Below are 54,462 nucleotides of genomic sequence, written 5' to 3'. Positions count from 1 at the left end.
GGGTGAGTGCTCATGAACTCCGGCGGTGCGCCTTCCGAAGCCTTGGCCATCTTGTTCCACAGCGTGATCGCCGCGTTCGGGTTGTAGCCGGCACGGGCCGCCAGTTCCAGGCCGATCAGGTCCGCTTCGTTTTCATTGCTGCGGCTGTTGGGCAAGGTCATGCCGTAGTTGGCCACGGTATCGGCCAGCGCCAGGCTGTCCTGGCCCAGGCCGAACAACGCACCGGCGCCCTGCTTGGCCATCTCGATGCCGTAGGCCTTGGACATGGCTTCGCGGCCATGCTCACGCAAGGCGTGGGCGATTTCATGGCCCATCACCGCGGCCAGTTCATCGTCGGTGAGCTTGAGGTTGTCGATCAACGCGCTGTACACGAAGATCTTGCCGCCAGGCCCGCAGTTGGCGTTCATCTCATCGCTCTTGATCAGGTTCACTTCCCACTTCCACTGCGCCGCATCCGGGCGGAAGGTCGGCGCCTGGGCGATCAGGCGATTGGCGATCGCCTGCACGCGCTTGGCATTGGCGCTGGTCTTGTCCAACTGGCCTTTGCTGCTGGCCTCGCCCAGGGTCTGCTGGTAGGACTGGGCATACATCTGGTCGACTTCCTGGCTCGACAGCATGCTGAACATATATTGCTTGCGCTCAACCCCGACCGCGCCGCCGCTGGTGGTGTTGACCGACTGACACCCGGCCAGCAACACGCCTGCCGCCAATACACTTACGGCCAATGATTTCTTCATCAATACACTCTCCCTGAAAAGACGCCCTGAAAACATGGCGCGTATCGTAGGCGCTCATTTGTATCGGCGCCAGATACAACAGACGTGTAACCGATGAATTTCGGACACATCTCACACGCCCGGCAACTTCAGTGAGCAACCGGCCTCAGGCTCAGGCCGGGGTCAGGCACTCCGGCCCGTTGAGCTTGGGATCATTGACCATGTTGGCCAGGACTCGCTCACGCAATGGGACCGGCTCACTGGCCAGCAAGCCTTGCAACACATGCAAGGGCGTCTCGGGATCGAGCCAGGCGGCCTGACCCGCCGCGTCCAGAATCAACGGCCGGCGCTGACTCTGGGCGGCCTGGGTCACCACTGCCGTACTCAGCCACACCTGCTCCTGCACCGGGTACGCCTCCCAGATCGCTGCAAAAAACAGGGTCGAGCCCTCCCCCGGCGTCAGCCAGTACGGACGCTTGCGCTGGGTGCCGCGCCATTCGTAAAAGCCGTTGGCGGGCAACAGGCAACGGCGCTGGCGAAATGCTTCGCGAAACATCGGTTGCTCGGCCAGGGTTTCGGCACGGGCATGGGCCGGGGTGCGGGAAAGGTCAGTCAGCCAGGGCGGCGTCAGGCCCCAGCGCGCCCGTGCCAGGGTGCGCTGGCCGTCATTTAGGCGCTGGATCAGCACCGAATCATTCGGGGAGATGTTCCACTGGGCCTGCTGGTCGGTCGGAAAGCCCGGCAGGGCAGCAAAGGTAGGGTTCCAGCGAAACAGGGCATAACGTCCACACATGGGGCAACACGACTCTTGGGTAAACCGACCGACAGCCTAACAGACCAATACGTCGGGGAAGCTGTCGGGTTCGTCGCCGGGCAGGGGTTGCGCACCGATATAGGCGGTAATCAGCTCGCGGGCTTCAGCCGCCCGGTCGTTGTCCACTTCCAGCCCCAGCAGGCCGAAGATCGGCAACTCCCCCGTGCCGCCGAGCAAATGGCGCCCTACCAGGTGCGCCTCGATGCCCTCGCTGGCGAGCATTTGCTGCAGCAACTCGCCTTCCATCAGGTTTTCCGGTTCGTAGATTCGCTGCATGGGCGTACCTGTTATTCGTTTTCACTGCGGGTTTCGAGCATCCACTCTTCACCATGGACCTGCAGGTTGAAAATGATCGGTCGGCAACACACCTGACAGTCCTCGATGTATGTCTGATCACCGCCGGATAAATCCACCGCGGTCTCTACCGCCTCACCACAATAAGGACAATCGTACAGAGCAGTTTCCAGCATCGCAGTCTCCCAGGTGACTTGTGCGTATAATCGCCGGTCTATTTACAGGGCTATTTTCCGGCCGGGCCAATTGCCCGGACGCTCCCTGGTATTTCCTTTACTTACCCTAGCCGTTTCTAACAAGAGAGCATGATGGGCGAATTCGATACCATCCGACCTTACAACGACAGCGAAGTCCCGGCAGTGCTGGCCCGGCTGTTCAGTGACAAGGCCTTTCTGGACATCCTGACCCACTTCCGCTTCCCGCGCTTTGCCGGCGCCCTGGGCTGGCTGCTCAAGCCGATGATCGCGCGCAAACTGCGCCGCGAGTTCGCCGGTGTCACCACCGTGGCCACGCTTCAGGACAAAGTCGAGTATTACGTCGACCACACCATTGACCGGGCGACCGACGGCGTGACCTACACCGGCGTCGAACAGCTCAAATCCGGCACCGCCTACCTGTTCCTGGCCAACCACCGCGACATCGTGATGGACCCGGCCTTCGTCAACTATGCCGTCTACCACGCCGGCCTGCCGACGCCACGCATCGCCATCGGCGACAACCTGCTGCAAAAGCCGTTTGTCAGTGACCTGATGCGCCTGAACAAGAGCTTCATCGTGCACCGTTCGATCACCGGGCGAAAGGAGAAGATGGCGGCGTTCAACCTGCTGTCGGCCTATATCAACCATTCGATCCGCAACGACTGCCAGTCGATCTGGATCGCCCAGGCCGAAGGCCGCGCCAAGGACGGGGATGACCGCACCGAGTCGGCGATCCTCAAGATGTTCCATGTCAGCCGCAAGGACGAGCCGTTTGCCGAAGTGATCCAGTCACTCAACCTGACGCCGGTGTCCATCAGCTACGAGTACGACCCGTGCGATGCCGCCAAGGCCCGCGAACTGTATATCCGCGCCACCACCGGCACCTACGTCAAGGCGCAAGGCGAGGATGACGTCAGCATTGCCCTGGGCATCACCGGCTACAAAGGCCGCGTACATATCAACTTCGCGCCGCCGATTACCGAGCGTTTCGAAGACACCAAGGTCCTGGCCGTGGAAATGGATCGGCAGATTCTCGGCGGCTACCGGCTGTTCCCGGTGCACTACCTGGCGTACGCCCAGTGGAGCGATGCCGACCCGCAGTTGCAGGTGCCGAAGGCGGCCGACGTGTTCCCGGCCGATGAACTGGCCAAGGCGAAGGCGGAGTGGGAGCGGCGCCTGAACGACTGCCCGGCCGAGCACCGGCCTTTCCTGGTGGTGCAATACGCGACGCCAGTGCGCAATCAGTATCGGGTCAAGGCTGGAATCCCGCTGTAAACACCGATCAAGAAAATGTGGGAGGAGGCAAGCCCCCTCCCACATTGGTTCTGCGTTTTTTTAGATTCGGGTGCTGAGCCAGGAAGTAGCCAGCGCCAGTCCAAGGCAGGCGAACCCGATGCGGTAAGCCACACGGTGCGCCCGCTCGGTGCGCACATCCAGGAACAGCATGGGCTGGTCGATTGCGCGATCTTCACTTTGCGCCGTCAGTTCAGCCATGGCGCGTTGCTCGCGCAGGCGGGTGATGAACAGCAGCGCAGCGCCTGGGCAGGCCACTGATAAAGCCACGGCATTGATCAATAGTGCGGGCAGCGCCATCGCAAACCTCGATGAAACAGTCTGTGGGTATCGGTTCAGATACAAACCTTGACGGTAGTGGCCTCGAGCACCAAAACCGCTCCATCTCCCATGGACGGCTAATGTATCCAGTAATTTACGCCGTCACCTGAACGTCACCTTAACAAGCCACTCTGTTGCCCTTCGAACATTCAGGAGCTTGTCATGCTGCACGCGCACAACCAGGATCGGCTGTATCTGATTGCCCAAAGCGACGAGCAGGAGGCGCTGATCGGCGGCCTGGCGTTCAACGTGCAGGACCGCCACTGGCTGGTGTATTGCGCCCTTGGCGGGCACCAGCATGCGGACTTGCCCGAGGCCGATCTGTTGACGGGGGTGAGCATGCTGGACTTTTGTATCGACACGGCCGCGTGAAACTGAAGGCATAAAAAAACCGGACTCATCGCTGAGCCCGGTTTTTTTGTTTGAGCGATTACTGCGAGCTGAGCAATGAACCGATGCTTGGGTCCTTGAACAGGCGGGTCAAGGCATCGCTCAGGACGTCGCTGACCAGCCTGGTGTTGGTTTCCTGGTTAGGCGACATGCCGAAGCGCTGGTTCAGCGACGCACCGTAACGGCCGCTGTAGCGACGGGTGCCGGCGGTGACGTCGGACTTGAAGGTGGCGCCAATGGACGCCTCGGTCACGTAAAGACCGTCTTTAGGCGACTGATACTTCAACTCGGCCAGGGTGATCGTCAACTGCGGAGCGCCCGGCGCGTTGGGGCTGGGGGTGAAACCCAGCAGGCGCACGGCCGCTTCCGCCTGGGCTTGCAGCTTGGGCAGCACGTCTTGAGCGTTCACCGACACCAGGGCGGTTTCCGGGTACAGGCCACCGCGCGAACCGAGTGTCGGCGACGGACGACCGTCCACCACCCGTACCGACACCGGCTGGCCATGGCCCACCGGGGCCAGCTGCGTGGTGATTTTCGGTTCCGGGGTCAGTTGCTGCGGGCTGTTGGCGCAGCCAACCAGGGTCAAGCTGGTCACAGTGATCAAACCGAACAACAGGCGTTGCAACATGCGCTTCTCTCCAGAAATCAGGTACCGACAGGCCGGCAGTATAGCGGGGCGCCCCTGCAGGGAACTAGCGTCAGTTACAACCTGTGACCCGGGGCTTCGCCTGCGGTTCGATGTCACCGATATGTCATAGCCGTTACATGGGCTCGTCATCCCGGGCTGGCATGCTTGGCCTCAATCTCAGGAGGTTGATCGCCATGCATTTTCTCTGGTCGCTGTTTACGCGCAAGCCCGCCCTTCGCCAGTTCGCCCTGCTCGATGCGCAAGGCCGTTGCCAGGCGTTCAAAGCGTGCTGCCAGCCTCCCGTCGGCGAAGGCTGGGTGGAAATCGAAGAAATTCGCCTGAGCTGGATGCATCATCCGTTGCCGGCTCGCGCCCGTGTAAGCCCACGCCCTGCGCGGTCGCTACGTCACCAGGCGTTGGCCGCCTGACCGAACGCCTAATAAAAGTCATAAAACCCGCCCATTTCCCCGGCGTTCTTCGCTACAATCTCCCCCCGATTATAAGGACGTCTCCTGATCGGGCCTCGCAGCATCGTTAATGCCTCGGTATTAACCCCAAGAATCGCCCACAGAGAGCCGCCCACACAGATCCTGTGAAGCTGGCGCGCTTGCTGTTTCCTTTGCAAACCACCCGCCTTTACCGAATCTGCCAGAGCTGCCATTGCGCTCGGCCACTTGAGTTGTTTGCCCGTTTTGCCGCGTGTCGGCAGAGGTTTGCGGGCCAGGTGCCAGGCCGGGGCAGCCCTTTTTTGAGGTTCACGTCTTCAAAAGAGCGTGAAAAAAACGGGTTTTCACAACTTCACAAGAGTGTGGCGAGCAAATGAATAGTTTGGCGTTTGTACAAGCACCATCAGCGTCTGGAACAGCCCAACCACACAGGCTCGAGTACTCCGCAAACACCGGAGCTTGAGCCTGTCCGCTACGGATTGATTGCACGAATCGCACGCTTTGACCATAAGTCGAATTGCCACAGGCGCCCATGAATGCGTTCATAGGCAGATCAGGCCGGGCAGGAAGCGTGTGCTGAATGTGCAAGGAATTGCGAAACGGACATGGCGATCCTGGCCATGGGTAACCTGGGGCAACACGTGAAACGCCCCGTCACTCCTGGCAGCCATGCCGTCAATTTGGTGCTGCAGATTTTGGAGACGCGTTAAATGGCGCATAACGAAGCAGTCGACGTAGTACTGGTAGGGGCCGGCATCATGAGTGCCACCCTGGCCGTACTGCTCAAAGAGCTCGACCCCGGCCTCAAGCTGGAAGTCGTTGAGCTGATGGACTCGGGTGCCGCGGAAAGTTCCAACCCGTGGAACAACGCCGGTACCGGCCACGCCGGGCTGTGTGAGCTGAACTACACGCCCCAGGCCGCCGATGGCTCCATCGACATAAAGAAAGCCGTGCACATCAACACCCAGTTCGAGGTGTCGAAGCAGTTCTGGGCCTACCTGACCAGGAAGGGCACCTTTGGCTCGTCCAAGTCCTTTATCAGCCCGGTGCCACACCTGAGCTTCGTGCAGGGCGAAAAAGGCGTGGAGTTCCTCAGGAAGCGCTTTGAAACCCTCAGCCAGCACCATGCGTTCTCGGACATGCACTACACCGAAGACCGCAGCGAAATGGCCGAGTGGATGCCGCTGATGATGCCGGGGCGCCCGCTCGACGAAAAAATCGCGGCCACCCGTGTGATGAACGGCACCGACGTCAACTTCGGCGCCCTGACCAACCAGTTGCTCACTCACCTGACCAGCTCCCCGGACGCTCAGGTCAAGTACAGCAAGCGCGTGACCGGCCTCAAGCGTAACGGCGCAGGCTGGACCGTGAGCATCAAGGACGTCAACAGCGGCAACAGCCGCGAAGTGGACGCCAAGTTCGTGTTCCTCGGCGCCGGTGGCGCGGCCCTGCCGCTGCTGCAGGCCTCGGGTATCGAAGAAAGCAAAGGGTTTGGCGGTTTCCCGGTCAGCGGCCAGTGGCTGCGTTGCGACAACCCGGAAGTGGTCAAGCACCACCAGGCCAAGGTCTACAGCCAGGCCGCCGTGGGCTCGCCGCCGATGTCCGTGCCGCACCTGGACACCCGCGTAGTCGACGGCAAGAAATCCCTGCTGTTCGGGCCCTACGCCGGCTTCACCACCAAGTTCCTCAAGCACGGCTCGTTCCTCGACCTGCCGCTGTCGGTTCGCGCCGGCAACATTGGCCCGATGCTGGCCGTGGCCCGCGACAACATGGACCTGACCAAGTACCTGGTCAGCGAAGTGATGCAGTCCATGGAGCAGCGCCTGGAATCCCTGCGTCGCTTCTACCCCGAAGCGAAAGCCGAAGACTGGCGCCTGGAAGTGGCCGGCCAACGGGTGCAGATCATCAAGAAAGACCCGAAGAAAGGCGGCGTGCTGCAATTTGGCACCGAGCTGGTCGCGGCTAAAGATGGCTCACTGGCAGCACTGCTGGGTGCGTCCCCAGGCGCTTCGGTGACCGTGTCGATCATGCTGGAACTGATCGAGCGGTGCTTCCCGCAGAAAACTGCCGGTGAGTGGGCGACCAAGCTGCACGAGATCTTCCCGGCACGGGAGAAGGTCCTGGAGACTGATGCCGAGCTGTATCGCAAGATCAACGCGCAGAACAACATCAGCCTCGAACTGGTTGAATCTGCCGCCGAGACCGGTAGGAGCGAGCTTGCTCGCGAAGATCGTTAACGATAACGCAGCGCATCTGGTTTAACGCGGCGTTCTCTGTTTTTTCGCGAGCAAGCTCGCTCCTACAGTAAAAAGCAAAAACGCCCCGTTCTCGCGATGAGAACGGGGCGTTTTTTGTGGCCGGGAATAATCAGCCGCGGGCGTTGTCGATCAGCTCGATATAGTCGGCGGCGTTGCGCTGGTCCTTGATCAGGTCGACAAAGGTCTGGCCGTGCTCATCCTTGCCATCCAGGTCCAAACCGGCCGCCTTGAAGAAAACCAGGAAGCGTTCGAAGTCGTCGATACGCAGGCCACGGTAGGCCTTGATCAGTTTGTGCAGGGACGGGGAAGTCGCGTCAACCGGCTCGAAGTCCAGGAACAACTTGATCTGGTCGTCGCCGATCTCGTCACCAATCACCTGTTTCTTATCTTTACGCATTACCGACTCCAGCCAGCAGACATTTACACGGGGTTTGAAGTCTACCTGCGAGGCGCAGGCTTCGAAAGCGGTGAAGAACCAATGTGGACGGGGGCAAGCCCTTCCCACATTGGTTCTTCAGTGTTTTTGCTATTTGCTACGAACAGCACCGGTATGCAAATCCGCCCAGACATGCCCGTTGGCGTAACTGAGGAACTGCACATACACCGCGTCATTGCGCAGCAGGTCGACAATCACTCGGTACTGGGCCACCGGGTAGGACAGGGTCAAGGTTTTGCTCTTGTCATCGTAGACCGGCTTTTTCAAGCTTTTGCTTTCGGCATCGAAGTTGAGCACCACCTGGCTGATAGTCGCGCCTTTGTTCAGGGACTTGCCCTTGAGACGGATCATCAGCGGCGAGGTCACCGGGATCGGTTGTTGCGTGGATTGACGCTGGTTGCCCACCACCACCGCATACTCGGTGACTTGCAGCAGTTGCTGCTGGTCAGGGGTTTCGGCGCGCAGGGTCAGATCGTCCGGCGGCAGGAACTGCGCATGCATCGGCGCAGGCGCCGCAGCCAGCGGCAGACTGAGGGTCAACGCCAGGGCGGCGCAGGTGCGTATCAACAGGCTCATGGGCCGCTCCGCAAGAGGTGGCCCAGCACTGTAGCTCAATCGAACTGGGCAAGCATCCAGCGTTGATACTCGGCCACATTGGCGTCGCCTTCACGGGGCGCCCAATCGGCCAGTTCGCCTTCGCCCACCGGCCGATAAGGCCCGGCCTTGCACTCGAACATCACCGTGTCGGGGGCGAGCACCACCAGGCCATGGAACACGCCGGGCGGCAGGTCGACGCCCGAGCATTCGCCGCCGGCCTGCATCACGCGCTTGGCGAGCACCTCGCCGGTGTCGCTGAACACCAGCAAGCCCAAGCGACCCTGGAGGACCAGCAAGGTTTCCGCCTTATCCGCGCTCAAGTGCCGATGTGGCGGCACATACGTGCTGGGCTGCAGGCCCACGGCCAGGCGATGGCACGGTTCTTCCATCTGATGAAAGTTATGATGATGCCGGCCACGGGGGCTGGCGCCCGCTTTCTCGGCCAACTCGGCAAACAGCGTCTGATCAAGAAAGCGAGTCATAGGTTACATACCTTTGACGGCGTAGATTCCATTGGCGTTGCGCCAGTAGCCCTTGTAATCCATGCCGTAACCGAAGATGTAGCGATCGATGCACGGCAGGCCGACGAAATCGGCTTTCAACTCGGGACGGGCCTTGCGGTCGTGGTCTTTGTCGATCAGCACGGCGGTGTGCACCTTACGTGCGCCAGCGTGTTTGCAGAAGTCGATGATCGCGCCCAGGGTGTGGCCCTCATCGAGGATGTCGTCGATGATCAGCACATCGCGGTCGATGAACGAAACTTCCGGCTTGGCTTTCCAGAACAGGTCACCGCCGCTGGTTTCGTTGCGATAGCGGGTGGCGTGCAGGTAAGACGCTTCCAACGGGAACTGCAGGTGAGTCAGCAATTTGCCGGCGAAGATCAGGCCACCGTTCATCACGCAGAAGACCACCGGGTTGGTGTCGGCCATTTCGCGGGTGATGTGTGCGCCAACCTTAGCGATCGCTGCTTCGACTTGCGCTTCGGTGTACAGGCAGTCAGCCTCGCGCATGATTTGACGGATATGCTCGAGATCAGCGGACATGGCGCTCTCCAAGGGGTGCTGTGGCAAGAAAAGCGGGCGAAGGTACGCTTCTCATGCGCTCCGAGCAAGCCTTAATGGACTAACGTACTAGATGTCTATAGGACAACACCCTCGGATAGATTAATCTAGGCCGGTTTTTTTGCCCGCCGCCGGAGCCTTTCCCATGCCCACTCGCGAGATCCGCCACCCGCTGATCCGACACAAACTCGGCCTTATGCGCCGTGCCGACATCAGCACGAAGAATTTCCGTGAGCTTGCTCAGGAAGTTGGAGCGCTGCTCACTTACGAAGCCACCAAAGATTTGCCCCTGGAAACCTACGACATCGAAGGTTGGGCAGGCACTGTCCAGGTCGAGAAAATCGCCGGTAAGAAAATTACCGTGGTGCCGATCCTGCGTGCCGGTATCGGCATGCTCGAAGGCGTGCTCAGCCTGATCCCGGGCGCCAAGGTCAGCGCCGTCGGCGTCGCCCGCAACGAAGAAACCCTGCAGGCCCACACTTATCTGGAAAAACTCGTACCGGAAATCAACGAGCGCCTGGCCATGATCATCGACCCGATGCTCGCTACCGGCAGCTCCATGGTTGCCACCATCGACCTGCTGAAAAAAGCCGGTTGCCGGGACATCCGCGCCATGGTGCTGGTGGCCGCGCCCGAAGGCATCGCCGCCGTCGAGAAAGCCCACCCGGACGTGCAGATCTACACCGCTTCCATCGATGAGCGCCTGAACGAACACGGTTACATCATCCCAGGCCTGGGCGATGCCGGTGACAAGATCTTCGGCACCAAGCAGAAGGACGCGTGAGCATGCAGGATGAATTCAACGACCCGCTTTGGCGCCAGATCCTGTCTGGCGCACAGATGCTCTTCGTAGCATTTGGCGCGCTGGTGTTGATGCCACTGATCACAGGTCTTGATCCAAACGTCGCCCTGTTCACCGCCGGCCTGGGCACGCTGTTGTTCCAACTGGTGACAGGGCGGCAGGTGCCGGTCTTCCTGGCGTCGAGCTTTGCCTTCATTACCCCGATCATTCTTGCCAAGGGCCAGTTCGGCCTCGCAGCGACCATGGGCGGGGTGATGGCGGCCGGTTTTGTCTATACCTTCCTCGGCCTGGCCGTGAAGATCAAAGGCACCGGTTTCATCGACCGCCTGCTGCCACCCGTGGTGATCGGCCCGGTGATCATTTCCATCGGCCTGGCCATGGCACCGATTGCCGCGAACATGGCGATGGGTAAATCCGGCGACGGCGCCGAGTTGATTCATTACCAGACGGCGATGATGATCTCGATGCCGGCGCTGCTGACCACGTTGATCGTCGCGGTGTTCGGCAAGGGTATCTTCCGCCTGGTGCCGATCATCTCCGGCGTGCTGGTGGGCTTTGCCATGGCGTTCTACTTCGGCGTGGTCGACACGGCGAAGATCGCCGCCGCCCCGTGGTTCGCCCTGCCCCACTTCACCGCGCCGGAGTTCAACTGGCAGGCGATCCTGTTTATCGTCCCAGTGGCCCTGGCCCCGGCGATCGAACACATCGGCGGCGTGATTGCGGTGGGCAGCGTGACCGGTCGCGACTACCTGAAGAAGCCTGGCCTTCACCGCACCCTGCTCGGTGACGGGATCGCCACCACGGCCGCCGGCCTGTTTGGCGGCCCGCCGAACACCACCTACGCCGAAGTGACGGGCGCGGTGATGCTGACCAAGAACTACAACCCAAAGATCATGACCTGGGCGGCAGTGTTTGCCATCAGCCTGGCGTTCATCGGCAAATTCGGCGCACTGCTGCAAAGCATCCCGGTGCCGGTGATGGGCGGGATCCTGTGCCTGCTGTTCGGCTCGATTGCCGCGGTGGGGATGAACACCTTGATCCGCCACAGGATCGACCTGGGTGAAGCGCGCAATCTGGTGATTGTGTCGGTGACCCTGGTGTTCGGGATTGGTGGGGTGCTGGTGGGAACCGGGACCGGTCCGGATGACTTCGGCCTGAAAGGCATTGCCCTGTGTGCGGTGGTAGCGATTGGCCTGAACCTGTTGCTGCCGGGCAATGATGGCTGGAAGAACAAGAAGCCGGATGAGCCGCTGATCTAACACATATGGCAGAACCTAATGTGGGAGGGGGCAAGCCCTAATGCCAGTCAGTTAAGGCTTTTTGTAGGAGCGAGCTTGCTCGCGAAAAACTCACAGGCGCCGCGTTCATTCAGGAAGCACGCGTTATCGTTGACGTTTTTCGCGAGCAAGCTCGCTCCTACAGGAGGCGATGTACGCTTAACTGACTGGCATTAGGGCAAGCCCCCTCCCACATTTTTTGATCTTCAGTGTGGCTTAGAGCTCACCCAACCCATCGATCAGCGCCTGGTTCTGCTCCGGCGTACCGATGCTGATCCGCAGGAACTGGGCAATCCGCTCCTGTTTGAAGTGCCGCACGATCACCCCTTGCTCACGCAGCTTGGCCGCCAGGCCGGCTGCGTCGTGCCGTGGGTGGCGGGCAAAGATGAAGTTGGCTGCTGACGGCAGCACTTCAAAGCCCTTGCCTTCCAGTTGCGCGACCAATTGGTCGCGACTGTCGATGACCAACCGGCACGTCTTCTCGAAGTACTCCCGGTCCTCGAACGCCGCCGCCGCGCCGACAATCGCCAGGCGATCCAGCGGATAGGAGTTGAAGCTGTTCTTGACCCGCTCCAGCGCCTCGATGAGGTCCGGGTGGCCCACGGCCAGGCCCACGCGCAAACCGGCCAGTGAGCGCGATTTGGACAGGGTCTGGGTCACCAGCAGGTTCGGGTAGCGGTCCACCAGGCTGATGGCTGTTTCGCCGCCAAAGTCGATATAGGCTTCATCGACCACCACCACCGAATCCGGGCTGGCCTTGAGAATCTGCTCCACGGCGTCCAGCGCCAGCACACAGCCGGTGGGCGCGTTCGGGTTGGGGAAGATGATCCCGCCGTTGGGCCTGGTGTAGTCCGCTACGCGGATCTGGAACTGCTCGTCCAACGGCACCGGGTCGGACTTGATGCCGTAGAGGCCGCAGTACACCGGATAGAAGCTGTAGCTGATATCCGGGAACAGCAACGGCAGCTCGTGCTGGAACAGGCCGTGGAAGATGTGTGCCAGGACTTCATCGGAGCCGTTACCGAGGAACACCTTGCCGGCGTCTATCCCGTAGTACTTGGCCACGGCCTGCTTGAGCAGGTCGCTGTTGGGGTCCGGGTACAGGCGCAGGTTGTCGTTCAACTCGGCCTGCATCGCAGCCAGCGCCTTGGGCGACGGGCCGTAGGGGTTTTCATTGGTGTTGAGCTTGACCAGCCTGGTCAGCTTCGGTTGCTCGCCGGGCACGTAAGGCACGAGGTCCTTGACGAAGGGGCTCCAGAATTTGCTCATGTGTTATTTCCCCTCTTCCAGGATTCGATACTCAGCGCTACGGGCGTGGGCGCTCAGGGATTCACCACGGGCCAGCACCGAGGCGGTCTTGCCCAACTCGGACGCGCCTTGTGGCGAGCAGAAGATGATCGACGAACGCTTCTGGAAGTCATACACCCCCAGCGGCGACGAGAAGCGCGCGGTGCCAGAGGTTGGCAAGACGTGGTTGGGGCCGGCGCAGTAGTCGCCCAGGGCTTCGCTGGTGTGGCGGCCCATGAAGATCGCACCCGCATGGCGAATCGACGGCAGCCAGGCCTGTGGATCGGCCACGGACAGCTCCAGGTGCTCCGGCGCGATACGGTTGGCCACTTCGATAGCCTGCTCCATGTCACGCACCAGGATCAGCGCGCCACGGCCATTGATCGATTTCTCGATGATCTCGGCACGGTCCATGGTCGGCAGCAGCTTATTGATGCTGGCGGCGACCTTGTCGAGGAACTCGGCGTCCGGGCTGACCAGGATCGCCTGGGCGTCCTCATCGTGCTCGGCCTGGGAGAACAGGTCCATGGCGATCCAGTCCGGGTCGGTCTGGCCGTCGCACACCACGAGGATTTCCGAAGGGCCAGCGATCATGTCGATACCGACCTGGCCGAACACGTGGCGCTTGGCAGTGGCCACGTAGATGTTGCCGGGGCCGACCACCTTGTCGACCTTCGGCACGCTTTCGGTGCCATAAGCCAGGGCGGCAACCGCTTGGGCACCGCCGATGGTGAACACGCGGTCGACACCGGCAATGCAGGCGGCAGCCAGTACCAGTTCGTTGATTTCACCGCGCGGGGTCGGTACCACCATGACCACTTCGGTGACGCCGGCCACCTTGGCGGGAATCGCGTTCATCAACACCGACGAGGGGTACGAGGCCTTACCACCCGGCACGTACAAGCCGGCACGGTCCAGGGGCGTGACCTTCTGGCCCAGTACGGTGCCGTCAGCCTCGGTATAGCTCCAGGAGTCCTGCTTCTGTTTTTCGTGGTAGCTGCGCACTCGGGTCGCGGCGACTTCGAGGGCCTGGCGCTGGGGCGCGGTGATGCGCGTCAGGGCCAGTTCCAGGCGTTCGCGGGGCAGGATCAGGTCGGACATGGACTTGACGTCCAGACCGTCGAACTGCCGGGTGAAATCCACCAGCGCCGCATCACCGCGCTCGCGCACGGCCTTGATAATGTCGAGGACCCGCTGGTTGACCGAGTCGTCGGACACGCTTTCCCAGCTCAGCAGATGATCCAGATGATGGGCGAAATCCGGGTCGGCAGCGTTGAGTCGGGCAATTGCAGTGGACGTGGTCATAGCGAGGGCCTCAATAGAATTGGCAAAAACTCAGGCGCCCTAAACTAGCAGTCGTTTCCGCTTGGGCACCTGAGAATTCTGGCTATGAGGCGGATAGACGGGCGCAGCTTTTCAGCTACGCGGGTGAGTCAACCGCGGTGTCGAGACTCCACTGCCTGGCGCAGGGTGTCGATCAACGCCTGGATACGGGCGTGCTGCATCTTCATCGACGCTTTGTTGACGATCAGCCGAGAGCTGATGTCGGCGATAAAGTCCTGTGGCTCGAGACCGTTGGCACGCAGGGTGTTACCGGTGTCGACCACGTCGATGATCTTGTCGGCCAGGCCGATCAGCGGCGCCAGCTCCATCGAGCCGTAGAGCTTGATGATGTCGACCTGGCGGCCTTGCTCGGCGTAGTAGCGCTTGGCGACGTTGACGAACTTGGTGGCCACGCGCAGGCGGCCCTTAGGCTCGACATCACCGACACGGCCGGCGGTCATCAGCTTGCACAGGGCAATGCGCAGGTCCAGCGGCTCGTACAGGCCTTGGCCGCCGTATTCCATCAACACGTCTTTACCGGCGACACCGAGGTCGGCCGCGCCATGTTCAACATAGGTCGGCACGTCGGTAGCCCGTACGATCAGCAGGCGAACGTCGTCCTGGGTCGTTGGGATGATCAGCTTGCGGCTCTTGTCCGGATTCTCGGTCGGCACGATGCCCGCTTCAGCCAGAAGCGGCAAAGTGTCGTCAAGGATGCGGCCCTTGGACAGTGCGATGGTCAACATGGGAAACGTCAGTCCTTCATCAGGCTATTGCTGTCCGGTCGCAAACGGCGCCAGACACAGATCGAGGCCATGACAGCCTCGATTTGAAACAAACCAGTGTCTGTAGGAGCGAGCTTGCTCGCGAAAAACGTCAACGATAACGCGTTTATTCAGACTCAACGCGGTGCCCACGAGTTCTTCGCGAGCAAGCTCGCTCCTACAATGCAGAGGGACTAGCCCGGTACGCGGCGGATTTTCGCGCCGAGCATCTGCAGTTTTTCTTCGATGCACTCGTAACCACGGTCGATGTGGTAGATGCGGTCGATGAGGGTATCGCCTTCGGCGATCAGCGCCGAGATCACCAGGCTGGCCGAAGCGCGCAGGTCGGTGGCCATGACTGGCGCGCCCTTGAGCTTCTCGGTGCCGGTCACGATGGCAGTGTTGCCTTCGACCTGGATCTTCGCGCCCATGCGGTGCAGTTCGTACACGTGCATGAAGCGGTTTTCGAAGATGGTCTCGATCACGGCCCCCGTGCCTTCGGCAATGGCGTTCAAGGAGATGAACTGCGCCTGCATGTCGGTCGGGAACGCCGGGTACGGAGCGGTACGCACGTTAACGGCTTTTGGCCGCTTGCCGTGCATGTTCAGCTCGATCCAGTCTTCACCGGTGGTGATTTCGGCACCGGCTTCGCGCAGTTTTTCCAGGACCGCTTCCAGGATGGTCGGATCGGTGTCCTTGACCTTGACGCGACCACCGGTGACGGCGGCAGCAACCAGGTAGGTACCGGTCTCGATGCGGTCCGGCATCACTTTGTAGGTGGCCGGGTGCAGGCGTTTCACACCGTCGATGGTGATGGTGTCGGTGCCGGCGCCGGTGATGTTGGCACCCATGGCGATCAGGAAGTTGGCCAGGTCGACCACTTCAGGCTCGCGCGCAGCGTTTTGCAGCACACTGCGGCCGTTGGCCAGGGCGGCAGCCATCATGATGTTCTCGGTACCGGTCACACTGACGGTATCAAAGAAGAAGTTGGCGCCACGCAGGCCGCCCTCCGGAGCCTTGGCCTTGATGTAGCCGCCTTCGACGTCGATGGTCGCGCCCATGGCCTCGAGGCCACGGATGTGCAGGTCCACCGGACGCGAGCCAATGGCGCAGCCGCCAGGCAATGCGACTTCGGCTTCGCCGAAACGAGCGACCATCGGGCCCAGTACCAGGATCGACGCACGCATGGTTTTTACCAGTTCGTACGGGGCGATCAGGGTCTTGATGGTGCGCGGGTCGATTTCGACGGCCAACTTTTCGTCGATTACCGGCTCGATACCCATGCGACCAAACAGCTCGATCATGGTGGTGATGTCGTGCAGGTGCGGCAGGTTGGCCACGGTCACAGGGCCATCGCACAGCAGGGTCGCAGCCAGGATCGGCAAGGCAGAGTTTTTCGCACCGGAAATGCGAATCTCGCCATCAAGGCGGGCACCGCCGGTAATAATCAATTTATCCATAAGAATCTCGACGCCTTGGGGGCTCAGGTGCGCTCGGCCCAGGCCGCGCGGCTGAAAAATTTCATAGTGACCGCGTGGATGCTGCCATCGGTGATCCACGGGTTCAAATGGGCATAGATCTGCTGCTGACGCTTGACCGGGCTGAGTGCCGCCAGTTCATCGCTAATCACGTTCAGCTGGAAGTTGCAGCCTTCGCCTTCAACTTCTACGTTCGTATCCGGCAGCTTTCCTTCGAGAAAGCTCTTAACTTCTAGGGCCTGCATGATCAACCTCTATCGGCGCCCAGTGCGCACGGGTCGCACATCATACAAAAAAGCCCCGCGCCTGCGAACCCCGCATAGCAGGACTCTGACGGGGGGCTTTATCGATAATGTGTATTAAGGATGCGCCAACAGCTCGGTCAAACCGGAAACTTCGGCGATTTCACGCATGTCTTCGGGCAATGCACGAAGGGTGACCGACTTTTTGGCCGCTTCGGCATCGCGCATGAAACACAGCAGCAACGACAAGCCGACACTGCTGGACTTGGTTACCGCCGAGCAATCCAGCACCAACGCAGGGGCCGTGCTGGTCTTGATCAGCGCCTGGCCCTGCTTGCGCAGGTCAGGCCCGGTGCGGTAATCGAGCACGCCGCTGAGGAACAGCTCGCCCGCGTCGCCGAGACGAACAGCCGACTCGGTCATTGGGCAGGTTTCCCAGCGGCTTTATCGGTCTCTTCCTTGGCCTTGGCGACTTCACCGGCCCAACCATTGATGGTTTTGTCCAGGTCGTTGCCATTGCGCTGCATGGCGTCGGCGAACTGGTCACGGAACAGCTTGCCGATGTTGATGCCATTGATGATCACATTGCGCAGTTTCCACTCGCCATTGATCTTCTCCAGCGTGTACTGCACAGGGTAGACGGCACCATTGTTGCCCTTGACACTCATGTTGACACTGGTGCGGTCGCCCGACTCATCCCCGGCGGGAGCGACGGTAATGCCCTGGTTGTTGTACTCAAGCAAAGCGTTGCCATAGAACTGGAACAGGCCGCGCTTGAAGTTTTCCTGGAACGTCTGCATTTGCGCAGGGGTGGCCTTGCGCGAATATTTGACCGTCATGATGCTGCGCGAAATACCTTCAGCATCGACGACCGGGCCGACGATGGTATTCAGTGCTTCGTAGAATTTGCTCGGGTCTTGCTTGTACTGCTCTTTATTGGCAGTCAGGTCAGCCAACATCCTGTTGGTAGTGTCCTGCACCAGTTCGTGCGCAGAACCCGCTGCGTTGGCCATCAACGGCAGCGCTGCCAGCAGTACCAGGAGGCCACGTCGCAAGGTAGAGATCATGTACAGATTCCTCATTTGGCGTCTTTATTGACCGTATTGAGCAGGAATTTACCGATCAGGTCTTCAAGTACCAGCGACGACTGCGTGTCGTGGATGGTCGAGCCATCCTTGAGCAGGGCTGTTTCCCCGCCCACGCTGACACCGATGTACTTCTCGCCCAGCAGACCCGCAGTGAGGATAGATGCAGTGGAGTCGGTCGGCAGATTATCTACCTTCTTGTCCAGTTGCATCGTCACTCGCCCGGTGAAGCTGTCGCGATCCAGATCGATTGCCGTGACCTTGCCGATGGTCACACCGGCCATGGTCACTTTAGCTCTGACAGTCAAACCGGCGATATTGTCGAAGTACGCGTAAAGTTTATAAGTATCGGCGGTGGGGCTGGCCGAAAGGCCGCTGACTCGCAGGGCCAGCAACAGTAAAGCCAGGATGCCAGCCAGCAAGAAAAGGCCGACACCGATTTCCACAGTGCGGTTTTGCATCAGAAATCTCCAAACATCAAGGCGGTCAAAATGAAGTCAAGGCCCAGTACTGCCAACGAGGCGTACACAACGGTCTTGGTGGTGGCGCGACTGATCCCTTCTGAAGTGGGCTCACAGTCATAGCCTTGGAATACGGCGATCCAGGTCACTACAAAGGCGAAGACGATGCTCTTTATGATGCCGTTGAGCACGTCACCGCTGAAGGTCACGCTGTTTTGCATGTTGGCCCAGTAGGAGCCGTCATAGACGCCCAGCCAGTCCACCGCCACCCACGAGCCGCCCCAGATACCGACCACGCTGAAGATCATCGCCAGCAACGGCAGGGAAATAAAGCCGGCCCACAGGCGCGGGGCAACAATGTACTTGAGCGGGTCCACGCCGATCATTTCCAGGCTGGACAACTGCTCGGTGGACTTCATGTTGCCGATTTCGGCGGTCAACGCAGAACCTGCACGCCCGGCGAACAGCAACGCAGTCACGACCGGCCCCAGCTCACGCAGCAGCGTCAGGGCAACCATCTGCCCCACTGCCTGCTCCGAACCGTAGCTGGACAGGATATTGAAGCCCTGCAACGCCAGCACCATCCCGATGAACACCCCGGAGACCACAATGATCACCAGGGACATCACGCCCACCGAATGCAACTGCTTGATCAACAGGCCGAAGCCGCCACCAATGCCACCGCGGCCGAGCAACGCGTGGAACAGGAAAATCGTCGAGCGGCCCAGCACTTCGACGATGTCGATACCGGATCGACCGAAAAGGCGAACCTTCTCGATAAGAGATGTCTTGCGCATCAGCGCTTCCCCAGAAGGTCTGAGCGGTAATCCGCTGCCGGAAAGTGAAAAGGCACGGGGCCATCGGGATCGCCGGTCATGAATTGGCGAATACGCGGGTTGTCGGCGTTCATCAGTTCTTCAGGCGTACCCTGCCCCAGCACCTGGCCATCGCCGACTACATAAAGGTAATCGGCAATGCTCGCGGTTTCTGCAAGGTCGTGGGAGACCACGATGCTGGTGATACCCAGGGCATCGTTGAGCAGACGGATCAGGCGTACCAGCACGCCCATGGCAATCGGATCCTGGCCGACGAAGGGCTCGTCGTACATGAGGATCTGCGGGTCGAGGGCAATGGCGCGCGCCAGGGCCACGCGGCGCTTCATGCCGCCGGACAGTTCGTCGGGCATCAGGTCGATGGCGCCGCGAAGGCCCACGGCCTGCAATTTCAGCAACACAATGTCACGAATCATTTCATCGGACAGCTGGGTATGCACCCGCAACGGAAATGCCACGTTCTCGAACACATCGAGGTCGGTAAACAGCGCACCGCTCTGGAACAGCACCCCCATATGCTTGCGCGCATCGAACAGATCGCTGCGCGACAGTGTCGGCAGGTTCTGGCCGTTGACCCATACTTCACCGGCGCTGGGGCGCAATTGCATGCCCATCAGACGCAGCAGCGTGGTCTTGCCGCAACCGGACGGACCCATGATGCCCGTGACCTTGCCGCGGGGAATGCGAATATCGACGTTATTGAAGATGCTGCGCGTCCCGCGCTTGAAGGTCAGTCCCTTCAGCTCGACCGCGTAGGCGTTATCGGCACTCATCTAAACTCCTTGGGATGCAGCCTCTCACTCAGACACCATGCATGCGACAAACGTTTGCAACGGTGACGCATATAGATAGCCACATGGGCTGGGCGGACCGAACTGGCGGCGAACTATATCACTGCTGGTACAGGGCGCCCAAGGCCGGAACTGCGCTAGTTCAGTTTAAGGACAGGGAAAAAACGTTGCTGGCTATGTTACTGAGGATCGATCTCAGGCATTCGTTGAATAAAGCCTGACGAACTTGCGTGAGGGAATTGATCATTACCGCTATAATCGCCGACTTTTCGTCAGGCTATACGACTTCAGACATGAGCCAATCCAGCGACCTTATTCAATCCGCGCAACGCACCATCCGCCTCGAAGTTGAAGCCGTAGAAGGCTTGCTGGCCCATATCGACGCAGATTTCGTACGCGCCTGCGAGATGATCCTGGCCAGCAAAGGCCGTGTTGTCGTGGTTGGCATGGGCAAATCGGGCCACGTCGGCAACAAGATCGCCGCCACCCTGGCCAGCACCGGGACTACCGCATTTTTCGTGCATCCGGCCGAAGCCAGCCACGGCGACATGGGCATGATCACCAAGGATGACATCATCCTGGCGCTGTCCAACTCCGGCACCACCAACGAAATCGTGACCCTGCTGCCGCTGATCAAGCGCCTGGGCATCAAGATGATCAGCCTCACCGGCAACCCGGAATCCACCCTGGCCAAGGCCGCCGACGTGAACCTGAATGTTCACGTGGACCACGAGGCCTGCCCGCTGAACCTGGCGCCGACCTCCTCCACCACCGCCGCCCTGGTCATGGGCGACGCCCTGGCCGTGGCGCTGCTGGAAGCCCGTGGATTCACCGCTGAAGACTTCGCATTTTCCCACCCGGGTGGTGCCTTGGGCCGCCGCCTGCTGCTGAAAGTGGAAAACGTCATGCATTCGGGCGAGGAATTGCCCCACGTCCAGCGCGGCACCCTGCTGAAGGATGCGCTGATGGAAATGACCCGCAAGGGCCTGGGCATGACCGTGATCCTGGAAGCCGACGGGCGCCTGGCCGGGGTATTCACTGACGGTGACCTGCGCCGCACCCTGGACCGCACCATCGATATCCGCACCGCGACCATCGACGCCGTGATGACCCCCCATGGCAAGACTGCACGCCCTGAAATGCTGGCGGCCGAAGCTTTGAAGATCATGGAAGACCACAAGATCGGCGCGCTGGTGGTGGTCGATAGCGACGACCACCCGGTTGGCGCCCTGAACATGCACGACTTGCTGCGTGCGGGAGTGATGTAAATGACCAGCGACCTGTTGCAACGCGGCAAACACATCAAACTGGCGATTTTCGACGTTGACGGCGTGCTGACCGATGGCCGCCTGTACTTTCTCGAAGATGGCAGCGAATTCAAGACGTTCAATACCCTCGACGGCCAGGGCATCAAGATGCTGATGGCTTCGGGCGTGCAAACGGCGATTATCAGCGGCAGAAAAACCCCCGTTGTGGAACGCCGCGCACAAAACCTCGGTATTCCTCACCTGTATCAGGGCCGCGAGGATAAACTGGTGGTTCTGGACGAGCTTCTTGGCCAACTCAACCTAAGCTATGAGCAGGTCGCCTATCTGGGCGATGATCTGCCCGACTTGCCGGTCATTCGCCGAGTGGGCCTGGGCATGGCCGTCGCCAATGCGGCGACGTTTGTTCGCGAGCACGCCCATGGCGTCACCACCGCCCGTGGCGGCGAAGGTGCCGCCCGCGAGTTCTGTGAACTGATCCTGCGAGCCCAGGGCAGTCTTGAAGCGGCCCACGCCGCCTACCTATAGAGCGTTTTATGCTGAGTAAAAAGATTCGCAACTTCCTGCTATTCGGAGTCATCGCCGCACTGTTCCTCGCGGTGGGCTACTGGAATATCAGCCCGGGGCGCTTCCTCGACCAGCCTGCAGCGCAGGTTGAAGAAGGGGCTATCGACTATTACGCAACCAATGCCTACAGCGTGCAGTTCCTGCCTGACGGCAAGGTGCAGTACGAAATGACCTCGGACAAAGTCGAGCATTTGAAGGCCACCGAAGTCACCCTGCTGACTAACCCGGACCTGAACCTGTACCGCGGCACCGAGTTCCCATGGCATGTCACGAGCAAGCGTGGCGAGGTGAACCCGGACGGCACCGAGGTAGAACTGATTGACTCGGTACGCGTTGCGCGTACTGACGCCAAAAACCGTGACACCGTGATTACCAGCAGTCGCATGACCGTATTCCCACAGAAGCAATATGCGCAGACCGAGCAAGACGTTAGAATCGACGGCGCTGGCGGTGTATCGACTGGCAAGGGAATGAAAGCGTATTTGAAAGAAAGCAGGATACACCTGCTATCGAACGTAAGAGGACAGTATGAGGCTCGTTAAAACTCTCCCTATTTTGCTCGGTCTGGGCGCAGCACTGGGAAGCGTGAGCGCCTGGGCTCTGCCGAACGATAGCCAGCAACCGATCCACATCTCGGCTGACGATGCGCAGCTGGATGACAAGCAAGGCGTCGCCACCTATACCGGCGGCGTGATCATCACCCAGGGCTCGATGAAGATCACCGGCAACACGGTGACACTGACGCGCACCCAGGCGGGCGATATCGACGTGGTGACTTCGGTGGGCAACCTGGCTTACTTCGAACAGAAGCAGTCGGCTACCGACACCGGCCCGATGAAGGGCTACGGCAAGACCATCCAGTATCACGCCCAGCAGAATCGCATCGTGCTGATCGACCAGGCCAAGGTACTCAGCCCCGATGGCAACTCCACGGAAGGCGAGAAGATCACCTATGACACCGTGAAGCAGATCGCCAACGCCGGTCGCGCCAATGGCAGCAAGGTCACCGCGCCACGCCCACGTATCGACATGGTTATCCAGCCGAAGAAGAAGGCCGAGTAATGGCAACCCTGAAAGCCCAGCATCTGGCCAAGGCCTATAAAAGCCGTCAGGTCGTGCGCGACGTCAGCCTGTCGATCGACAGCGGCCAGATCGTCGGCTTGCTTGGCCCTAACGGCGCCGGCAAGACCACCTGCTTCTACATGATCGTCGGCCTGGTCCAGGCGGACCAAGGTCGCGTACTGATCGACGACCTGGATGTCAGCCACCAGCCAATGCATGGCCGTGCCCGCGCAGGTATCGGCTATCTTCCGCAGGAAGCGTCGATCTTCCGCAAGCTGTCGGTATCCGACAACATCATGGCCATCCTTGAAACCCGCAAGGAACTCGACCGTGAAGGCCGCCGCAAAGAATTGGAAAGCCTGCTCCAGGAATTCCACATCAACCATATTCGCGACAACCTTGGCATGAGCCTGTCCGGTGGTGAGCGTCGTCGCGTGGAAATCGCCCGCGCCCTGGCCACTGCCCCCAAGTTCATCCTGCTGGACGAACCGTTTGCCGGCGTCGACCCCATCTCGGTCGGCGACATCAAGCAGATCATCCACCACCTCAAGGCCAAGGGCATCGGTGTACTGATCACTGACCACAACGTGCGTGAGACCCTCGATATCTGCGAAACCGCGTATATCGTCAACGATGGCCAGCTGATCGCCGAGGGCGACTCTGCCACCATCCTGGCCAACGAACTGGTCAAGGAAGTGTACCTGGGTCACGAGTTCCGCCTGTAAGGCCGCCTGCAAAAACAAGGCGGCGGCAGGTCGTTTGCCCGACGCGCGGGAGTCAATGAAAACCTCCGGATTTTTATTGTTACCGCGCTCTAGGCAAAGCCCCCGATATCAGGCATATAATTTGCTTATGTTTGGCGCTCACGCGCCCTGTCGTGGATGGCGCATTGCGCCGGCGAATAAGGTGTTAAGCCCCTGCCATGAAACCATCGCTAGTCCTGAGAATGGGCCAGCAGCTGACGATGACACCGCAGCTGCAACAGGCCATCCGCCTGCTCCAATTGTCGACCCTGGACCTGCAACAGGAAATCCAGGAGGCCCTGGAGTCCAATCCGATGCTCGAACGCCAGGAAGAAGGCGACGACTTCGATAATGCAGACCCATTGGCCGACAACATTGAGCAAAAACCCAATTCCGACGTACAGGAACCCTCCTACCAGGAAACCGCCCCCACGGTGGATAACCTTGAGGAAGGCGATTGGAACGAACGCATTCCCAACGAACTCCCGGTGGACACCGCCTGGGAGGACGTCTACCAGACCAGCGCCAGCAGCTTGCCCAGTAATGACGATGACGAGTGGGACTTCACCACCCGCACTTCCGCCGGCGAGAGCCTGCAGAGCCATCTGCTGTGGCAACTGAACCTCGCGCCGATGTCGGACACCGATCGCCTGATCGCCGTGACCCTGATCGACTGCATCAATAACCAGGGTTACCTGGACGAGACGCTCGAAGAGATTCTCGAGGCCTTCGACCCGGAACTGGACATCGAGCTGGACGAAATCGAAGCGGTCCTGCACCGCATCCAACAGTTCGAGCCCGCCGGCATCGGTGCCCGCACCCTGAGCGAATGCCTGCTGCTGCAACTGCGCCAGCTGCCCGCCAAGACCCCATGGCTCGCCGAGGCCCAGCGCCTGGTCACCGACTATATCGACCTGCTGGGCAGCCGCGACTATAGCCAGTTGATGCGGCGCATGAAGCTCAAGGAAGACGACCTGCGCCAGGTCATCGAGCTGGTGCAAAGCCTCAACCCGCGTCCAGGCTCGCAGATCGAGTCCAGCGAAGCCGAATACGTCGTTCCCGACGTGATCGTGCGCAAGGACAACGAGCGCTGGTTGGTGGAACTGAACCAGGAGTCGGTGCCGCGCCTGCGGGTCAACCCGCAATATGCCGGTTTTGTGCGCCGTGCCGACACCAGCGCCGACAACACCTTCATGCGCAACCAGTTGCAGGAAGCGCGCTGGTTCATCAAGAGCCTGCAGAGCCGCAACGAAACCCTGATGAAAGTGGCCACCCAGATCGTCGAGCATCAGCGCGGCTTCCTGGAATATGGTGACGAGGCGATGAAACCGCTGGTCCTGCACGACATCGCAGAAGCGGTGGGCATGCACGAATCGACGATTTCCCGGGTGACCACACAAAAATTCATGCATACCCCACGGGGCATATATGAGCTGAAATACTTTTTCTCCAGTCATGTCAGCACATCCGAAGGCGGCGAATGCTCGTCCACGGCGATCCGCGCAATCATCAAAAAACTGGTTGCTGCGGAAAATCAGAAAAAGCCGTTGAGTGACAGCAAGATCGCTGGTTTACTGGAGGCACAAGGCATTCAGGTCGCCCGTCGAACCGTCGCCAAGTACCGCGAGTCCCTTGGGATCGCGCCTTCCAGCGAGCGTAAGCGTTTGATGTGACGGGCGGGCCACAGCGTTCCAGTGGTGGGTATTCCTACCCGCCGCTTTATGCACTGGCAACGAAGGAGAAGCTGTATGCAAGTCAACATCAGTGGACACCATGTAGAAGTCACCCCTCCACTACGCGACTACGTCGAGCAGAAGCTGAGGAAGCTTGAGGGTCATTTCGACAAGATCACCAACGTGCAGGTCATCATGAAGGTCGACAAGCTTCAGCAGAAAATCGAAGCGACTCTTCAGATACCCGGTGGAGAAGTGGTCGCCAATGCCGAACATGAAGACATGTATGCATCAATCGACTTGCTCACAGACAAGCTTGACCGCCAACTCAAAAAGCATAAGGAAAAGAATCTGAGCCTGCTTCAGGGCACAGGTCGTTAACTCTCCCCCCATGATCCGACTTGAAACCATCCTGACCCCCGGCCGTTCCCTCGTGAACGTGCCGGGCGGCAGCAAGAAGAAAGCCCTCGAACAAATTGCCAACCTGATCAGCAGCCAAGTGCCTGAACTGGAGATGCAAGATGTCTTTGAGGCTCTGATTGCCCGTGAAAAACTCGGCTCCACCGGTTTTGGCAACGGCATCGCCATTCCCCACTGCCGCCTCAAAGGCTGCGAGTCACCTGTCAGCGCCCTGCTGCACCTGGACGCACCTATCGATTTCGACGCGATCGACGGCGCCCCGGTAGACCTGCTGTTTGTTCTGCTGGTCCCACAGGCCGCCACCGATGCACACCTGGAACTGCTTCGGCAGATCGCAAGCATGCTCGACCGCAAGGAAGTACGCGACAAACTGCGCAGTGCCAGTAGCAACGAGGCGCTGTATCAAGTTGTCCTAGATGAGCAAAACGGGCAGTAATCATGCGTTTGATCATCGTCAGCGGCCGCTCCGGCTCGGGTAAAAGTACCGCCCTCAACGTCCTTGAGGACAACGGCTTCTATTGCATCGACAACCTGCCCGCCGGCCTGCTCCCGGAATTGGCGGAGCGGGCACTGATCCATACCGAATTGGCACAACCTCTGGTCGCCGTTTCGATTGACGCCCGCAACCTGCCGAGCCACCTCACGCGTTTTCCGGAATTGCTCGAAGAGGTGCGTGCCAAACACATTCATTGCGATGTGCTATATCTGGACGCCGACGAAGAAACCCTGCTCAAGCGCTTCTCAGAGACCCGTAGACGTCACCCCCTCAGCAGCCCACACCGCTCCCTGGCCGAAGCCATCGAGGATGAAACCAAGCTGCTCGGGCCGATCATTGACCTCGCTGACCTCAAGATCAACACCACCAGCCTCAACCTGTACCAGTTGCGCGATGCCATCAAGCTACGCCTGCTGAACCAGCCGGAGCCTGGCACTGCATTTCTGGTCGAGTCCTTTGGTTTCAAGCGTGGCATGCCGGTGGATGCCGACCTGGTGTTCGACGTGCGCTGCCTGCCCAATCCTTATTGGAAGCCGGAACTGCGCGACCAGTCGGGGCTGGATCAGCCTGTGGCCGATTACCTGGCCGCGCAACCGGATGTGGAGGAGATGTTCCAGGACATTTCCAGCTACCTGCTCAAATGGTTGCCGCGCTTTGCTGCGAGCAACCGAGCCTATGTCACCATTGCCATCGGCTGCACCGGCGGTCACCACCGCTCTGTCTACCTGACCGAGCGCCTGGGCCAGGTGCTGCAACAAACCCTCAAGAACGTCCAGGTTCGCCACCGCGACCTTAGCTGAAAGGAACACCCCCGCGATGCCCGCTCTGGAAATTGAAATCATCAACAAGCTGGGCCTGCATGCCCGCGCCTCGGCCAAATTCGTCGGTATTGCCGGGCAGTTCCCTTGCCAGATCCGCGCCGGGCGTACACCGGAGAGCATGGTCGATGGCAAAAGCATCATGGCGATGATGATGTTGGCGGCCGGCAAGGGCACCAAGATTCATTTGAGCACCGAGGGCGAGCAAGAGCAGGAAGCAATGGACGCCCTGGTAGCGCTGATCAACAACTTCTTTGATGAGGGTGAGTAGTAACCCCTATCCCCGCTGAGGCCTCACCCCAAGGCGGTATCCATCACCATCATCAAGCAGAACCCCATGCACAACCCCAGGCTCGCGAGTTTTTCGTGACCGTTGCGGCGCGACTCCGGGATCACTTCGTGGGTGACCACCAACAGCATCGCGCCAGCGGCCAGTGCCAGGCCCAACGGTAACAGCACCTCGGCCAGGGTCACCAGCCAGGCGCAAAGCACGGCGAACACCGGCTCCACCAAGCCTGACGCGGCGCCGATCAGGAACGCCCTGATCCGCGACATCCCTGCCCCAGCCAATACCAGCGCGATGACCAGACCTTCGGGCACATCCTGCAAAGCAATGCCCATGGCCAAGCTATCGGCATCCGGCATGCCGCCGCCGGCTGAGACGCCAACCGCCATGCCTTCGGGGATGTTGTGGGCGATGATGGCAAACACGAACAGCCAGATACGCGGTGGAATCACCGGTTTATCCGGTGTGCCCACCAACATTTCCGGACTGGCGCCGGAGACCTTGCGGTCCACCAGATACAAACCGAATGCCCCCAGCATGATGCCGAAGCTGATCAGCCCACCTGCACCCCAGGGCGAAAGACCAAGGGCTTCGGCCGCAGCAATTCCCGGCACGACCAGCGAAAACGCGGTCGCCGCCAGCATCACACCGGCACCGAAGCCCAACAAGGTATCGCTCAACGCCACCGGCATCCGCCGAATCACCAAGACCGGAACCGCCCCCAGCGCCGTGCCAAGCGCGCAAATCGCCCCGCCCTGCAAGGCGCGCATGATGCGCGGCTCCAGATCCAGCCAGGCCAGCCCGTGGGCCACCAGCAATGCAGTACCTGCCAATAGCAGCAGCGAGCCAAACGCATAACGAAACATTCGCACGCTGCTGATCGCCAGTGTTTCAGTGCCCATAGTCGGCCTTAGATCTTGTTATCGAGGTGAATGTCAGGCCAACGCGGCCTGATAGCGTGCGGCAACTTCCGGCCAGTTGATGACGCTGTAGAACGCATTGATGTATTCAGGGCGACGGTTCTGGTAGCGCAGGTAATAAGCATGCTCCCAGACGTCCAGGCCGAGGATTGGCGTGTTGCCATTCATCAACGGGCTGTCCTGGTTGCCGCTGCTTTCCACTATCAGCGTCTTGTGCGGAGTGACACTCAACCACGCCCAACCGCTGCCGAAACGGGTCAAGGCGGCTTTGGTGAAGGCTTCCTTGAAACTGTCGAAACCGCCGAGTTGCTCTTCTACGGCTTTTCCCAACGCGCCGTCGGGCTTGCCGCCACCTTTAGGCGACATCACCGCCCAGAACAGTGAATGGTTGGCGTGGCCACCGCCTTGGTTGATGACGGCCGCACGCAGTTTTTCCGGCAGTTGCTGCACGCTGGACACCAGTTTCTCTACAGGCCAGCCCGCAAACTCGGTGCCCTCGACCGCCGCATTGAGGTTATTGATGTAGGTCTGGTGGTGCTTGGTGTAGTGAATCTCCATGGTTTGCGCATCGATATGCGGTTCCAGGGCATCGTAGGCATAGGGCAAGGCAGGCAAGGTGTAGGTCATATCAATGTGCTCCGTATTGAGACGTGGTCGGCTGCACCGCAGTACCGCCCAGCAAGCGATGGGTGCGCGGGTACTCACCGTGATCGCTGATGAAATTCAACAGTTCGACGTAAGTCTTACTGCTCTGGCGCAGGGCCGCTTCCCGCAGCTGCGGGCTCAGGCGCACGTCCTGCATGGCCTGGAGCAAGCGCTGGTGAATAGCGCAGAGGTATTCGGCGCTTTCCTCGGGCTGATTCAGGCGCAGGTGCAAATCCGCCAGGTTGTGATGGGAAATGACGCAGGCCGCCACTGCTTCGTCGGCATTCGCCCAGCGCTCGAACAGCACTTGAGCCAGGGCCAGGGCTTGCAGATAGGCCTCGCGAGCGTCAACCAATTCGCCCTGCATAAAGCAGCGATTGGCCCGTTCGATCGTGCGTTTCCAGTGCTCCATGGTGAGCCTCCAAAGCAGGGTCGGTGATTACACGCCGCCAGCCGTGAGTTTTTCCGGATCCAACAGGACTTCCAGTTGGCTACGGGGCAGGTCGGTGTGCTCAAGGGCCACCTCAATCACCGGACGGCCCTGCTGATAAGCTTTCTTGGCAATCTCAGCGGCCTTTTGGTAACCAATGATCGGGTTGAGTGCGGTGACCAGGATCGGGTTGCGCGACAGCGCTTCCTTGAGCTTGGCTTCGTTGACCTTGAAGCTGGCGATGGCCTTGTCTGCCAGCAGACGGCTGGAATTGGCCAGCAACTCGAGGCTGCTGAGCAGGTTCTGGGCAATGATCGGCAACATCACGTTTAATTCGAAGTTGCCGGATTGGCCGGCAACGGTGATCACCGTGTCATTGCCGATGACTTGTGCAGCGACCATGGCGGTCGCTTCCGGAATCACTGGATTGACCTTGCCTGGCATGATCGAAGACCCCGGCTGCAGGCCCTCCAGTTCGATTTCCCCCAGGCCGGCCAGCGGGCCGGAGTTCATCCAGCGCAGGTCATTGGCAATTTTCATCAGCGATACGGCGGTGGCTTTCAACTGGCCGGAGACGGCGACAGCAGTGTCCTGGGAGCCGATCAGCGCGAACAGGTTCTTGCCGGGGGTGAATTTCACACCCGCCAGGCTACTGAGCTGTTGACTGAAACGCGCGGCGAATTCCGGGTGCGCGTTGATCCCGGTGCCCACCGCCGTACCGCCCTGGGCCAAAGCCTGCAGGCTCGGCAGCAAATCTTGCAGATGGCCGATGTTGGCCTTGAGTTGCTGGGCCCAACCATTGAGCACCTGGCTCATACGCACGGGCATGGCGTCCATCAGGTGCGTGCGGCCGGTCTTGATGAATGGGTGAACCTCTTCGGCTTTCTGCTCGATCACCTGCACCAGGTGCAGCAGGGCCGGCAGCGTTTGCTCGTGCAGCACCAGCGCAGCACTGACATGGATGGTGGTCGGAATGATGTCGTTGCTGCTTTGGCCGCAGTTCACATGATCGTTGGGATTGACCGCTTCGCCGAGCAAGCGGCTGGCGAGCGTCGCAATCACTTCGTTGGCATTCATATTCGAACTGGTGCCGGAACCGGTCTGGAAGATATCCACCGGGAAGTGCCGCATGTAATCGCCTTCGAGCAAGCCTTGGGCGGCATCGACGATGGCTTTGCCCTGCCCTTCACTGATCTGCTTGAGGTCGACGTTGACCTTGGCAGCCGCCGCCTTGGCCAGGATCAGTGCGCGAATGAATTGCGCCGGCATGCGTTGGTGGCTGATCGGAAAGTTGTTCACCGCGCGCTGGGTTTGCGCACCGTACAAGGCCTCGGCGGGGACTTGCAGTTCGCCCATGCTGTCGCGTTCGATACGGGTGTTACTCATCGGAAGATCCTTGCACCAGGTCAGAAACGGAAATGGAGGGAAGCAGTTCGCAGGTCGCCAATTGCCAGGCAAAGGTCTGCCAGCGCTTGAGGCGGCACGCACAGTGAGAGAGTTTTTCCAGGTCGCGCAGTGGGCGCCAGGCTTGATCCAGACACAGGGATCGCCAATGCCACGGCAGTGCGATATCGCTGGCGGTGTCGATCAGCAGGCGGAATGAGGTTTCAGCGATGGTCCACGGATGGGTCGCGGTACAGCACGCCAGGTATCGGCCCTCATTGAGGTAATGTTCGATCAGGCGAGGCTCATTGGGATCCAGACCACAGCGAATCTGGCGACTCATCCAGCGCCAGCTTTCCAGGTAAGGATCCTCATGCAGGACAGAACTCATGATCCACACTCATCCGATAATGATATTTATTATTAAATGATATTGAGAATCAAAACAAGATTAGCACCTCAATCCCTCTGAAACACGGCCACAAAAAAGGCGCGCCCTCCGTAAGAGGGCGCGCCTTTTTGTGCCGCTGTAGCGGGATTAGCTGCCTGCGACAGTCATCCGCTCGATCAGCACCGAGCCTGTGCGAATATTGCTGCGCAGCTCCAGGTCATTTCCCACGGCAACGATCTGCTTGAACATATCGCGCATGTTGCCGGCGATGGTCACTTCCTGGACGGCGAACTGAATCTCACCGTTTTCCACCCAGAAGCCCGCCGCGCCACGGGAATAATCCCCAGTGACCATATTCAGGCCATGGCCCATCAATTCGGTCACCAACAGACCACGTCCCATGCGACGCAACAGCCCCGCCTGGTCTTCATCGCCATGGGTCACGAACAGGTTATGCACGCCACCGGCGTTGGCAGTGCTTGGCAGGCCGAGTTTGCGGCCTGAGTAGGTGCCGAGTACGTAAGACACCAGCTCCCCGTTTTCGACGAACGGCTTGGCATACGTGGCCAGGCCGTCCCCATCGAACGCCGAACTGCCCATGGCCCGCATCAAGTGCGGACGCTCATCAATGGTCAGCCAATCGGGAAACAACGTCTGGCCAATCGCCCCTTCAAGGAACGAAGACTTGCGATACAGGTTGCCGCCGGAAATGGCACTCAGGAAACTGCCGAACAAACCGCCTGCCAGCTCCGCCGAAAACAGTACAGGCACTTCACACGTCGGCACCGGGCGCGCGCCCAGGCGGCTCGCGGCACGTTGTGCGGCACGCTGACCAATGCTGACCGGGTCTGCCAGCAACTCACCCTGACGACTTACGTCGTACCAGTAATCACGCTGCATCTGGCCATTGGCCTCGGCGATCATCACGCAGCTCAGACTATGGCGCGTGGACGCATACCCGCCGATAAACCCGTGGCTGTTGCCGTAGACGCGACAGCCCTGATGCGTGTTCAACGTGGTGCCATCGGCGTTCTTGATGCGGGCATCGGCATCGAACGCCGCCGCTTCGCAGGTCAGCGCCAGCTCGATGGCCCGCTCGGGCGTGATGTCCCAGGCATGGAACAGATCGAAATCCTTCAAGTCCTTGGCCATCAGCGCCTTATCGGCCAAGCCCGAGCTTTCATCCTCGGAAGTGTGCTGGGCAATCGCCAATGCCGCGGCAACCGTTTCGCGTATGGCCTCCGGACCGCTGGCCGACGTACTGGCCGAACCTTTGCGCTGCCCCACATACAAGGTGATGCCAAAGCCTTGGTCACGGTTGAATTCGACGGTTTCCACTTCCCGTTGACGTACCGACGTCGACAACCCCTGCTCCAGCGACACCGCCACTTCACAGGCACTGGCCCCCTGGCGCTTGGCCTCGGCAAGGATCTGCTCGACTTGTTCCTGCAGGGCCGGTAACGCTTGCGGACCGACGCTTTGGGCTGCACTCATGGTTTTCTCCACTCAAATTCTGCTTTCGGTTAAGGCCATCGAGCGACCGGGCCGGACAAGCGGCCCCCGACTGGTTATCATGGCGGCGTTTCTTTGCGGACTGCCACCATGGTTGATTCTTACGACGACTCCCTCGATGGGGAGAAAAGCAAAACCCAGGTCAAACGTGAGCTGCATGCTCTGGTTGACCTTGGCGAGCGCCTTACAACGCTCAAGAAAGACTTGATTGCAAAACTGCCACTGACCGACGAAATGCGCCGGGCGCTTGCGGACGCACCCAAGCACACCGCGAATATCGCGCGTAAACGGCACATCATGTTTATCGGCAAGCTGATGCGCGATCAGGACACTGACGCCATTCTCGCCTTGCTTGATCAAACCGATGCCTCCACTCGCCAGTACAACGAACGTTTCCATAACATGGAACGTTGGCGTGACCGCCTGATCTCGGGCGATGACGCGGTGCTGGAGAAATTCGTGTTGGACTACCCGGACGCGGACCGCCAGCAACTGCGCTCCCTGATCCGTCAGGCCCAGCACGAGCAGGCGCATAACAAGGCGCCGGCCACCAGCCGTAAAATCTTCAAATACATCCGTGAGCTGGACGAGACTCAACGCGGCCTGCGTTGATGCCCTTCCCCGGGTGGCGATCTTCGCCACCCGAAGCTCCCCCCTTACGACCCCGTGCCACCCACGGTGATCGCATCAATTTTCAGCGTTGGCTGGCCGACCCCTACCGGCACCGACTGCCCATCCTTCCCGCACATGCCCACACCACTGTCCAGGGCCAGGTCGTTGCCGACCATCGACACCTTGCTCATGGCTTCCGGGCCATTGCCAATCAACGTTGCCCCTTTGACCGGCGCGGTAATCCTGCCGTCTTCGATCAGGTATGCCTCGCTGGTAGAGAACACGAACTTGCCGCTGGTGATATCCACCTGGCCGCCGCCGAGGTTGGCGCAGTAGATGCCACGCTTCACCGAGGCGATGATCTCCGCCGGGTCGCTTTCGCCACCGAGCATGTAGGTGTTGGTCATGCGTGGCATCGGCAGGTGCGCATAAGATTCGCGACGGCCATTACCGGTGCGCGCAACGCCCATCAGGCGGGCATTGAGCTTGTCTTGCATGTAGCCCTTGAGCACACCGTTTTCAATCAAGGTGGTGCATTCGGTCGGCGTGCCTTCATCATCGACGCTCAGCGAGCCGCGGCGACCGGCCAGGGTGCCATCATCGACAATGGTGCAGAGCTTGGACGCAACCATCTCGCCCATGCGCCCGCTGTAGGCGGAACTGCCCTTGCGGTTGAAATCGCCTTCCAGGCCATGGCCCACGGCCTCGTGCAGCAATACGCCGGACCAGCCCGAGCCCAACACCACCGGCAGCGTGCCGGCCGGCGCAGGAATGGCTTCCAGGTTCACCAACGCCTGGCGCAAAGCCTCACGGGCATAGCCCATGGCACGGTCGTCGGTGAGGAAGTAACGGTAGTCGGTACGCCCGCCGCCGCCGTGGCCGCCACGCTCGCGGCGGCCGTTCTGCTCGACGATCACGCTGACATTGAAACGCACCAGCGGCCGTACGTCCGCCGCCAGCCCCCCGTCGGTGGACGCCACCAGGATGCGTTCCCACACACCGGCCATGCTCACGGAGACCTGCTGGATACGCGGGTCCAGAGCGCGAGTGGCCGCATCGATACGCTTGAGCAACTCGACCTTTTCCGCGCGGCTGATCACTTCCAGGGGGTTGTCCGGCGCATACAACTGCGCCACGTCCTGGGTACTGAACGCCTGTACCGTGCCATGTTGACCGGCACGGGAGATCGAACGCGCAGCACGTGCGGCCAGGCCCAACGCCTCCAGAGTGATCGCGTTACTGTAGGCAAAACCGGTCTTTTCACCGGATTGCGCGCGGACGCCTACGCCTTGGTCAAGATTGAAACTGCCTTCCTTGACGATGCCATCTTCCAGGGCCCAGGACTCGGAGATCTGCCCCTGGAAATACAGGTCGGCGGCATCGATGCCTGGCCCGGCCAGATCGCCGAGCACGGTTTGCAAGCTTTCGATGGTCACGCCACCGGGTGCCAGGAGGTGTTCACTGACTGAGGACAACAACTCGCTCATAGGTTTGGCCTTAAATTCATCGTTCTGAAGCAGGCCGCTGGGCGCCCTGCGAGAAAAAGCGCCGATGGTTGACCACCGGCATGCGCGCCCGTATCGACGCCTGTTCACTGCTATCGCGTTCGGCCAGCAACACCGCTTCGCCTTGATCCTGTTGTGCCAGCACCTGGCCCCATGGGTCGACGATCGCCGCATGACCATAGGTTTCCCGTGGCCCTGGATGCACACCGCCCTGGGCGGCCGCCAGCAGGTAACACTGGGTTTCGATGGCCCGTGCACGAATCAGCACATCCCAGTGGGCGGCACCGGTCACGGCGGTAAAGGCCGAGGGCGCAGTAATCAATTCAGCCCCCGCCGCGCGCAGCTCGCTGTACAGCTCGGGGAAGCGCAAGTCGTAGCACACCGTCAGGCCCAAACGGCCGACCGGCGTATCCGCCACCACCACGTTACTCCCGAAAGCATAGTCATCGGACTCCCGATAGCGACCCCGGGCGTCCGCCACGTCCACATCAAACAAATGCAGCTTGTCGTAACGGGCGACGACTTCGCCGCGATCATCGATCAGCAGCGAGCAGGCATTGGATTTGGCGTGCGGTTGATCCTTGGGCGGCAACGGCAGTGTGCCAGCCACTATCCATAAGGTGAGGTCGCGGGCGGTCTGTTTCAACCATGGCAGGATCGGACCTTCACCCAGTGCCTCGGCGCGGCCGATATCCGCCACGTCGCGGCGGCCCATGGCGGCAAAGTTTTCCGGCAGCACCGCCAGCTTCGCACCGCCGGCCGCCGCTTGTTCCAACAAGCGCCGGGCCTGGACCAGGTTGGCCAGCACATCGCTCTGACTGACCATTTGGATTACTGCAAAGGACATGGGCCGATACTCCGTAAAAGGCATGGGGCCATGCTACTCCACAGGCTCTCAGTTTGGTTTTTCAAAGGGCTTGTCGAAGGTGATTTTTGGATCCTTCCATGGGCCTTCCACCTTGTATTGCACGCTGGCGAAACGCGAAACACGGTCACCGATCAGCTTGTCGATCAGGAACAGTGCGCCACCAATCGCCGGCGCGCCCACGATCAGCGCGGCAATCGGCAGGTTGTTGGTCACCGGCAACGTCACCAGCAACTTCGCATCGACACGGTCAGCCACCAGGTCCAGGGTGCCGTTGAGCTCCAGGTTGCTCGACGGGCCGGTCATGGTGATCGGCTCGCGCGTCACGAACACGCCATTGCTGGCGACCAATTGGCCCTTGACCCGGTCATAACTCAAGCCCTTGCCCAGCAGGTCGGAGAAGTCCAGGCGCAGGCGGCGCCCGATGGAGTTGAAGTTGAGCAGGCCGAATACCCGCAGCGCCTGGGCGCCACCTTCCACCTCGACAAACTGACCTTTACGGAACGTCGCATCCAGGCTGCCGGAGAAACGTTTAGGCCCGACCCAGGCCGGCGAACCCGGCCACCGCCCATCCACATCCAGGTGGAAATCCTCGCTGGTGACCGTGGGCGCATAGCCCCAGCCTTTGAGTACATCGGCGATGTTCTTGCCGTCCAGGCGCCCCTTGTACCAACTGCTGCTGTCACCCGGGACACCTTCCCATCCGCCGGCGCCCTTGAGTTGCATGCCCTTGAGGCCCAGGTCCAGCGTATTGAAGGCCAGGCCTTTGGCCGTTGGCCGGATCTTGAGTGACCAGGCGCCAATCAGGTCCGGCCCCTGGAACAGCTGGTCAATGGCGATATCCAGCGCCGGAATATCCTTGGGATCGATACTGGCCAACGGGTCCGGTGCATTTTCATCAGCCTGTACCGTCGGGTCCACCGCCGGCAGCTTCACGTATTGCAGGTTGACCGCAATCGGCGCGCCCTTGGCATCCGGCAGGTTCACCGCCCCCTTGGCCTGCTGGCTGTCGAACTGTAAGCCCCAGGCAGCGGGCTTTCGATCCAACTGCAGGTTAACCTGATCGAACTGGGTACCCAGGCCGGTGAGCTTGCCAATCTTGAATTCGGCACCGCTCAGCAGCTGCTTGGCACTGCCACCTGGGTCATTGCCAGCATACTGGTTCACCAGTTTTTTCCACGGGTCGATATCCAGCTCCGAGAGTACGCCACGGATGCGCAAGCCCTTGGCGCCTGGCAGCACGGCATCGCCATCGCCAAGGAACAACTCGCCACGGCCGTCATTGAGTTTGTCCGGCGGCGCGGCAAAGGTGAAGTTGGCCAACTCACCGTAATCAAACCAGTAGCGGCGCTCAGCCCCCTGCAAGGTCATGCGGAATACGCTGTCACGTCCCTGGCTGGCCGGCATGCCGAACGGCGCCGGCAAGTCCACCGCAACGCCCTTGAGGTTGGAGCTGACCATCAGTTGGCTGTCGGCACCGTCCAGGTTGAGCTGTAACTGATACGAAATATCACCGGACACCGGCAACGGCTGACTGACTTTCAACCAATCCGTCAGACGCTTGACCGTCACCTGCCCCTTGGCAGCGACACGGGTGCTGATATTGCCTGGCTTGCCATCGGCAAAGATCTGCGCGGTGATCGGCCGGTCAAATGCCTGGGCGGTAATCTTTTCGCCGCTCAAGCCCTTGGCGCTATCGAAGCGGAAATTACCCTTGAGCTGCGTCAGGTCCAGAGGCGGTTCCGCCAATTGCAGGCGTGCCTTGTCAGTCTGGAAATCCACCACGATCCTGGGCTCGATGCCCTTGACCAGCGGAACGTCCAGATCCAGCGAGCCCTGCAGGTCTCCCTCGCCTTTCCAGCCGGCGAAGGTGGAGGCCGTACCAATTGGCGCTTCCTGGAGAATCTTCAGCCCATCACCCAGGCCACCGGCAAAACCACCGGTAAGCAGCAGATGGCTTTCCTTGCCGGACGGCGCGTGGGGAATATTGACGTAGACGTCCTTGACCTTGGTGTCGAGCAACTGCCCCTTGCTGGCCAGGATGCGTACGCCCGTCTCTTCGACAAACACTTCACCATTGACCTTGTTCACATGGGGCCAACCCGGCTGGAACGCCAGTTCGGCGTCATGCACCTTGAAGAACAGGCTGATATTGCGCGCGGCCGGCAATGCGTCGTGGTTCAGCGAGCCCTGGTACTGGAAGAACCCCTGGTCCACCGCGCCCTTGAGAATTGCCGTTCGCAGCCACTCATCCAACGCGGGGCTCAGTACGGCCGGCAGGTATTTAGGGGTAAAGCGTCCATCGCCATCGACCATACCGACCCGCAGGTCCATATAGTCTTCCTGGCTATGGTCGAAATGCAGGCGAATCAGGAAATCGGCGGCGATCTTGCCCTCTTCCCCCAGCACCTTGATATACGGGGCGATCAGGGTGAAGCCTTGTTTATCCAGCTTCCACGTCAGGCGTGCATTGGCCTGGAGGTATTGCCAGGGCTTGGCGAAGATCGGATCGAGGTGCAGGGAAAAATCCTTGCTGTCCATGCGCAACTCGCCCTGGCCCAGGTCGCCGCTGATGCTGCCGGAAACGTTGCGTGCGGCCGGCGCACCGAAGTAGGCGTCAAACCCGACCCGTTCCAGGTTGGCGGCAAAGCTGACTTTTTGATCGGTGGTGTCTTGAGGACGGAAATCCACCAGCACATTACGCAGCAGGCCGGTGGCCTTCAGGTGCTCGACGGTCTTGGCGACGCCTTCCGGCAGCGGCGCCAGGGCGTTGAGCAACGGTGTGATGGGGGTCAGGTCAAGGCGGTCAGCCTGCAGCTTCCAGGCTTCCTGGGCCGTGTCGGTCGCCAGGGTCTGCTGCAATTGCAGGCGCGATTCCCATCGGGTCTCGCCCAGGTTCATCGCCAGGGAATCAAACAACACCTTCAAGCCGGTATCGCTGCGTTGCAGATAGGCCGTGAGTGCAAGGTTTTCGATATGCACCGGCTTGCGTTCGGCGTAGCTGCCCTTCACCTGCGGCGAGTTGAGGCGCACGACCGCACGTTGCACCGTGCCTTTACCCCAGTTCAGCCAGAACTCACCGCCGGCCTTGAACTGCGTGAGTTTCCACTGCTGGGTCAGCCTGGCGGGGATCCACTTGGCCCAGTCGCTCTGCGGCAGGCTCAGGTAGGCCTCGACTTCCGCGTCCTTCCACTGGCTCGCGCGAATGCGGCTGCGCAGGCTCAGGGCCAGGGGCTGGCCGTCGGGCAAGGTCAGGCGAGCGTCCAGGCGCTGGCGGGTGACGCCCGTGTGCAGGCTCAAGCCCACATACGTCAGGGTCAGCGGCGCCTGGTCGAACGGTTGCAGGGTGACCTGGCTGTCGAGCAGCGATACGCGCTTGACCATCTGCATGCGCTTGAGCAATTGCTCCGGGTCCAGCGGCTGGTCGTCCTGTATCGGCAAGCCTTGGAGCGCCCAATGGCCGTCCTTGTCTTCCTTGGCGCTCAGTTGCAGGCCACTGACTTCCAGGTGCGCAATACGCACTTCGCGCGCCGTCAGGCTGGCCCACATGTCCGGCACCACTTCGACCTGGTCCAGGCGCAAGGCACTGCTGCCCTCGCCGACCATTACGTCGTGGGCCAGCAACACGGGCGCAAAACCGCTCCAGCGGCCTTCAAGGCTGCCGATGTGCACAGGCATGTCCACCGCAGCCTGGGCCTTGGCTTCGATTTCCGCGCGGTATTCGGCCACCAGCGGGGTCAATTCACGCCCCAGGCTCACATACACCGCCGCCAACACCAGCAGCAAGGCGCACAGCCCAAGGCCCCAACGGGTCAAAGCGGCAAAAAAGCGTGTCAGACGCTCCATGTCAGGCGACCCTCAAGGCAGTAGTCGGACTGCAGATCAAGGTCTGCGAGTCGCGTAAAAAGAAAGCGAATGGGGATCAGAGCAGCACCACGTCATATTGTTCCTGGGAATACATGGTTTCGACCTGGAAGCGAATCGTACGCCCGATAAACCCCTCCAGCTCAGCCACGTTACCGGACTCTTCATCCAGCAGGCGGTCGACCACTTTCTGGTTGGCAAGCACTCTATAACCTTCGGCCTGGTAGGCCCGTGCCTCTCGGAGGATCTCCCGGAAAATCTCGTAGCAAACCGTTTCCGGAGTCTTCAACTTACCGCGGCCCTGGCAACTGCTGCAGGGCTCGCACAGCACCTGCTCCAGGCTCTCGCGGGTGCGCTTGCGGGTCATCTGCACCAGGCCCAGCTCGGTGATGCCGATGATATTGGTCTTGGCGTGATCGCGCTCCAGCTGTTTTTCGAGCGTGCGCAGCACCTGGCGCTGGTGCTCTTCATCTTCCATGTCGATGAAGTCGATGATGATGATGCCGCCCAGGTTACGCAGGCGCAGTTGACGAGCAATCGCCGTGGCCGCTTCGAGATTGGTCTTGAAGATGGTCTCTTCAAGGTTGCGATGGCCTACGAACGCGCCGGTGTTGACGTCGATGGTGGTCATCGCTTCCGCCGGGTCCACCACCAGGTAGCCACCGGACTTGAGCGGCACCTTGCGCTCCAGGGCTTTCTGGATTTCGTCCTCGACGCCATACAGGTCGAAGATCGGCCGTTCGCCAGGATAATGCTCCAGGCGATCGGCAATTTCCGGCATCAGCTCGGCAACAAATTGCGTGGTGCGCTGGAAGGTTTCCCGCGAGTCGATGCGAATTTTCTCGATCTTGGGGCTGACCAGGTCGCGCAAGGTACGCAGGGCCAGGCCCAGGTCTTCGTAGATCACACTCGGCGCGCCGATGGTCTTGATCTGTGCGCCGATCTGGTCCCACAGGCGCCGCAGGTAGCGAATGTCCATGAGGATTTCGTCGGCACCGGCGCCCTCGGCTGCGGTGCGCAGGATAAAGCCGCCCGCTTCCTTGATACCTTCAGCGGCCACGCAGTCGCTGACCACCTTTTTCAGGCGCTCGCGCTCGGCTTCGTCTTCAATTTTCAGGGAAATGCCGACATGGGCGGTGCGCGGCATATACACCAGGTAGCGCGACGGAATCGACAGTTGAGTGGTCAGGCGTGCGCCCTTGGAGCCGATGGGGTCCTTGGTGACTTGCACCACCAGGCTCTGCCCTTCATGCACCAAGGCACTGATGCTTTCCACCGCCGGCCCTTCGCGCAGGGAAATCTCCGAGGCGTGGATAAATGCTGCCCGGTCCAGGCCGATATCGACAAATGCCGCCTGCATCCCCGGCAACACCCGCACCACCTTGCCCTTGTAGATATTGCCGACGATCCCGCGTTTCTGGGTGCGCTCGACATGCACTTCTTGCAGAACACCGTTCTCTACCACCGCCACGCGCGATTCCATCGGCGTGATATTGATCAGAATCTCTTCACTCATGGCTGGGTCTCGTTCAGGCGTTTTCACAATAGTGACCGATCGCTGTAAGGCTGGGCGCTGGAGTAACGCGTTCAGCGCGCGGTAAGGTTTTGCCAACAGGGTATGCCGAATTGGGCAAGCAGTTGCGCGGTTTCGCACACCGGCAGGCCTACCACGGCGGAATAGCTGCCATTGAGCCCGGCCACAAACACCGAGCCAAGCCCTTGGATAGCATAGCCGCCCGCCTTGTCCTGGGGTTCGCCGCTGTGCCAGTAGCTTGTAGCCTCCTCGACAGAAATCCCACGGAAAAGTACACGACTGCTTACACATCGGGTTTCACAGCGCTGGCCGTCAGTCAGGGCAATCGCAGTCAGAACTTCATGTTCACGCCCCGCCAGTGCCATCAACATCGCCAACGCATCGGCTTGGTCTACGGGCTTGCCGAGGATCTTGCCGTCCACGATCACTGCGGTATCGGCGCCCAGGACGCAGGCGGCCGAGCGTTGCCCGAGCGCAGCAAAACCCGCTGCGGCCTTACCGCGAGCGAGACGCTCGACGTAGGAAACAGGGGTTTCGTTTGTAAGAGGGGTTTCATCAATGGCGGCGCTGACCACGGTGAAAGGCACACCGATCTGGGTCAGCAGTTCACGCCGCCTCGGGGAGCCCGAGGCCAGATATAGCGAATTCATTGCAGACTCTCCCTGTGGGGTTCGATAACCAGGCAGAGCCTCGCAATCCATTCAATTGATTTTATAGCGACGACGTAACCCACGCAGGCCGAAGCTGATCCACGGCCACAACAGCGCACTGACCAGGGCCGGCAACACCAGCGCCAGGGTTGGCTGGCGGTTGCCGGTCAAGGCACTGAGCCACAACTGTACCAACTGCGCCAGGCCGAAGATCACCAGGATCACCAGGCATTGCTGCCACATCGGGAACATGCGCAGGCGCTGCTGCAACGACAGCACCAGGAAGGTGATCAGGGTCAGGATCAACGCGTTCTGGCCCAGCAAGGTGCCATACAGCACATCTTCCGCCAAGCCCAGGAACATGGCCGTGACCATGCCCACTTTATGCGGCAGGTTCAGCGACCAGAATGCCAGCAGCAATGCCAGCCACAGCGGACGCAGGATCTCCATGAACTGCGGCAGCGGCGAAACGCTGAGCAGCAAGCCGATGGCGAATGTCAGCCAGACGATCCAGCCATTGCTCGAATGAGTACCGGCCATTATTCCTCCCTCTGCCGTATGGTGGCCGGGGCTGCGGCTGGAGGCTTCGCAGCGGGCGTCGTAGTGGCAGGCGTGGTGGCCGGCGGTTTCGCTGCAGTCGGTTTCACCGGGTGCACGCTATGGACCGCAGGCTTGACCGGTGTGGCCACAGGCGCAGTAGCTGCCGGAGTTGCCGCCGGTACAGCGGGGGTAGTCGACTGAGGCTTGGGCACGGTCGCAGGAATGATCGGCGCGGTGCCGTTCTTCTTGTCTTCCGCTTCCTGGGCCTGGGCGGCGTCGTTGGCGCGTTCTTCCGGAGTACGGTTGTCGCTGAACACCAGCAACAGGTAGCGGCTGCGGTTCAGGGCGGCAGTGGGCACGGCACGCACAATGGCGAAGGGCTGGCCGGAATCGTGGATCACTTCCTTGACCGTTGCCACCGGATAGCCTGCCGGGAACCGCTGGCCCAGGCCGGAGCTGACCAGCAGGTCGCCTTCCTTGATGTCGGCCGTATCCGCGACGTGACGTAATTCCAGGCGCTCAGGGTTACCGGTACCGCTGGCAATCGCGCGCAAGCCGTTACGGTTGACCTGCACCGGAATGCTGTGGGTGGTGTCCGTCAGCAGCAGGACCCGCGAGGTGTAGGGCATCAGCTCGACGACCTGCCCCATCAGTCCCCGGGCATCCAGTACCGGCTGACCAAGGACCACACCGTCGCGCTCACCCTTGTTGATGATGATGCGATGGGTAAAGGGGTTGGGGTCCATGCCGATCAACTCGGCCACTTCGACCTTTTCGTTGACCAACGCAGAAGAGTTAAGCAACTCGCGCAGCCGAACGTTCTGCTCGGTGAGGGCTGCCAGCTTTTGCATGCGCCCCTGCAACAGCAGGTTTTCGGTCTTGAGTTTTTCGTTCTCGGCAACCAGTTCGGTGCGGCTGCCAAATTGGCTGGCCACGCCCTGGTAGAGACGTTGCGGCAGGTCGGTGATCCAGTAGGTCTGCATCAACACCAGCGACATTTGGCTACGCACCGGCTTGAGCAGCGCAAAGCGGGCATCGACCACCATCAATGCGACCGAAAGCACGACCAGCACCAATAAGCGCACGCCCAATGAGGGGCCTTTGGCGAAAAGCGGTTTAATAGGCCGCTCCTCCCAGGCAAATGTTCTCTTTATTCATACGGCATCTAACCGGCCTGGATGCAGATTGAAGAAGATAAACGCCAACAGGCAGCACTGCAAAGTGCTGCCTGCGGGCGAAACATGGTGCAACCAACGATCTTATTCGCTGGAGAGCAGGTCCATGGTGTGTTTATCCATCATTTCCAGTGCACGACCACCGCCACGGGCAACGCAGGTCAGCGGGTCTTCGGCGACGATCACCGGCAGGCCGGTTTCCTGGGCCAGCAGCTTGTCGAGGTCGCGCAACAGGGCGCCACCACCGGTCAGCACCAGGCCTCGCTCGGCGATGTCAGAAGCCAGCTCCGGCGGCGATTGCTCCAGAGCGCTCTTCACAGCCTGAACGATGGTGGCCAGGGACTCTTGCAGAGCTTCCAGCACTTCATTGGAGTTCAGGGTGAAGGCACGTGGAACGCCTTCGGCCAGGTTGCGACCGCGAACATCGACTTCGCGAACTTCGCCGCCCGGGTAAGCGGTACCGATTTCCTGCTTGATGCGCTCGGCGGTGGATTCGCCGATCAGGCTGCCGTAGTTGCGACGTACATAAGTGATGATCGCTTCGTCGAAACGGTCGCCGCCTACACGTACGGATTCGGCATACACCACACCGTTCAGGGAAATCAGGGCGATTTCAGTGGTACCACCACCGATATCCACCACCATCGAACCGCGCGCTTCTTCAACCGGCAGGCCGGCACCGATCGCAGCAGCCATCGGCTCTTCGATCAGGAACACTTCGCGGGCACCGGCGCCAAGGGCCGATTCACGGATGGCACGACGCTCCACCTGGGTGGATTTGCACGGAACACAGATCAGCACACGAGGGCTGGGCTGCAGGAAACTGTTTTCGTGAACCTTGTTGATGAAGTACTGCAGCATCTTTTCGCAGACGCTGAAGTCGGCGATCACGCCGTCTTTCATCGGACGAATGGCAGCAATATTGCCTGGTGTTCGGCCGAGCATGCGCTTGGCCTCGGTGCCGACGGCAACGACACTTTTCTGATTACCATGGGTCCGAATGGCCACAACCGACGGCTCATTCAGGACGATACCGCGCTCGCGCACGTAAATAAGGGTGTTGGCAGTGCCCAGGTCAATGGAAAGATCGCTGGAAAACATGCCACGCAGTTTCTTGAACATGGGGAAAGGACCCTAGGCAACGCGTGGGTAAAAAAGTGCGGCAAACTCTAACAACGACAGGGATTTTGGGCAAGGCGCCAATGTGCTAAATTGGCCGACTTTCTGTGCACCAACCCCCACAATCGCGGCCGTAAGACCGTAGAAATGCGGTAGTGTTCCGACAATCTAACACACGGACAGCCTCCGTTCTGTTTTCCACTGGAGATTCCCATGGCGCTTGAACGCTCCGACGTGGAAAAAATCGCTCATCTGGCCTCGCTTGGCCTGAATGAAGCCGATCTTCCACAGACCACCGCAGCCCTGAACAGCATTCTCGGGCTGGTTGACCAAATGCAGGCCGTGAATACCGACGGCATCGAGCCCCTGGCTCACCCGCTGGAAGCCAGCCAGCGCCTGCGCGCAGACGTCGTGACCGAGCGCAATAATCGCGAGGCCTACCAGTCCATCGCGCCAGCGGTCGAAAACGGCCTGTACCTGGTTCCGAAAGTCATCGACTAAAGGGAAAGAGCCTTTCATGCATCACATGACTCTGGCCGAGATCGCCCGCGGTCTCGCCGACAAAAAGTTTTCTTCCGAAGAGCTGACCAAGACCCTGCTTGCGCGCATCGCCGAGCTGGACCCCAAGGTCAACAGCTTCATCAGCCTCACCGAAGAGCTGGCCCTGAGCCAGGCCAAGGCCGCGGATGTACGCCGCGCCAACGGTGAAAACGGTGCCCTGCTGGGCGCACCGATCGCCCACAAGGACCTGTTCTGCACCCAGGGCGTGCGCACCAGCTGCGGCTCGAAGATGCTCGACAACTTCAAGGCGCCCTACGACGCCACCGTGGTCGCCAAGCTGGCCGCTGCCGGGGCCGTGACCCTGGGCAAGACCAACATGGACGAATTCGCCATGGGGTCGGCCAACGAGTCGAGCTACTACGGCGCGGTGAAGAACCCGTGGAATCTGGAACACGTGCCCGGCGGTTCGTCCGGTGGTTCGGCTGCGGCCGTTGCCGCGCGCTTCCTGCCAGCCGCCACGGCGACCGACACCGGCGGCTCGATCCGCCAGCCGGCGGCCTTCACCAACCTCACCGGCCTGAAGCCGACCTACGGTCGGGTTTCCCGCTGGGGCATGATCGCCTACGCCTCCAGCCTCGATCAGGGCGGCCCACTGGCCCGCACGGCCGAAGACTGCGCGATTTTGTTACAAGGCATGGCAGGCTTCGACGCCCAGGACTCCACCAGCATCGATGAACCGGTGCCGGACTACAGCGCCAGCCTCAATGCTTCGCTCAAGGGCCTGCGCATCGGCGTGCCGAAGGAATACTTCAGCGCCGGTCTCGACCCGCGCATTGCCGAATTGGTGCACAACAGCGTCAAGGAGCTGGAAAAGCTCGGCGCCGTGATCAAGGAAATCAGCCTGCCGAACAACCAGCATGCGATTCCTGCCTACTACGTGATCGCGCCGGCAGAAGCCTCTTCCAACCTGTCGCGTTTCGACGGCGTGCGCTTCGGCTACCGCTGCGAGAACCCGAAGGACCTGACCGACCTGTACAAACGCTCCCGTGGCGAAGGCTTCGGCGCCGAAGTGCAACGCCGGATCATGGTCGGTGCCTACGCCCTGTCCGCCGGCTATTACGACGCGTACTACCTCAAGGCGCAAAAGATCCGACGCCTGATCAAGAACGACTTCATGGCTGCCTTTGAAGAAGTCGACGTGATCCTCGGCCCAACCACGCCGAACCCGGCCTGGAAGATCGGCGCCAAGACCGGCGACCCGATTGCCGAGTACCTGGAAGACCTCTACACCATCACCGCCAACCTCGCGGGCCTGCCGGGCTTGTCCATGCCTGCCGGTTTCGTCGATGGCCTGCCGGTGGGCGTGCAATTGCTCGCCCCGTACTTCCAGGAAGGCCGCCTGCTCAATGTGGCGCACCAGTACCAGTTGAACACCGACTGGCACACTCGCACCCCTACCGGCTTCTGAGGAGAACACTATGCAATGGGAAGTTGTGATCGGGCTGGAGATTCATACCCAGCTCGCCACCCAATCGAAGATTTTCTCCGGTAGCGCCACCACGTTCGGCTCCGAGCCCAACACCCAGGCCAGCCTGGTAGACCTGGGCATGCCTGGCGTACTGCCGGTGCTGAACCAGGAAGCCGTGCGCATGGCGGTGATGTTCGGCCTGGCGATTGACGCCGAGATCGGCCAGCACAACGTGTTCGCGCGCAAGAACTACTTCTACCCGGACCTGCCCAAGGGCTACCAGATCAGCCAGATGGAATTGCCGATCGTCGGCAAGGGCTACCTGGACATCCCGCTGGAAGACGGCACCATCAAGCGTGTCGGCGTCACCCGTGCGCACCTGGAAGAAGACGCCGGCAAGAGCCTGCACGAAGAGTTCAACGGTGCCACCGGTATCGACCTGAACCGTGCCGGCACCCCGCTGCTGGAGATCGTGTCCGAGCCGGACATGCGCAGCGCCAAGGAAGCCGTGGCCTACGTCAAGACCATCCACGCGCTGGTGCGTTACCTGGGCATCTGTGACGGCAACATGGCCGAAGGCTCGCTGCGTTGCGACTGCAACGTGTCGGTGCGGCCAAAAGGCCAGGCCGAGTACGGCACTCGCTGCGAGATCAAGAACGTCAACTCGTTCCGCTTTATCGAGAAAGCGATCAACACCGAAGTGCGGCGCCAGATCGAATTGATCGAGGACGGCGGCAAGGTGATCCAGCAAACGCGCCTGTACGACCCGAACAAAGACGAAACCCGCGCCATGCGCAGCAAAGAGGAAGCCAACGACTACCGTTACTTCCCCGATCCGGACCTGTTACCGGTGGTGCTTGAGGATTCGTTCCTCAATGACATCCGCGCCACCCTGCCGGAGTTGCCGCCGCAAAAACGCGAGCGCTTCCAGGCGCAGTTCGGCCTGTCGATCTACGATGCCAGCGTGCTGGCTTCGAGCCGTGAGCAAGCCGACTACTTCGAAAAGGTCGTGAGCATTGCCGGTGACGCCAAGCTGGCGGCCAACTGGGTGATGGTCGAGCTGGGCAGCCTGCTGAACAAACAGGGCCTGGAGATCGACGAAGCACCGGTGTCGGCCGAGCAATTGGGCGGCATGCTGCTGCGCATCAAGGACAACACCATCTCCGGCAAAATCGCCAAGACCGTGTTCGAAGCCATGGCCAGCGGTGAAGGCAGCGCCGACGAGATCATCGAGAAACGCGGTCTCAAGCAAGTCACCGACAGCGGCGCCATCTCGGCCGTGCTGGATGAAATGCTGGCGGCCAACGCCGAGCAGGTCGAACAGTACCGTGCGGCAGACGAAGCCAAGCGCGGCAAGATGTTCGGTTTCTTTGTCGGCCAGGCGATGAAAGCCTCCAAAGGCAAGGCCAACCCGCAACAGGTGAACGAACTGCTGAAAAGCAAGCTCGAAGGCTGATTGCGATGAATGGTCCGGGCGAGACTTCATGCCTGACTCGGACTCCCTGTGGGAGGGGGCTTGCCCCCGATAGCAGAGTGTCAGTCACTGCTGTTTTGACTGAATCACCGCTATCGGGGGCAAGCCCCCTCCCACATTTGTGATGGGGGCACCTTGATAATGAAGCGTCTATTAGGCCTATGGGCTCTATTCTCACTGCTGGCCGGCTGCGCCAGCGGCCTCATCGACCCCAACGGCTACGACGAAACCGGCACCGCCTCTTATTACGGCGCCAGGCACCATGGCAAGAAAACCGCCAGCGGTGAACCCTTCAACCAGAACGCCCTGACCGCCGCCCACCGGCGACTGCCCTTCGGCACCCAGGTCAAGGTCACCAATCTCGACAACGACAAATCCGTCGTGGTCCGCATCAACGATCGCGGCCCGCATACCCGTGGGCGCTTGATCGATCTATCACGCAAGGCGGCCGAGCAACTGGGTATGCTGGGCAGCGGCACTGCGCGGGTTCGCGTGCAAGCCCTGAGCAATTGAAGACGGAGCCCTGGCCATTTTCGGATTAACCGCCCTCTCGCCCTGGAGCCTGCTCGAACTGGTCAGCGGCCTGGTGCTGCTGATCCTCGGCGCCGAGATCCTGGTGCGCGCCGCCGTGCGCCTGGCCGCCAGCCTCAAGGTGCGGCCGCTGATCATCGGTCTTACGGTCGTCGCCTTCGGCAGCAGCGCGCCCCAGATGACCGTCAGCCTGCAGGCCACCCTGGCCGGCAATACCGACATTGCCGTGGGCAGCGTGATCGGCAGCAGCATCTTCAACATCCTCGTGACCCTGGGCCTGTCGGCGCTGATCATCCCCCTGCGCGTCTCGCGGCAGCTGGTGCGCCTGGATATTCCGGTGATGATCCTCGCCGGACTGCTGGTGTTTACCCTGGCGGCCAATGAAGAACTGACGCCGGTCGATGGCCTGCTGCTGCTGATTGCCCTGCTGGCCTACCTCGGCGTGCTGCATTACCAGACCCGCCATTCGCGCCGCCCGCGCACCCTGGATACCGTCGCCCGGGCGCCCTGGCTGAGCAGTGTGCTGCAGATGCTCGGCGGGTTGTTGATCCTCGTGCTGGCCGGGCACTTGCTGCTCGGCGCGGCGGTGGATGTGGCGGCTGACCTGGGCCTGTCGGAGCGCATCATCGGCCTTACGCTGATCGGCGTCGGCACGTCACTGCCCTGCCTGGCCACCTCACTGATTGCCGCCCTGCGCGGCCAGCGGGAAATTGCCGTGGGCAACGTGATCGGCAGCAACCTGTTCAACCTGCTGGGCGTATTGGGGCTGACCGCGTTGCTCGCGCCTTCGCCGCTGTCGGTGTCGCCCAACGCCCTGGACTTTGACCTGCCGGTGATGCTCGGCGTGGTGGTGCTGTGCCTGCCGGTGTTTTATACCGGCTACCGCGTCACCCGCGCCGAAGGCCTGGTACTGCTGGGCCTGTACCTGGCGTATGGGCTGCACGTGATGTCGTTCACCACCGGCATGCCCCTGGCCAACAAGCTTGAACAACTGATGCTGTATTACGTCCTGCCAGTGCTGGTGGCTTTCCTGTTGTTCAGCACGCTGCGAGCCTGGCGCCGCCAACACAAGAGGGAATCGCAATGACCGATCAGAAAAAGCCCGGGGTTGAAATGCGTCGCCAGGTGATGGGCGATGTGTTCGTCGACCGCGCCCTGGGCAACGCCACCGAATTCACCCAGCCGCTGCAGGACTTCGTCAACGAACATGCCTGGGGCAGCGTGTGGACCCGCGAAGGCTTGCCACTGAAGACGCGCAGCCTGATCACCCTGGCCGCCCTCACCGCACTCAAGTGCCCCCAGGAGCTCAAGGGCCACGTGCGTGGCGCGTTGAACAACGGCTGTACTGTGGAGGAAATTCGCGAAGCGCTGCTGCATTGCGCGGTGTATGCCGGCGTACCGGCGGCGATTGATGCGTTTCGGGCGGCGCAGGAAGTCATCGACACCTATCAGAAAGAAGGCTAGATCCAGCCACCCGCCTGCAACACGAAAATCCCGATATTCGTGGTCACTGCCGCCATCAGCGTGGTGATCACGATAATCGCCGCCGCCAGTTCATGATTGCCCTCGGCCGCCCTGGCCATCACGAAGCTCGCCGCGGCGGTCGGCGCACCGAAGTACAGGAACAGGATCCCCAACTCCGGCCCGCGAAAGCCCAGCAGCCACGCGCCCAGGGTCGCGACCACCGGCAGCCAGACCATCTTCATCAAGCTCGCGCTCAGCGCCATATTGCCGCTCTTGCGCAGCGCCGCCAGGGACAGGGTGCCGCCAATGCAGATCAATGCCAGCGGCAAGGTGGTGTCCGCCAGGTACTGCATGGATTTTTCCAGCCAGCCCGGCAGGCCAATCTGAAAATACGCGAACGGCGCCGCCACGATCACGCTGATGATCAGCGGATTGGCTACCACACTTTTGCAGATGCTCCACGGGTCGGACTTGATCACCGGGCTGTACACCGCCAGCACAATGGTCGACAGGGTGTTGTAGAACAGGATCACCAGCGCCGCGAGGATCGCGCCGAGGGAAATGCCGTAGTCGCCGTACATGCTGGCCGCCAGGGCCAGGCCGATCACTCCGTTATTGCCGCGAAACGCGCCCTGGGTGTAGATGCCTCGGTCTTCACGCTTGCAGCGAAAAATCGCCCAGCCCCAGGCCAGGGCAAAGCTCAGCAGCGTGGCGACGGCAAAATAGATCAGCAACCCCGGCTTGAGCGCCGAGTGCAGGTCGGCGTGGAGGATGCCGAGGAACAGCAGCGCCGGCATGGTGACGTTGAACACCAGGGACGAAGCCGTGTGGATAAAGTTGTCGTTGATCCAGTTGATGCGCTTGAGCAGCACACCCAGGAACAGCATGGCGAATACCGGCGCAGTGATGGTGAGGGTGGTGAGGAAAATAGCCAGCATGCCGGGGAGAACCTTGGTGAGCGTCGTCAGGTGGCTAATGATAAGCCACTACAACCCGGTTAGTCTGGTCCAGATCCCTGTAGTGAGCGGGCTTGCCCCGCGCTGGGTGGCGAAGCCGCCCCATCTCAGGCACTGAGTTCCTTCAGTTAGAGTTGAAAGTCCTGAGTTTAGGGCGGCTTCGCCACCCAGCGCGGGGCAAGCCCGCTCACCACAATCAGGTAATCGGCGCCGGGTTGAACAAGGTGATGTCGTTATGCAGCTTGTGATGTTCCGCCCAGGTCTGCTTCTTACCGCTGGCCACGTCCAGGTAGAAGTGGAACAACTCCCAGCCCAACTCCTCGATGGTCGCGCGCCCGGTGGCAATGCGCCCGGCGTCGATATCGATGAGGTCCGGCCAGCGCTGCGCCAGCTCCGTACGCGTCGAGACCTTCACCACCGGGGCCATCGCCAGCCCGTAAGGGGTACCACGCCCGGTGGTGAACACATGCAGGTTCATCCCCGCCGCCAGTTGCAGGGTGCCGCAGACAAAATCACTGGCCGGTGTCGCGCAGAAGATCAGGCCCTTGCTCTTGAAGCGCTCGCCCGGGCCCAGCACGCCGTTGATCGCGCTGCTGCCGGACTTGACGATGGAGCCCAGGGACTTCTCGACAATGTTCGACAGCCCGCCCTTCTTGTTTCCTGGCGTGGTGTTGGCACTGCGATCCGCTTCACCCTTGGCCAGGTAACGGTCGTACCAGTCCATTTCCCTGACCAACTCTTCGGCAACTTCCTTCGTCTCTGCGCGCGAAGTCAGCAGGTAAATGGCATCCCGCACTTCGGTGACTTCGGAAAACATCACCGTCGCCCCGGCCCGCAGCAACAAATCCGAGGCATAGCCCAGCGCCGGGTTGGCGGTGATGCCGGAAAACGCATCACTGCCGCCGCACTGCATGCCCAGGATCAACTCGGACGCCGGCACGGTTTCCCGGCGACGCTGGTCGAGCTTCTTCAGGCGCACTTCGGCCAAGTCCATGATCTGCTCGATCATCTCGGTAAAGCCATGGCTGGAATCCTGCAACCGATACAGCCACGGCTCGCTGAGGTCGACGGAGCTGTCGTTGTCGTGCATCACCTGCCCGGCCTGCAATTTCTCGCAGCCCAGGCTGATCACCAGGGCTTCGCCGCCCAGGTTCGGGTTGCGCGCCAGGTTACGCACGGTACGGATCGGGATGTAGGCATCCGTCGCGGTGATCGCTACCCCGCAGCCGTAGCTGTGGGTCAGCGCCACCACGTCATCGACGTGAGGGTACTTGGGCAGCAATTCGTCCTTGATGCGCTTGACCGCATGGTCCAGCACGCCCGTCACACACTGCACCGTGGTGGTGATGCCGAGGATATTGCGCGTGCCCACGGTACCGTCGGCGTTGCGATAGCCCTCGAAGGTAAACCCCTCCAACGGTGCCTGGGCTTCAGGCACCTCGGTGGACAGCGGCAAGCTGTCCAGCGGTGGCGCGGTGGGCATGCGCAGTTGATCTTCCTGGACCCAACTGCCGCGCGGAATCGGCGCCAGGGCGTAACCGATGGTCTGTCCGTAGCGAATAATCTGACCGCCTTCGGGGATGTCTTCCAGAGTCACTTTGTGGCTCTGGGGGATGAAATCCACGGTCACCAGGCCGTCCGGGAACTCGGTCCCGGCCGGTACGCCCTGGTCGTTGACCACGATCACTACGTTGTCGCGCTCGTGCAGGCGGATGGAGCGCGGCGAGTCGGCATGTTCAATCAACTGCATCACGGGGCCTCTCAGGAATGCGCTTCGGTTAGGTTGGTCAACTCAGGCCCCTTGCTTGGCGGCTCTTTGAGTACTACACGCTTGATCGGGCCGACGATGACCAGATAGCTGAACACCGCCACCAGCGCGTTGGCGCCGACAAACACCAGGGCCCACTTGAACGAGCCGGTGGTGCTGATGATGTAGCCGATGACAATCGGCGTGGTGATCGACGCGAGGTTACCGAAGGTGTTGAACAAGCCGCCACTGAGACCGGCGATTTGTTTCGGCGAGGTGTCGGACACGACCGCCCAACCCAGTGCGCCGACGCCCTTGCCGAAGAAGGCCAAGGCCATGAAGCCCACCACCATCCATTCAACGTCTACATAGTTGCACGCGATGATGCTGCTGGAGACCAGCAGACCGGCAATGATCGGCGCCTTGCGGGCGAACGTCAGCGAATGGCCTTTGCGCAGCAGGTAGTCGGAAATCACCCCGCCCAGCACGCCACCGATAAACCCGCAGATCGCCGGCAACGAGGCGATGAAACCGGCCTTGAGGATGGTCATGCCGCGATCCTGCACCAGGTACACCGGGAACCAGGTCAGGAAGAAGTAGGTGATGCCGTTGATGCAGTACTGGCCCAGGTACACGCCAAGCATCATGCGGTTGGTCAGCAACTGACGGATGTAATCCCACTTCGGACCGTCGGTTTTCTTACCCTTGCCCTTGTCCTGATCCATATCGACCATCGCGCCATTGGCGGCGATGTGATTGAGCTCGGCTTCGTTGATCATCGGGTGCTGGCGCGGGCTGTGGATAACTTTCAGCCAGATCAGCGAGAACACGATGCCGATCACGCCCATCACGATAAACACGTGCTGCCAGCCGAAGCGGTAGACGATCCAGCCCATCAGCGGCGCGAACAACACCGTGGCGAAGTACTGCGCCGAATTGAAGATCGCCGAGGCCGTACCGCGCTCGGCGGTCGGGAACCAGGCGGCAACAATGCGCGCGTTGCCCGGGAAGGACGGCGCCTCGGCCAGGCCCACCATGAAGCGCAGCATGAACAGCGCAACCACTGCGGTGGAGACACCGAACTCACCGACATAGCCTTGCAGCACGGTGAACAGTGACCAGGTGAAGATGCTCAGGGCATAGACTTTTTTCGAGCCGAATCGGTCCAGCAGCCAGCCGCCGGGGATTTGCCCGGCCACGTAGGCCCAACCGAATGCGGAGAAGATATAACCGAGGGTGACCGCGTCGATGCCGAGGTCTTTTTGCAGGCTGGAGCCCGCGATTGCAATGGTGGCCCGGTCGGCATAGTTGATCGTGGTCACCAGGAACAGCATGAGCAGGATCAAATAGCGGACATGGGTCGGCTTGGTCGCTTGCATGTAGAAGTACTCCCACTAATTATTTTTTTTGCGGGTAATGGTTTTCTGTTTTTTGTCGTGGGGACCGGCAGGCCTCCGGCCCCCACTGGGTGTTGCGTATTACGAACCGATGTAGCTGGTTTTCACCACGGTGTAGAACTCCTGGGCATAGCGACCTTGCTCCCGCGAGCCATAGGACGAGCCTTTACGGCCACCGAATGGAACGTGGTAATCCACACCTGCGGTCGGCAGGTTGACCATCACCATCCCCGCCTGGGAGTGGCGCTTGAAGTGGTTGGCGTACTTCAACGACGTGGTGGCAATGCCCGCCGACAAACCGAACTCGGTGTCGTTGGCCATGGCCAGTGCCGCCTCGTAGTCCGCCACGCGCACGACGTTGGCGACTGGGCCGAAGATCTCTTCACGGCTGATACGCATGGCGGCTTCGCTGTCGGCAAACAGCGTTGGCGCCAGGTAGTAGCCTTCGGTGTCGCAGGTGACCAGGCCGCCACCGCTCACCAGTCGCGCGCCTTCGCTTTGGCCGATGTCGATGTACTTCATGTCCTGGTCCAGTTGAGCCTGGGAAACCACCGGGCCGATGTCGGTGCCGCTTTTCAGCGCGTGGCCGACCTTGATCGACTTCATGCGCTCGGCCATGGCCGCGACGAACTGGTCGTGGATACCGGCGGTGACG

General features: G+C 60.8%; 61 protein-coding genes (2 of these 61 running past the window's edge). 23 read left to right on the top strand and 38 right to left on the bottom strand.

The window, feature by feature from the left end:
- The 4 genes from BFP99_RS09195 to BFP99_RS09180 all read right to left on the bottom strand — a co-directional run.
- Positions 1-737, bottom strand: partial view of a M48 family metallopeptidase gene (locus BFP99_RS09195; RefSeq protein WP_027604784.1) — the 5' portion only. 82 nt of this gene lie to the left of the window's left edge; 737 of the gene's 819 nt are visible here — the first part of the coding sequence; it begins with the start codon at positions 735-737; its stop codon lies beyond the left edge, outside the window.
- Positions 738-888: 151 nt separating this feature from the next.
- Positions 889-1,509, bottom strand: coding sequence for an SOS response-associated peptidase (locus BFP99_RS09190; RefSeq protein WP_065947119.1), 621 nt, complete (start codon positions 1,507-1,509; stop codon positions 889-891).
- Between the two features lie 36 nt (positions 1,510-1,545).
- Positions 1,546-1,806 carry a putative signal transducing protein gene (locus tag BFP99_RS09185; RefSeq protein WP_027604786.1) on the bottom strand — a complete coding sequence of 87 codons (261 nt, stop codon included), beginning with the start codon at positions 1,804-1,806 and terminating at the stop codon, positions 1,546-1,548.
- Between the two features lie 11 nt (positions 1,807-1,817).
- Entirely contained in the window at positions 1,818-2,000 is a 183-nt protein-coding gene (locus BFP99_RS09180) for a CPXCG motif-containing cysteine-rich protein (RefSeq protein WP_027604787.1), read from the bottom strand.
- A 132-nt stretch (positions 2,001-2,132) separates the two neighbouring features.
- On the opposite strand from BFP99_RS09180, the gene BFP99_RS09175 reads away from it, so the two are divergent.
- Complete coding sequence (locus BFP99_RS09175) at positions 2,133-3,296, top strand: 1-acyl-sn-glycerol-3-phosphate acyltransferase (protein WP_174562722.1); 1,164 nt, start codon at positions 2,133-2,135, stop codon at positions 3,294-3,296.
- 60 nt (positions 3,297-3,356) lie between these two features.
- Here the strand turns inward: BFP99_RS09175 and BFP99_RS09170 are convergent, their stop codons facing one another.
- On the bottom strand, positions 3,357-3,614 hold the full coding sequence (locus tag BFP99_RS09170) for a hypothetical protein (protein ID WP_065924279.1): 258 nt from the start codon (positions 3,612-3,614) through the stop codon (positions 3,357-3,359).
- 183 nt (positions 3,615-3,797) lie between these two features.
- On the opposite strand from BFP99_RS09170, the gene BFP99_RS09165 reads away from it, so the two are divergent.
- Positions 3,798-4,007: a hypothetical protein gene (locus BFP99_RS09165; RefSeq protein ID WP_027604790.1), complete on the top strand. Its 210-nt coding sequence runs from the start codon at positions 3,798-3,800 to the stop codon at positions 4,005-4,007.
- Positions 4,008-4,065: 58 nt separating this feature from the next.
- Here BFP99_RS09165 and BFP99_RS09160 read toward each other — a convergent pair whose 3' ends face one another.
- A complete protein-coding gene (locus BFP99_RS09160) occupies positions 4,066-4,653 on the bottom strand; it encodes a YajG family lipoprotein (RefSeq protein WP_065924280.1) in 588 nt (195 codons plus the stop codon).
- Between the two features lie 194 nt (positions 4,654-4,847).
- Between BFP99_RS09160 and BFP99_RS09155 the strand changes: the two genes are divergently transcribed.
- Positions 4,848-5,081, top strand: a complete 234-nt coding sequence (locus BFP99_RS09155) for a hypothetical protein (protein ID WP_065924281.1) — start codon at positions 4,848-4,850, stop codon at positions 5,079-5,081.
- 728 nt (positions 5,082-5,809) lie between these two features.
- A complete protein-coding gene (gene mqo / locus BFP99_RS09150; RefSeq protein WP_065947117.1) occupies positions 5,810-7,336 on the top strand; it encodes a malate dehydrogenase (quinone) in 1,527 nt (508 codons plus the stop codon).
- Positions 7,337-7,466: 130 nt separating this feature from the next.
- Here the strand turns inward: mqo and BFP99_RS09145 are convergent, their stop codons facing one another.
- The 4 genes from BFP99_RS09145 to BFP99_RS09130 all read right to left on the bottom strand — a co-directional run bounded on the left by BFP99_RS09145 (position 7,467) and on the right by BFP99_RS09130 (position 9,433).
- A complete protein-coding gene (locus BFP99_RS09145; protein ID WP_027604794.1) occupies positions 7,467-7,754 on the bottom strand; it encodes a PA4642 family protein in 288 nt (95 codons plus the stop codon).
- 129 nt (positions 7,755-7,883) lie between these two features.
- Entirely contained in the window at positions 7,884-8,369 is a 486-nt protein-coding gene (locus tag BFP99_RS09140) for a hypothetical protein (protein ID WP_065924283.1), read from the bottom strand.
- Positions 8,370-8,404: 35 nt separating this feature from the next.
- Complete coding sequence (locus BFP99_RS09135) at positions 8,405-8,872, bottom strand: WbuC family cupin fold metalloprotein (RefSeq protein ID WP_065924284.1); 468 nt, start codon at positions 8,870-8,872, stop codon at positions 8,405-8,407.
- Positions 8,873-8,875: 3 nt separating this feature from the next.
- The gene (locus BFP99_RS09130) at positions 8,876-9,433 is read right to left on the bottom strand and encodes a hypoxanthine-guanine phosphoribosyltransferase (RefSeq protein ID WP_027604797.1); all 558 of its coding nucleotides are present in this window, start codon (positions 9,431-9,433) and stop codon (positions 8,876-8,878) included.
- A gap of 163 nt (positions 9,434-9,596) precedes the next feature.
- On the opposite strand from BFP99_RS09130, the gene upp reads away from it, so the two are divergent.
- Entirely contained in the window at positions 9,597-10,235 is a 639-nt protein-coding gene (gene upp, locus BFP99_RS09125; protein ID WP_027604798.1) for a uracil phosphoribosyltransferase, read from the top strand.
- A 2-nt stretch (positions 10,236-10,237) separates the two neighbouring features.
- The gene (locus BFP99_RS09120) at positions 10,238-11,512 is read left to right on the top strand and encodes a uracil-xanthine permease family protein (RefSeq protein ID WP_027604799.1); all 1,275 of its coding nucleotides are present in this window, start codon (positions 10,238-10,240) and stop codon (positions 11,510-11,512) included.
- Between the two features lie 234 nt (positions 11,513-11,746).
- Here the strand turns inward: BFP99_RS09120 and hisC are convergent, their stop codons facing one another.
- The 10 genes from hisC to BFP99_RS09070 all read right to left on the bottom strand — a co-directional run bounded on the left by hisC (position 11,747) and on the right by BFP99_RS09070 (position 19,776).
- On the bottom strand, positions 11,747-12,799 hold the full coding sequence (hisC, locus tag BFP99_RS09115) for a histidinol-phosphate transaminase (RefSeq protein ID WP_065924285.1): 1,053 nt from the start codon (positions 12,797-12,799) through the stop codon (positions 11,747-11,749).
- Positions 12,800-12,802: 3 nt separating this feature from the next.
- On the bottom strand, positions 12,803-14,122 hold the full coding sequence (gene hisD, locus BFP99_RS09110) for a histidinol dehydrogenase (protein ID WP_065924286.1): 1,320 nt from the start codon (positions 14,120-14,122) through the stop codon (positions 12,803-12,805).
- A gap of 128 nt (positions 14,123-14,250) precedes the next feature.
- Positions 14,251-14,886, bottom strand: coding sequence for an ATP phosphoribosyltransferase (hisG, locus tag BFP99_RS09105; RefSeq protein ID WP_027604802.1), 636 nt, complete (start codon positions 14,884-14,886; stop codon positions 14,251-14,253).
- A 212-nt stretch (positions 14,887-15,098) separates the two neighbouring features.
- Positions 15,099-16,364 carry a UDP-N-acetylglucosamine 1-carboxyvinyltransferase gene (murA, locus tag BFP99_RS09100; RefSeq protein ID WP_034102217.1) on the bottom strand — a complete coding sequence of 422 codons (1,266 nt, stop codon included), beginning with the start codon at positions 16,362-16,364 and terminating at the stop codon, positions 15,099-15,101.
- 23 nt (positions 16,365-16,387) lie between these two features.
- Positions 16,388-16,627, bottom strand: a complete 240-nt coding sequence (locus BFP99_RS09095) for a BolA family protein (RefSeq protein ID WP_027604803.1) — start codon at positions 16,625-16,627, stop codon at positions 16,388-16,390.
- Between the two features lie 114 nt (positions 16,628-16,741).
- A complete protein-coding gene (locus BFP99_RS09090; RefSeq protein WP_065924287.1) occupies positions 16,742-17,047 on the bottom strand; it encodes an STAS domain-containing protein in 306 nt (101 codons plus the stop codon).
- Positions 17,044-17,691: an MlaC/ttg2D family ABC transporter substrate-binding protein gene (locus BFP99_RS09085; RefSeq protein WP_065924288.1), complete on the bottom strand. Its 648-nt coding sequence runs from the start codon at positions 17,689-17,691 to the stop codon at positions 17,044-17,046. The genes BFP99_RS09090 and BFP99_RS09085 overlap by 4 nt, the downstream gene beginning before the upstream one ends.
- A gap of 11 nt (positions 17,692-17,702) precedes the next feature.
- The gene (gene mlaD / locus BFP99_RS09080; protein WP_003171814.1) at positions 17,703-18,170 is read right to left on the bottom strand and encodes an outer membrane lipid asymmetry maintenance protein MlaD; all 468 of its coding nucleotides are present in this window, start codon (positions 18,168-18,170) and stop codon (positions 17,703-17,705) included.
- Positions 18,170-18,967, bottom strand: a complete 798-nt coding sequence (gene mlaE, locus BFP99_RS09075; protein WP_010213107.1) for a lipid asymmetry maintenance ABC transporter permease subunit MlaE — start codon at positions 18,965-18,967, stop codon at positions 18,170-18,172. The genes mlaD and mlaE overlap by 1 nt, the downstream gene beginning before the upstream one ends.
- Positions 18,967-19,776 carry an ATP-binding cassette domain-containing protein gene (locus BFP99_RS09070; RefSeq protein ID WP_003171811.1) on the bottom strand — a complete coding sequence of 270 codons (810 nt, stop codon included), beginning with the start codon at positions 19,774-19,776 and terminating at the stop codon, positions 18,967-18,969. The genes mlaE and BFP99_RS09070 overlap by 1 nt, the downstream gene beginning before the upstream one ends.
- Positions 19,777-20,087: 311 nt before the next feature.
- Between BFP99_RS09070 and BFP99_RS09065 the strand changes: the two genes are divergently transcribed.
- From BFP99_RS09065 to BFP99_RS09020, 10 genes are all read left to right on the top strand, one after another.
- Positions 20,088-21,062, top strand: coding sequence for a KpsF/GutQ family sugar-phosphate isomerase (locus BFP99_RS09065; protein WP_027604806.1), 975 nt, complete (start codon positions 20,088-20,090; stop codon positions 21,060-21,062).
- Complete coding sequence (locus BFP99_RS09060; protein WP_027604807.1) at positions 21,063-21,587, top strand: KdsC family phosphatase; 525 nt, start codon at positions 21,063-21,065, stop codon at positions 21,585-21,587.
- A gap of 8 nt (positions 21,588-21,595) precedes the next feature.
- Positions 21,596-22,168, top strand: coding sequence for an LPS export ABC transporter periplasmic protein LptC (gene lptC, locus BFP99_RS09055; RefSeq protein WP_065924291.1), 573 nt, complete (start codon positions 21,596-21,598; stop codon positions 22,166-22,168).
- Positions 22,155-22,688: a lipopolysaccharide transport periplasmic protein LptA gene (gene lptA / locus BFP99_RS09050; RefSeq protein ID WP_027604809.1), complete on the top strand. Its 534-nt coding sequence runs from the start codon at positions 22,155-22,157 to the stop codon at positions 22,686-22,688. The genes lptC and lptA overlap by 14 nt, the downstream gene beginning before the upstream one ends.
- Complete coding sequence (gene lptB, locus BFP99_RS09045) at positions 22,688-23,413, top strand: LPS export ABC transporter ATP-binding protein (RefSeq protein WP_027604810.1); 726 nt, start codon at positions 22,688-22,690, stop codon at positions 23,411-23,413. Before lptA ends, lptB begins: the two co-directional genes overlap by 1 nt.
- A gap of 197 nt (positions 23,414-23,610) precedes the next feature.
- Entirely contained in the window at positions 23,611-25,104 is a 1,494-nt protein-coding gene (locus BFP99_RS09040) for an RNA polymerase factor sigma-54 (protein ID WP_065924292.1), read from the top strand.
- 75 nt (positions 25,105-25,179) lie between these two features.
- Positions 25,180-25,485, top strand: a complete 306-nt coding sequence (hpf, locus tag BFP99_RS09035) for a ribosome hibernation-promoting factor, HPF/YfiA family (RefSeq protein ID WP_027604812.1) — start codon at positions 25,180-25,182, stop codon at positions 25,483-25,485.
- 10 nt (positions 25,486-25,495) lie between these two features.
- Entirely contained in the window at positions 25,496-25,960 is a 465-nt protein-coding gene (gene ptsN / locus BFP99_RS09030; protein ID WP_065924293.1) for a PTS IIA-like nitrogen regulatory protein PtsN, read from the top strand.
- A gap of 2 nt (positions 25,961-25,962) precedes the next feature.
- Positions 25,963-26,820, top strand: coding sequence for an RNase adapter RapZ (gene rapZ / locus BFP99_RS09025; RefSeq protein ID WP_027604814.1), 858 nt, complete (start codon positions 25,963-25,965; stop codon positions 26,818-26,820).
- 16 nt (positions 26,821-26,836) lie between these two features.
- Complete coding sequence (locus BFP99_RS09020) at positions 26,837-27,109, top strand: HPr family phosphocarrier protein (protein ID WP_027604815.1); 273 nt, start codon at positions 26,837-26,839, stop codon at positions 27,107-27,109.
- Between the two features lie 23 nt (positions 27,110-27,132).
- Here BFP99_RS09020 and BFP99_RS09015 read toward each other — a convergent pair whose 3' ends face one another.
- The 6 genes from BFP99_RS09015 to pmbA form a co-directional block, all read right to left on the bottom strand.
- A complete protein-coding gene (locus BFP99_RS09015; RefSeq protein WP_065924294.1) occupies positions 27,133-28,026 on the bottom strand; it encodes a ZIP family metal transporter in 894 nt (297 codons plus the stop codon).
- Between the two features lie 33 nt (positions 28,027-28,059).
- A complete protein-coding gene (locus BFP99_RS09010) occupies positions 28,060-28,671 on the bottom strand; it encodes a superoxide dismutase (protein WP_065924295.1) in 612 nt (203 codons plus the stop codon).
- A gap of 1 nt (position 28,672) precedes the next feature.
- A complete protein-coding gene (locus BFP99_RS09005) occupies positions 28,673-29,101 on the bottom strand; it encodes a hypothetical protein (RefSeq protein ID WP_024073462.1) in 429 nt (142 codons plus the stop codon).
- A 27-nt stretch (positions 29,102-29,128) separates the two neighbouring features.
- A complete protein-coding gene (locus BFP99_RS09000) occupies positions 29,129-30,505 on the bottom strand; it encodes a class II fumarate hydratase (protein ID WP_065947116.1) in 1,377 nt (458 codons plus the stop codon).
- Positions 30,498-30,893: a hypothetical protein gene (locus BFP99_RS08995; RefSeq protein WP_027604820.1), complete on the bottom strand. Its 396-nt coding sequence runs from the start codon at positions 30,891-30,893 to the stop codon at positions 30,498-30,500. The genes BFP99_RS09000 and BFP99_RS08995 overlap by 8 nt, the downstream gene beginning before the upstream one ends.
- A 147-nt stretch (positions 30,894-31,040) precedes the next feature.
- Positions 31,041-32,387: a metalloprotease PmbA gene (pmbA, locus tag BFP99_RS08990; protein WP_065947115.1), complete on the bottom strand. Its 1,347-nt coding sequence runs from the start codon at positions 32,385-32,387 to the stop codon at positions 31,041-31,043.
- A 108-nt stretch (positions 32,388-32,495) separates the two neighbouring features.
- Here pmbA and yjgA point away from each other — a divergent pair, with 108 nt between their 5' ends.
- A complete protein-coding gene (gene yjgA / locus BFP99_RS08985; RefSeq protein ID WP_065947114.1) occupies positions 32,496-33,017 on the top strand; it encodes a ribosome biogenesis factor YjgA in 522 nt (173 codons plus the stop codon).
- 44 nt (positions 33,018-33,061) lie between these two features.
- Here the strand turns inward: yjgA and tldD are convergent, their stop codons facing one another.
- From tldD to mreB, 8 genes are all read right to left on the bottom strand, one after another.
- Positions 33,062-34,504 (bottom strand): metalloprotease TldD, encoded by a 1,443-nt coding sequence (gene tldD, locus BFP99_RS08980; protein ID WP_065924298.1) that lies wholly within the window; start codon positions 34,502-34,504, stop codon positions 33,062-33,064.
- 16 nt (positions 34,505-34,520) lie between these two features.
- Complete coding sequence (locus BFP99_RS08975; RefSeq protein ID WP_065924299.1) at positions 34,521-35,369, bottom strand: carbon-nitrogen hydrolase family protein; 849 nt, start codon at positions 35,367-35,369, stop codon at positions 34,521-34,523.
- 48 nt (positions 35,370-35,417) lie between these two features.
- Complete coding sequence (locus BFP99_RS08970) at positions 35,418-39,233, bottom strand: YhdP family protein (protein WP_065947113.1); 3,816 nt, start codon at positions 39,231-39,233, stop codon at positions 35,418-35,420.
- A 76-nt stretch (positions 39,234-39,309) separates the two neighbouring features.
- A complete protein-coding gene (gene rng / locus BFP99_RS08965; protein WP_010213134.1) occupies positions 39,310-40,767 on the bottom strand; it encodes a ribonuclease G in 1,458 nt (485 codons plus the stop codon).
- Positions 40,768-40,838: 71 nt separating this feature from the next.
- Positions 40,839-41,435, bottom strand: a complete 597-nt coding sequence (locus BFP99_RS08960; RefSeq protein ID WP_027604825.1) for a Maf family protein — start codon at positions 41,433-41,435, stop codon at positions 40,839-40,841.
- Between the two features lie 51 nt (positions 41,436-41,486).
- On the bottom strand, positions 41,487-41,975 hold the full coding sequence (gene mreD, locus BFP99_RS08955) for a rod shape-determining protein MreD (RefSeq protein ID WP_027604826.1): 489 nt from the start codon (positions 41,973-41,975) through the stop codon (positions 41,487-41,489).
- Complete coding sequence (gene mreC, locus BFP99_RS08950) at positions 41,975-43,096, bottom strand: rod shape-determining protein MreC (RefSeq protein WP_083221158.1); 1,122 nt, start codon at positions 43,094-43,096, stop codon at positions 41,975-41,977. Before mreC ends, mreD begins: the two co-directional genes overlap by 1 nt.
- Positions 43,097-43,234: 138 nt before the next feature.
- Entirely contained in the window at positions 43,235-44,272 is a 1,038-nt protein-coding gene (gene mreB / locus BFP99_RS08945; RefSeq protein ID WP_002555108.1) for a rod shape-determining protein MreB, read from the bottom strand.
- A gap of 210 nt (positions 44,273-44,482) precedes the next feature.
- Between mreB and gatC the strand changes: the two genes are divergently transcribed.
- The 6 genes from gatC (at position 44,483) to BFP99_RS08915 (ending at position 49,707) form a co-directional block, all read left to right on the top strand.
- Positions 44,483-44,770, top strand: coding sequence for an Asp-tRNA(Asn)/Glu-tRNA(Gln) amidotransferase subunit GatC (gene gatC / locus BFP99_RS08940; RefSeq protein ID WP_003171764.1), 288 nt, complete (start codon positions 44,483-44,485; stop codon positions 44,768-44,770).
- 16 nt (positions 44,771-44,786) lie between these two features.
- Complete coding sequence (gene gatA, locus BFP99_RS08935; protein ID WP_065947112.1) at positions 44,787-46,238, top strand: Asp-tRNA(Asn)/Glu-tRNA(Gln) amidotransferase subunit GatA; 1,452 nt, start codon at positions 44,787-44,789, stop codon at positions 46,236-46,238.
- A gap of 10 nt (positions 46,239-46,248) precedes the next feature.
- Positions 46,249-47,694, top strand: a complete 1,446-nt coding sequence (gene gatB / locus BFP99_RS08930; RefSeq protein WP_065924303.1) for an Asp-tRNA(Asn)/Glu-tRNA(Gln) amidotransferase subunit GatB — start codon at positions 46,249-46,251, stop codon at positions 47,692-47,694.
- Positions 47,695-47,853: 159 nt separating this feature from the next.
- A complete protein-coding gene (locus BFP99_RS08925) occupies positions 47,854-48,225 on the top strand; it encodes a septal ring lytic transglycosylase RlpA family protein (RefSeq protein WP_065924304.1) in 372 nt (123 codons plus the stop codon).
- Between the two features lie 58 nt (positions 48,226-48,283).
- Positions 48,284-49,330, top strand: coding sequence for a calcium/sodium antiporter (locus tag BFP99_RS08920; RefSeq protein WP_065924305.1), 1,047 nt, complete (start codon positions 48,284-48,286; stop codon positions 49,328-49,330).
- Positions 49,327-49,707, top strand: a complete 381-nt coding sequence (locus tag BFP99_RS08915; RefSeq protein ID WP_065924306.1) for a carboxymuconolactone decarboxylase family protein — start codon at positions 49,327-49,329, stop codon at positions 49,705-49,707. The genes BFP99_RS08920 and BFP99_RS08915 overlap by 4 nt, the downstream gene beginning before the upstream one ends.
- On the opposite strand, the gene BFP99_RS08910 is transcribed toward BFP99_RS08915, so the two are convergent.
- The 4 genes from BFP99_RS08910 to BFP99_RS08895 form a co-directional block, all read right to left on the bottom strand.
- Positions 49,704-50,645 carry an AEC family transporter gene (locus BFP99_RS08910; RefSeq protein ID WP_027604833.1) on the bottom strand — a complete coding sequence of 314 codons (942 nt, stop codon included), beginning with the start codon at positions 50,643-50,645 and terminating at the stop codon, positions 49,704-49,706. The two genes, BFP99_RS08915 and BFP99_RS08910, sit on opposite strands and share 4 nt — an antisense overlap.
- A 214-nt stretch (positions 50,646-50,859) precedes the next feature.
- Positions 50,860-52,413 (bottom strand): galactarate dehydratase, encoded by a 1,554-nt coding sequence (gene garD / locus BFP99_RS08905; RefSeq protein WP_065924307.1) that lies wholly within the window; start codon positions 52,411-52,413, stop codon positions 50,860-50,862.
- 11 nt (positions 52,414-52,424) lie between these two features.
- Entirely contained in the window at positions 52,425-53,789 is a 1,365-nt protein-coding gene (locus BFP99_RS08900) for an MFS transporter (RefSeq protein WP_027604835.1), read from the bottom strand.
- A gap of 99 nt (positions 53,790-53,888) precedes the next feature.
- A protein-coding gene (locus tag BFP99_RS08895) for an aldehyde dehydrogenase family protein (protein WP_027604836.1) crosses the window boundary here: on the bottom strand, positions 53,889-54,462 show its 3' end. Its footprint extends 872 nt past the window's final position; 574 of the gene's 1,446 nt are visible here — the last part of the coding sequence; its start codon lies off the right edge, out of view; the stop codon is at positions 53,889-53,891.

The sequence above is a fragment of the Pseudomonas sp. 1 R 17 genome (assembly GCF_900067035.1).
GTDB lineage: Bacteria > Pseudomonadota > Gammaproteobacteria > Pseudomonadales > Pseudomonadaceae > Aquipseudomonas > Aquipseudomonas marginalis.
This window is presented reverse-complemented; position numbering and strand designations above follow the sequence as displayed.

What these genes read in the sequence shown, in the direction of transcription:
- BFP99_RS08925 (WP_065924304.1), top strand. Translation starts at nt 47,854, where the DNA reads ATGAAGCGTCTATTAGGCCTATGGGCTCTATTCTCACTGCTGGCCGGC.
- tldD (WP_065924298.1), bottom strand. Translation starts at nt 34,504, where the DNA reads ATGAGCGAGTTGTTGTCCTCAGTCAGTGAACACCTCCTGGCACCCGGT.
- yjgA (WP_065947114.1), top strand. Translation starts at nt 32,496, where the DNA reads ATGGTTGATTCTTACGACGACTCCCTCGATGGGGAGAAAAGCAAAACC.
- BFP99_RS08900 (WP_027604835.1), bottom strand. Translation starts at nt 53,789, where the DNA reads ATGCAAGCGACCAAGCCGACCCATGTCCGCTATTTGATCCTGCTCATG.
- BFP99_RS09190 (WP_065947119.1), bottom strand. Translation starts at nt 1,509, where the DNA reads ATGTGTGGACGTTATGCCCTGTTTCGCTGGAACCCTACCTTTGCTGCC.
- upp (WP_027604798.1), top strand. Translation starts at nt 9,597, where the DNA reads ATGCCCACTCGCGAGATCCGCCACCCGCTGATCCGACACAAACTCGGC.
- hisC (WP_065924285.1), bottom strand. Translation starts at nt 12,799, where the DNA reads ATGAGCAAATTCTGGAGCCCCTTCGTCAAGGACCTCGTGCCTTACGTG.
- hisD (WP_065924286.1), bottom strand. Translation starts at nt 14,122, where the DNA reads ATGACCACGTCCACTGCAATTGCCCGACTCAACGCTGCCGACCCGGAT.
- BFP99_RS09005 (WP_024073462.1), bottom strand. Translation starts at nt 29,101, where the DNA reads ATGGAGCACTGGAAACGCACGATCGAACGGGCCAATCGCTGCTTTATG.
- BFP99_RS09040 (WP_065924292.1), top strand. Translation starts at nt 23,611, where the DNA reads ATGAAACCATCGCTAGTCCTGAGAATGGGCCAGCAGCTGACGATGACA.
- BFP99_RS09140 (WP_065924283.1), bottom strand. Translation starts at nt 8,369, where the DNA reads ATGAGCCTGTTGATACGCACCTGCGCCGCCCTGGCGTTGACCCTCAGT.
- BFP99_RS08970 (WP_065947113.1), bottom strand. Translation starts at nt 39,233, where the DNA reads ATGGAGCGTCTGACACGCTTTTTTGCCGCTTTGACCCGTTGGGGCCTT.
- hpf (WP_027604812.1), top strand. Translation starts at nt 25,180, where the DNA reads ATGCAAGTCAACATCAGTGGACACCATGTAGAAGTCACCCCTCCACTA.
- mqo (WP_065947117.1), top strand. Translation starts at nt 5,810, where the DNA reads ATGGCGCATAACGAAGCAGTCGACGTAGTACTGGTAGGGGCCGGCATC.
- BFP99_RS09165 (WP_027604790.1), top strand. Translation starts at nt 3,798, where the DNA reads ATGCTGCACGCGCACAACCAGGATCGGCTGTATCTGATTGCCCAAAGC.
- gatC (WP_003171764.1), top strand. Translation starts at nt 44,483, where the DNA reads ATGGCGCTTGAACGCTCCGACGTGGAAAAAATCGCTCATCTGGCCTCG.
- BFP99_RS09015 (WP_065924294.1), bottom strand. Translation starts at nt 28,026, where the DNA reads ATGGGCACTGAAACACTGGCGATCAGCAGCGTGCGAATGTTTCGTTAT.
- BFP99_RS08960 (WP_027604825.1), bottom strand. Translation starts at nt 41,435, where the DNA reads ATGAATTCGCTATATCTGGCCTCGGGCTCCCCGAGGCGGCGTGAACTG.
- murA (WP_034102217.1), bottom strand. Translation starts at nt 16,364, where the DNA reads ATGGATAAATTGATTATTACCGGCGGTGCCCGCCTTGATGGCGAGATT.
- lptB (WP_027604810.1), top strand. Translation starts at nt 22,688, where the DNA reads ATGGCAACCCTGAAAGCCCAGCATCTGGCCAAGGCCTATAAAAGCCGT.
- BFP99_RS09175 (WP_174562722.1), top strand. Translation starts at nt 2,133, where the DNA reads ATGGGCGAATTCGATACCATCCGACCTTACAACGACAGCGAAGTCCCG.
- BFP99_RS09090 (WP_065924287.1), bottom strand. Translation starts at nt 17,047, where the DNA reads ATGACCGAGTCGGCTGTTCGTCTCGGCGACGCGGGCGAGCTGTTCCTC.
- BFP99_RS08910 (WP_027604833.1), bottom strand. Translation starts at nt 50,645, where the DNA reads ATGCTGGCTATTTTCCTCACCACCCTCACCATCACTGCGCCGGTATTC.
- BFP99_RS09160 (WP_065924280.1), bottom strand. Translation starts at nt 4,653, where the DNA reads ATGTTGCAACGCCTGTTGTTCGGTTTGATCACTGTGACCAGCTTGACC.
- gatA (WP_065947112.1), top strand. Translation starts at nt 44,787, where the DNA reads ATGCATCACATGACTCTGGCCGAGATCGCCCGCGGTCTCGCCGACAAA.
- BFP99_RS09085 (WP_065924288.1), bottom strand. Translation starts at nt 17,691, where the DNA reads ATGATCTCTACCTTGCGACGTGGCCTCCTGGTACTGCTGGCAGCGCTG.
- BFP99_RS09145 (WP_027604794.1), bottom strand. Translation starts at nt 7,754, where the DNA reads ATGCGTAAAGATAAGAAACAGGTGATTGGTGACGAGATCGGCGACGAC.
- ptsN (WP_065924293.1), top strand. Translation starts at nt 25,496, where the DNA reads ATGATCCGACTTGAAACCATCCTGACCCCCGGCCGTTCCCTCGTGAAC.
- BFP99_RS09000 (WP_065947116.1), bottom strand. Translation starts at nt 30,505, where the DNA reads ATGAGTAACACCCGTATCGAACGCGACAGCATGGGCGAACTGCAAGTC.
- mlaE (WP_010213107.1), bottom strand. Translation starts at nt 18,967, where the DNA reads ATGCGCAAGACATCTCTTATCGAGAAGGTTCGCCTTTTCGGTCGATCC.
- gatB (WP_065924303.1), top strand. Translation starts at nt 46,249, where the DNA reads ATGCAATGGGAAGTTGTGATCGGGCTGGAGATTCATACCCAGCTCGCC.
- BFP99_RS09170 (WP_065924279.1), bottom strand. Translation starts at nt 3,614, where the DNA reads ATGGCGCTGCCCGCACTATTGATCAATGCCGTGGCTTTATCAGTGGCC.
- BFP99_RS09155 (WP_065924281.1), top strand. Translation starts at nt 4,848, where the DNA reads ATGCATTTTCTCTGGTCGCTGTTTACGCGCAAGCCCGCCCTTCGCCAG.
- rapZ (WP_027604814.1), top strand. Translation starts at nt 25,963, where the DNA reads ATGCGTTTGATCATCGTCAGCGGCCGCTCCGGCTCGGGTAAAAGTACC.
- BFP99_RS09065 (WP_027604806.1), top strand. Translation starts at nt 20,088, where the DNA reads ATGAGCCAATCCAGCGACCTTATTCAATCCGCGCAACGCACCATCCGC.
- hisG (WP_027604802.1), bottom strand. Translation starts at nt 14,886, where the DNA reads ATGTTGACCATCGCACTGTCCAAGGGCCGCATCCTTGACGACACTTTG.
- BFP99_RS09070 (WP_003171811.1), bottom strand. Translation starts at nt 19,776, where the DNA reads ATGAGTGCCGATAACGCCTACGCGGTCGAGCTGAAGGGACTGACCTTC.
- garD (WP_065924307.1), bottom strand. Translation starts at nt 52,413, where the DNA reads ATGCAGTTGATTGAACATGCCGACTCGCCGCGCTCCATCCGCCTGCAC.
- lptA (WP_027604809.1), top strand. Translation starts at nt 22,155, where the DNA reads ATGAGGCTCGTTAAAACTCTCCCTATTTTGCTCGGTCTGGGCGCAGCA.
- mreD (WP_027604826.1), bottom strand. Translation starts at nt 41,975, where the DNA reads ATGGCCGGTACTCATTCGAGCAATGGCTGGATCGTCTGGCTGACATTC.
- BFP99_RS08915 (WP_065924306.1), top strand. Translation starts at nt 49,327, where the DNA reads ATGACCGATCAGAAAAAGCCCGGGGTTGAAATGCGTCGCCAGGTGATG.
- mlaD (WP_003171814.1), bottom strand. Translation starts at nt 18,170, where the DNA reads ATGCAAAACCGCACTGTGGAAATCGGTGTCGGCCTTTTCTTGCTGGCT.
- BFP99_RS09020 (WP_027604815.1), top strand. Translation starts at nt 26,837, where the DNA reads ATGCCCGCTCTGGAAATTGAAATCATCAACAAGCTGGGCCTGCATGCC.
- pmbA (WP_065947115.1), bottom strand. Translation starts at nt 32,387, where the DNA reads ATGAGTGCAGCCCAAAGCGTCGGTCCGCAAGCGTTACCGGCCCTGCAG.
- BFP99_RS09010 (WP_065924295.1), bottom strand. Translation starts at nt 28,671, where the DNA reads ATGACCTACACCTTGCCTGCCTTGCCCTATGCCTACGATGCCCTGGAA.
- rng (WP_010213134.1), bottom strand. Translation starts at nt 40,767, where the DNA reads ATGAGTGAAGAGATTCTGATCAATATCACGCCGATGGAATCGCGCGTG.
- BFP99_RS08995 (WP_027604820.1), bottom strand. Translation starts at nt 30,893, where the DNA reads ATGAGTTCTGTCCTGCATGAGGATCCTTACCTGGAAAGCTGGCGCTGG.
- BFP99_RS09180 (WP_027604787.1), bottom strand. Translation starts at nt 2,000, where the DNA reads ATGCTGGAAACTGCTCTGTACGATTGTCCTTATTGTGGTGAGGCGGTA.
- BFP99_RS09120 (WP_027604799.1), top strand. Translation starts at nt 10,238, where the DNA reads ATGCAGGATGAATTCAACGACCCGCTTTGGCGCCAGATCCTGTCTGGC.
- BFP99_RS09185 (WP_027604786.1), bottom strand. Translation starts at nt 1,806, where the DNA reads ATGCAGCGAATCTACGAACCGGAAAACCTGATGGAAGGCGAGTTGCTG.
- BFP99_RS08975 (WP_065924299.1), bottom strand. Translation starts at nt 35,369, where the DNA reads ATGTCCTTTGCAGTAATCCAAATGGTCAGTCAGAGCGATGTGCTGGCC.
- BFP99_RS09130 (WP_027604797.1), bottom strand. Translation starts at nt 9,433, where the DNA reads ATGTCCGCTGATCTCGAGCATATCCGTCAAATCATGCGCGAGGCTGAC.
- BFP99_RS09095 (WP_027604803.1), bottom strand. Translation starts at nt 16,627, where the DNA reads ATGCAGGCCCTAGAAGTTAAGAGCTTTCTCGAAGGAAAGCTGCCGGAT.
- BFP99_RS09060 (WP_027604807.1), top strand. Translation starts at nt 21,063, where the DNA reads ATGACCAGCGACCTGTTGCAACGCGGCAAACACATCAAACTGGCGATT.
- mreB (WP_002555108.1), bottom strand. Translation starts at nt 44,272, where the DNA reads ATGTTCAAGAAACTGCGTGGCATGTTTTCCAGCGATCTTTCCATTGAC.
- BFP99_RS09135 (WP_065924284.1), bottom strand. Translation starts at nt 8,872, where the DNA reads ATGACTCGCTTTCTTGATCAGACGCTGTTTGCCGAGTTGGCCGAGAAA.
- lptC (WP_065924291.1), top strand. Translation starts at nt 21,596, where the DNA reads ATGCTGAGTAAAAAGATTCGCAACTTCCTGCTATTCGGAGTCATCGCC.